The sequence below is a fragment of the Stenotrophomonas sp. 22LJNL06-5-1 genome, assembly GCF_056861455.1.
On the sequence record NZ_JBSPUE010000005.1, the window covers coordinates 114029 to 171699 of the forward strand.

The 57671-nt window shown below is 66.4% G+C and carries 45 protein-coding genes (2 of these 45 running past the window's edge); 20 read left to right on the plus strand and 25 right to left on the minus strand.

Annotated features, from left to right (window positions below; translation table 11 throughout):
• Positions 1-797, minus strand: the 5' portion of a protein-coding gene (gene blaL2, locus AC13GF_RS12435; protein WP_483004803.1) for a L2 family extended-spectrum class A beta-lactamase. Its footprint begins 115 nt before the window's first position; the window shows 797 of its 912 coding nt (coding positions 1-797); its start codon is at positions 795-797; its stop codon lies off the left edge, out of view.
• A 175-nt stretch (positions 798-972) separates the two neighbouring features.
• Between blaL2 and ampR the strand changes: the two genes are divergently transcribed.
• Positions 973-1839 (plus strand): LysR family transcriptional regulator AmpR, encoded by an 867-nt coding sequence (ampR, locus tag AC13GF_RS12440; RefSeq protein ID WP_483004804.1) that lies wholly within the window; start codon positions 973-975, stop codon positions 1837-1839.
• 78 nt (positions 1840-1917) lie between these two features.
• Here ampR and AC13GF_RS12445 read toward each other — a convergent pair whose 3' ends face one another.
• Positions 1918-3783 carry an ABC-F family ATP-binding cassette domain-containing protein gene (locus AC13GF_RS12445; RefSeq protein ID WP_483004805.1) on the minus strand — a complete coding sequence of 622 codons (1866 nt, stop codon included), beginning with the start codon at positions 3781-3783 and terminating at the stop codon, positions 1918-1920.
• 336 nt (positions 3784-4119) lie between these two features.
• Between AC13GF_RS12445 and AC13GF_RS12450 the strand changes: the two genes are divergently transcribed.
• Both AC13GF_RS12450 and ybaL read left to right on the plus strand, forming a co-directional pair.
• A complete protein-coding gene (locus AC13GF_RS12450; RefSeq protein WP_483004806.1) occupies positions 4120-6507 on the plus strand; it encodes a TonB-dependent receptor plug domain-containing protein in 2388 nt (795 codons plus the stop codon).
• 200 nt (positions 6508-6707) lie between these two features.
• A complete protein-coding gene (gene ybaL / locus AC13GF_RS12455; RefSeq protein ID WP_483004807.1) occupies positions 6708-8405 on the plus strand; it encodes a YbaL family putative K(+) efflux transporter in 1698 nt (565 codons plus the stop codon).
• Positions 8406-8726: 321 nt separating this feature from the next.
• On the opposite strand, the gene AC13GF_RS12460 is transcribed toward ybaL, so the two are convergent.
• Complete coding sequence (locus tag AC13GF_RS12460; RefSeq protein WP_483004808.1) at positions 8727-10013, minus strand: O-acetylhomoserine aminocarboxypropyltransferase/cysteine synthase family protein; 1287 nt, start codon at positions 10011-10013, stop codon at positions 8727-8729.
• Positions 10014-10195: 182 nt separating this feature from the next.
• Here AC13GF_RS12460 and AC13GF_RS12465 point away from each other — a divergent pair, with 182 nt between their 5' ends.
• The 3 genes from AC13GF_RS12465 to AC13GF_RS12475 all read left to right on the plus strand — a co-directional run bounded on the left by AC13GF_RS12465 (position 10196) and on the right by AC13GF_RS12475 (position 13160).
• Positions 10196-10933, plus strand: coding sequence for a winged helix-turn-helix domain-containing protein (locus AC13GF_RS12465; protein ID WP_126929997.1), 738 nt, complete (start codon positions 10196-10198; stop codon positions 10931-10933).
• On the plus strand, positions 10930-12219 hold the full coding sequence (locus AC13GF_RS12470; protein ID WP_483004809.1) for an ATP-binding protein: 1290 nt from the start codon (positions 10930-10932) through the stop codon (positions 12217-12219). Before AC13GF_RS12465 ends, AC13GF_RS12470 begins: the two co-directional genes overlap by 4 nt.
• Before the next feature lie 140 nt (positions 12220-12359).
• Positions 12360-13160: a MipA/OmpV family protein gene (locus AC13GF_RS12475; protein ID WP_483004810.1), complete on the plus strand. Its 801-nt coding sequence runs from the start codon at positions 12360-12362 to the stop codon at positions 13158-13160.
• Positions 13161-13232: 72 nt separating this feature from the next.
• Here AC13GF_RS12475 and clpB read toward each other — a convergent pair whose 3' ends face one another.
• Entirely contained in the window at positions 13233-15818 is a 2586-nt protein-coding gene (gene clpB / locus AC13GF_RS12480; RefSeq protein WP_483004811.1) for an ATP-dependent chaperone ClpB, read from the minus strand.
• Between the two features lie 181 nt (positions 15819-15999).
• Positions 16000-16821, minus strand: coding sequence for a DUF3014 domain-containing protein (locus AC13GF_RS12485; protein ID WP_483004812.1), 822 nt, complete (start codon positions 16819-16821; stop codon positions 16000-16002).
• 170 nt (positions 16822-16991) lie between these two features.
• On the opposite strand from AC13GF_RS12485, the gene AC13GF_RS12490 reads away from it, so the two are divergent.
• The gene (locus AC13GF_RS12490) at positions 16992-17702 is read left to right on the plus strand and encodes a glutathione S-transferase (RefSeq protein WP_483004813.1); all 711 of its coding nucleotides are present in this window, start codon (positions 16992-16994) and stop codon (positions 17700-17702) included.
• A gap of 79 nt (positions 17703-17781) precedes the next feature.
• Here the strand turns inward: AC13GF_RS12490 and AC13GF_RS12495 are convergent, their stop codons facing one another.
• The 4 genes from AC13GF_RS12495 to AC13GF_RS12510 form a co-directional block, all read right to left on the minus strand.
• Positions 17782-19386 (minus strand): SulP family inorganic anion transporter, encoded by a 1605-nt coding sequence (locus AC13GF_RS12495; protein ID WP_483004814.1) that lies wholly within the window; start codon positions 19384-19386, stop codon positions 17782-17784.
• 714 nt (positions 19387-20100) lie between these two features.
• Positions 20101-21819 (minus strand): thiamine pyrophosphate-dependent enzyme, encoded by a 1719-nt coding sequence (locus AC13GF_RS12500; RefSeq protein ID WP_483004815.1) that lies wholly within the window; start codon positions 21817-21819, stop codon positions 20101-20103.
• Between the two features lie 128 nt (positions 21820-21947).
• Entirely contained in the window at positions 21948-22805 is an 858-nt protein-coding gene (locus AC13GF_RS12505) for an XAC2610-related protein (protein ID WP_483004816.1), read from the minus strand.
• Positions 22806-22841: 36 nt separating this feature from the next.
• Positions 22842-23324 (minus strand): DUF3574 domain-containing protein, encoded by a 483-nt coding sequence (locus AC13GF_RS12510; RefSeq protein WP_253078786.1) that lies wholly within the window; start codon positions 23322-23324, stop codon positions 22842-22844.
• 215 nt (positions 23325-23539) lie between these two features.
• Between AC13GF_RS12510 and AC13GF_RS12515 the strand changes: the two genes are divergently transcribed.
• The 4 genes from AC13GF_RS12515 to otsA all read left to right on the plus strand — a co-directional run bounded on the left by AC13GF_RS12515 (position 23540) and on the right by otsA (position 30110).
• A complete protein-coding gene (locus AC13GF_RS12515; protein ID WP_483004817.1) occupies positions 23540-25975 on the plus strand; it encodes a TonB-dependent receptor plug domain-containing protein in 2436 nt (811 codons plus the stop codon).
• A 194-nt stretch (positions 25976-26169) separates the two neighbouring features.
• Positions 26170-26928, plus strand: coding sequence for a trehalose-phosphatase (otsB, locus tag AC13GF_RS12520; protein ID WP_032128814.1), 759 nt, complete (start codon positions 26170-26172; stop codon positions 26926-26928).
• Positions 26929-26967: 39 nt separating this feature from the next.
• Positions 26968-28749, plus strand: a complete 1782-nt coding sequence (locus tag AC13GF_RS12525; protein WP_483004818.1) for a glycoside hydrolase family 15 protein — start codon at positions 26968-26970, stop codon at positions 28747-28749.
• On the plus strand, positions 28746-30110 hold the full coding sequence (otsA, locus tag AC13GF_RS12530; protein ID WP_107431558.1) for an alpha,alpha-trehalose-phosphate synthase (UDP-forming): 1365 nt from the start codon (positions 28746-28748) through the stop codon (positions 30108-30110). The genes AC13GF_RS12525 and otsA overlap by 4 nt, the downstream gene beginning before the upstream one ends.
• A gap of 72 nt (positions 30111-30182) precedes the next feature.
• On the opposite strand, the gene AC13GF_RS12535 is transcribed toward otsA, so the two are convergent.
• The 4 genes from AC13GF_RS12535 to rluD are packed head-to-tail and all read right to left on the minus strand — an operon-like array spanning position 30183 to position 32881.
• Positions 30183-30620 carry a thiol-disulfide oxidoreductase DCC family protein gene (locus AC13GF_RS12535; protein WP_483004819.1) on the minus strand — a complete coding sequence of 146 codons (438 nt, stop codon included), beginning with the start codon at positions 30618-30620 and terminating at the stop codon, positions 30183-30185.
• Positions 30595-31101, minus strand: coding sequence for a DUF4166 domain-containing protein (locus AC13GF_RS12540; protein WP_483004820.1), 507 nt, complete (start codon positions 31099-31101; stop codon positions 30595-30597). The genes AC13GF_RS12535 and AC13GF_RS12540 overlap by 26 nt, the downstream gene beginning before the upstream one ends.
• A 20-nt stretch (positions 31102-31121) precedes the next feature.
• Positions 31122-31892, minus strand: coding sequence for a peptidoglycan editing factor PgeF (pgeF, locus tag AC13GF_RS12545; protein ID WP_329835924.1), 771 nt, complete (start codon positions 31890-31892; stop codon positions 31122-31124).
• Positions 31892-32881: a 23S rRNA pseudouridine(1911/1915/1917) synthase RluD gene (gene rluD / locus AC13GF_RS12550; RefSeq protein ID WP_483004821.1), complete on the minus strand. Its 990-nt coding sequence runs from the start codon at positions 32879-32881 to the stop codon at positions 31892-31894. The genes pgeF and rluD overlap by 1 nt, the downstream gene beginning before the upstream one ends.
• 113 nt (positions 32882-32994) lie before the next feature.
• On the opposite strand from rluD, the gene AC13GF_RS12555 reads away from it, so the two are divergent.
• Together AC13GF_RS12555 and AC13GF_RS12560 are read left to right on the plus strand one after the other, a co-directional pair.
• A complete protein-coding gene (locus AC13GF_RS12555; RefSeq protein WP_029379759.1) occupies positions 32995-33882 on the plus strand; it encodes an outer membrane protein assembly factor BamD in 888 nt (295 codons plus the stop codon).
• Positions 33883-34073: 191 nt separating this feature from the next.
• Entirely contained in the window at positions 34074-35276 is a 1203-nt protein-coding gene (locus AC13GF_RS12560) for a lipase family protein (protein ID WP_483004822.1), read from the plus strand.
• Between the two features lie 141 nt (positions 35277-35417).
• On the opposite strand, the gene AC13GF_RS12565 is transcribed toward AC13GF_RS12560, so the two are convergent.
• The 3 genes from AC13GF_RS12565 to sucC form a co-directional block, all read right to left on the minus strand.
• On the minus strand, positions 35418-37052 hold the full coding sequence (locus AC13GF_RS12565) for an NAD+ synthase (RefSeq protein ID WP_483004823.1): 1635 nt from the start codon (positions 37050-37052) through the stop codon (positions 35418-35420).
• A 231-nt stretch (positions 37053-37283) separates the two neighbouring features.
• Positions 37284-38159, minus strand: coding sequence for a succinate--CoA ligase subunit alpha (sucD, locus tag AC13GF_RS12570; RefSeq protein ID WP_005410793.1), 876 nt, complete (start codon positions 38157-38159; stop codon positions 37284-37286).
• Between the two features lie 20 nt (positions 38160-38179).
• A complete protein-coding gene (gene sucC, locus AC13GF_RS12575; protein ID WP_004154430.1) occupies positions 38180-39349 on the minus strand; it encodes an ADP-forming succinate--CoA ligase subunit beta in 1170 nt (389 codons plus the stop codon).
• Positions 39350-39754: 405 nt separating this feature from the next.
• Between sucC and AC13GF_RS12580 the strand changes: the two genes are divergently transcribed.
• Together AC13GF_RS12580 and AC13GF_RS12585 are read left to right on the plus strand one after the other, a co-directional pair.
• Entirely contained in the window at positions 39755-41368 is a 1614-nt protein-coding gene (locus tag AC13GF_RS12580) for a sensor histidine kinase (RefSeq protein WP_483004824.1), read from the plus strand.
• 60 nt (positions 41369-41428) lie between these two features.
• Positions 41429-42802, plus strand: a complete 1374-nt coding sequence (locus AC13GF_RS12585) for a sigma-54-dependent transcriptional regulator (RefSeq protein ID WP_032128822.1) — start codon at positions 41429-41431, stop codon at positions 42800-42802.
• A 193-nt stretch (positions 42803-42995) separates the two neighbouring features.
• Here AC13GF_RS12585 and pilB read toward each other — a convergent pair whose 3' ends face one another.
• The 3 genes from pilB to AC13GF_RS12600 all read right to left on the minus strand — a co-directional run bounded on the left by pilB (position 42996) and on the right by AC13GF_RS12600 (position 48395).
• The gene (gene pilB, locus AC13GF_RS12590; RefSeq protein WP_483004825.1) at positions 42996-44723 is read right to left on the minus strand and encodes a type IV-A pilus assembly ATPase PilB; all 1728 of its coding nucleotides are present in this window, start codon (positions 44721-44723) and stop codon (positions 42996-42998) included.
• A 13-nt stretch (positions 44724-44736) separates the two neighbouring features.
• Positions 44737-47538, minus strand: coding sequence for a spermidine synthase (locus tag AC13GF_RS12595; RefSeq protein WP_483004826.1), 2802 nt, complete (start codon positions 47536-47538; stop codon positions 44737-44739).
• Between the two features lie 413 nt (positions 47539-47951).
• On the minus strand, positions 47952-48395 hold the full coding sequence (locus AC13GF_RS12600) for a pilin (protein WP_483004827.1): 444 nt from the start codon (positions 48393-48395) through the stop codon (positions 47952-47954).
• A 361-nt stretch (positions 48396-48756) separates the two neighbouring features.
• Between AC13GF_RS12600 and AC13GF_RS12605 the strand changes: the two genes are divergently transcribed.
• From AC13GF_RS12605 to coaE, 3 genes are read left to right on the plus strand one after another with little or no spacing between them, the layout of a single operon-like run.
• Positions 48757-50016, plus strand: a complete 1260-nt coding sequence (locus AC13GF_RS12605) for a type II secretion system F family protein (protein ID WP_483004828.1) — start codon at positions 48757-48759, stop codon at positions 50014-50016.
• Between the two features lie 8 nt (positions 50017-50024).
• Complete coding sequence (locus AC13GF_RS12610; protein WP_043402829.1) at positions 50025-50888, plus strand: prepilin peptidase; 864 nt, start codon at positions 50025-50027, stop codon at positions 50886-50888.
• Between the two features lie 11 nt (positions 50889-50899).
• Entirely contained in the window at positions 50900-51511 is a 612-nt protein-coding gene (coaE, locus tag AC13GF_RS12615; protein WP_049401612.1) for a dephospho-CoA kinase, read from the plus strand.
• Positions 51512-51602: 91 nt separating this feature from the next.
• Here the strand turns inward: coaE and AC13GF_RS12620 are convergent, their stop codons facing one another.
• The 5 genes from AC13GF_RS12620 to rimK form a co-directional block, all read right to left on the minus strand.
• Positions 51603-52970 (minus strand): sensor histidine kinase, encoded by a 1368-nt coding sequence (locus AC13GF_RS12620; protein ID WP_111110857.1) that lies wholly within the window; start codon positions 52968-52970, stop codon positions 51603-51605.
• Positions 52933-53610, minus strand: coding sequence for a response regulator transcription factor (locus AC13GF_RS12625; RefSeq protein WP_005410804.1), 678 nt, complete (start codon positions 53608-53610; stop codon positions 52933-52935). Before AC13GF_RS12625 ends, AC13GF_RS12620 begins: the two co-directional genes overlap by 38 nt.
• Positions 53611-53618: 8 nt before the next feature.
• Positions 53619-54092 carry a hypothetical protein gene (locus tag AC13GF_RS12630; protein WP_182266605.1) on the minus strand — a complete coding sequence of 158 codons (474 nt, stop codon included), beginning with the start codon at positions 54090-54092 and terminating at the stop codon, positions 53619-53621.
• Between the two features lie 89 nt (positions 54093-54181).
• The gene (locus tag AC13GF_RS12635) at positions 54182-54658 is read right to left on the minus strand and encodes a hypothetical protein (protein ID WP_483004829.1); all 477 of its coding nucleotides are present in this window, start codon (positions 54656-54658) and stop codon (positions 54182-54184) included.
• Positions 54659-54904: 246 nt separating this feature from the next.
• On the minus strand, positions 54905-55783 hold the full coding sequence (rimK, locus tag AC13GF_RS12640; RefSeq protein WP_005418651.1) for a 30S ribosomal protein S6--L-glutamate ligase: 879 nt from the start codon (positions 55781-55783) through the stop codon (positions 54905-54907).
• Positions 55784-55950: 167 nt separating this feature from the next.
• Here rimK and AC13GF_RS12645 point away from each other — a divergent pair, with 167 nt between their 5' ends.
• Positions 55951-56316: a hypothetical protein gene (locus AC13GF_RS12645; protein ID WP_483004830.1), complete on the plus strand. Its 366-nt coding sequence runs from the start codon at positions 55951-55953 to the stop codon at positions 56314-56316.
• Between the two features lie 79 nt (positions 56317-56395).
• Positions 56396-56818 carry an acyl-CoA thioesterase gene (locus tag AC13GF_RS12650; RefSeq protein WP_483004831.1) on the plus strand — a complete coding sequence of 141 codons (423 nt, stop codon included), beginning with the start codon at positions 56396-56398 and terminating at the stop codon, positions 56816-56818.
• A gap of 125 nt (positions 56819-56943) precedes the next feature.
• On the opposite strand, the gene AC13GF_RS12655 is transcribed toward AC13GF_RS12650, so the two are convergent.
• Positions 56944-57671, minus strand: partial view of a hypothetical protein gene (locus AC13GF_RS12655; protein ID WP_483004832.1) — the 3' portion only. Its footprint extends 454 nt past the window's final position; 728 of the gene's 1182 nt are visible here — the last part of the coding sequence; its start codon lies off the right edge, out of view — the gene reads right to left on this strand; the stop codon is at positions 56944-56946.

The following is a 57671-nucleotide window of genomic DNA, read 5'->3' on the forward strand; positions in this document are numbered from 1 at the left end:
GCCAGCGGCCACAGCACGGCAATATCGTTGCGCGCGTCCTCGCCATTGCTGCCGGTCTTGTCACCAACGCGCCAGCGCTTGCCGAGGCCCGCGCGCAGGCAGGCGTCGCCGGTTTCGTTGTCGATCAGCCAGTCGGCCAGCTGCTGCCGCGAAGCCGGTTGCAGTACCTCGCCCAGCACCACGCGCTGCAGGGTCGCGGCCATCGCCGCCGGCGTGGTGGTATCGCGTGGATCGCCCTTGGCGAAGCTGTTCAGCTCCGGCTCCAGGCGGTCACTGCGGCTCACCGCATCACCGCTCGCGCGCAGGAACGCAGTCACCGCCGGCGGGCCACCGACCACGCCGAACAGCAGGTTGGCTGCAGTGTTGTCGCTGGTGATCAGGGTCGCCCGGCACAGGTCGCGCACGGTCAGGTCCTTGCCGGCATGGCGGCGGGTGACCGGTGCGTGCGAGAGCAGATCGGCGTCGCGCACTGGCACGCGCCTGTCCAGCAATGCCGGCATCCGTTCGGCCTGGCTGAGCACGGTGGCCGCCAGCACACTTTTGAAGGTGCTGCACATCGGGAAGCGCTCGTCCTGACGATGACCGATGCGGCGACCGCTGGCAGTGTCCAGCAGGGTCACGCCGAGGCGTCCGGCGCAGGCCTTTTCCAGCGCGGCGAAGTCAGTGGCGGCAGAGATGGCGGCATCGGTGGGTGCGTTGGCGGTGGCCTTGCCCGCTGCACGTGCCAGCAGCGGCAAGGCAAGCGAGGAAGCCACGGCGGCACCACTGAACTGCAGAAATCGGCGACGGGCGAGCATGCGGGTTCTCCTGGGGGACCGCTCGATTATTGAAGCCTTGATCGGGGGCGACCAGCGCAAAAAATCTGCGAGAGACATTAGTTCAATTAATGTCTGAAGCATTCAACCCCTTAATTCTCCGAAATATATCGTTGAAGCGTTAGGATCAGCCATCACTCCAGCTCACGACTGCGCGATGTTGCACCCTACCCTGCCACTGAACGCGCTGCGCGCCTTCGAGGCCGCCGCCCGCCACCAGAACTTCACCCGTGCCGCGCTGGAGCTGTGTGTCAGCCAGGCCGCGCTGAGTCACCAGATCCGTGGGCTGGAGGACCGGCTCGGCATCCGCCTGTTCCATCGCCTGCCACGCGGCGTCGCCCTCACCGATGAAGGCGCGGCGCTGTATCCGGTGCTCAACGAATCGTTCGAGCGCATCTCGGCCAGCATCGCGCGCTATACCGGCGGGCCGGCCCGCGAAGTCCTGACGCTGGGCGTGGTCGGCACCTTCGCCACCGGTTGGCTGCTGCCACGGCTGGCCACGTTCGAGGCCGCGCACCCGGATATCGAGCTGCGCCTGCAGACCCACAACAACCGCATCGATCTGGCCGGCGAGGGCCTGGACCTGGCGATCCGGTTTGGTGATGGCGACTGGCAGGGCCAGGCCTGCACGGCAATCCTCAATGCACCGTTTGCACCGCTGTGTGCACCGGCATTGGCGCGGCGGCTTAAGCAGCCGCGCGACCTGGGCACGCTGCCGCTGCTGCGCTCCTACCGCAGCGATGAATGGCCGCGCTGGCTGCAGGCGGCAGGAGTGAGTGGCGTGGAAGCCCGCGGGCCGGTGTTTGATTCGTCGTTGACGGTGGCGATGGCCGCGGTCGGCGGTGCCGGCGTGGCGCTGCTGCCATTGCGCATGTTCGAGCAGGAGCTGGCCGAAGGCCGTTTGCTGCAGCCGTTCAGCACCACGCTGGAGCTGGGGCGCTACTGGCTGACACGATTGCGCTCGCGCGCCGAGCGTGAACCGGCGAAGCGGTTCCGCGAATGGCTGCAGGCGCAGGGCGCGTAACAAAAAAAGGGGACGGAGGGGATTAAGTCGTTTGTGCCACAAACGACTTAATCCCCTCCGTCCCCTTTTTTTGCATGATCAGGACTCCAGCAGCTCCATCCACGCTGCCTCAGCCTTTTCCAGTTGCGCAGCGGCGGTTTCGCGGTCACGGCCGATCACCGCCATACGGGTGGCGTCAGCGTAATTGGCCGGGTCGGCCAGCTGGCGGTCCAGCTCGGCCAGTGCACCTTCCAGCTCAGCCACCCTGGCTTCGGCCGCGGCCAGCTTGTGCGGATTCACCGGCTTCTTCTGCACCACCTGCGCCACCGGCGCGGTCTTGACCACCACCGGCTCTTCCACCTGCTCCATGCGCGCCTTGGTGCCCTGCGCCTGCGGGCGGGTGCGCAGCCACGCGGCGTAGGCATCCAGGTCGCCGTCGAACGGCTCGACCACGCCATCGGCCACGCGCCAGTAGGTATCGCAGACCAGGCCGATCAGATGGCGGTCATGCGAGACCATCACGATCGCGCCTTCGAAGGTGGCCAATGCTTCGGCCAGCGCTTCGCGCATTTCCAGGTCAAGGTGGTTGGTCGGTTCGTCCAGCAGCAGCACGTTCGGCTGCTGCCAGGCGATCAGCGCCAGCGCCAGGCGCGCACGCTCGCCACCGGAGAAGCCATCGACCGGCTCGAATGCGCGGTCGCCGGGGAAGTTCCACTTGCCGAGGAAATCGCGGAACGACTGGTTCGGTGCGTCCGGGGCGATCTCGCGGAAGTGCTCCATCGGCGACTGGCCCTCGTGCAGCGACTCCACCGTGTGCTGGGCGAAGTAGCCGATCTTCAGGTCCGGGTGTGCCATGCGCTCACCGGCGATCGGCGCCAGCTCGCCCACCAGGGTCTTCACCAGGGTGGTCTTACCGGCACCGTTCGGGCCGAGCAGGCCGATACGCTGGCCCGCTTCCAGGCCGAAGCCGACGTTGTGCAGGATCACCGCGTCCTTGCCGTAGCCGGCCTCGACGTGGTTCAGGCGGATCAGCGAGAACGGCAGCTTGGCCGGCGGCGCGAACTCAACGCGGAACTCGCGCTCGGCGCGCACCGCTTCGGTTCCCGTCAGCTTGGCCAGCCGCTTCATGCGGCTCTGCGCCTGCGCTGCCTTGCTGGCCAGCGCCTTGAAGCGGTCGATGAAGCTCTGCAGGTGGGCGCGCTCGGCCTGCTCCTTCTCGTGCGCGATCTGCTGCTGGCGCAGCTGCTCGGCGCGCTGGCGCTCGAAATCGGTGTAACCGCCGGGATAGAGCTTGGCGCCGCCACCGTGCAGGTGCAGGGTGTGGGTGGCCACGTTGTCCAGGAACTCGCGGTCATGCGAGATCAACAACAGGGTGCCCGGGTACTTCAGCAGCCACTGTTCCAGCCAGTACACCGCGTCCAGATCGAGGTGGTTGGTCGGTTCGTCGAGCAGCAGCAGGTCGCTGGGCATCATCAGCGCGCGCGCCAGGTTCAGGCGCACGCGCCAGCCACCGGAGAACGAGGACACCGCGCGGTGGTGGGTATCGGCCGGGAAGCCGAGGCCGTGCAGCAGCTTGCCGGCGCGCGCTTCGGCGTCGTAGGCATTGAGCTCGGCCATCTTCGTGTGCGCTTCGGCCACCGCCTCCCAGTCTTCGCGGGCGGTCGCGTCGGCCTCGGCGGCCAGCACCGCGGCCACTTCGATGTCACCGCCGAGCACGAAGCTCAGTGCCGGGTCCGGCAGCGACGGGGTTTCCTGGGCAACGCTGGCGATGCGCACCTTGCCGGGCAGATCGACATCGCCCTTGTCCGCCTCCAGCTCGCCCTTCACCGCCGCGAACAGACTGGACTTGCCAGCACCGTTGCGGCCGACCACACCCACCCGGTAACCGGCGTGCAGGGTCAGGTCGACATTGGACAACAGCAGCCGCTCGCCGCGGCGCAAGGCGAAATTACGAAGGGAAATCATCGGGGGAGGCGTCCATATAACCAGATGGAATGTGCTGGTGAGCACTGTTCCTGCGACGCAATTCTAGCGTTAACGAATACTTGACGCGCCCCGGGATGCGCAGCGGCCGGCGTTTCTCTCTCCCACGTCCTCGCCGCGCGCGTCCCGGGCTCCCTCCCCCGCCAGTGCCAGTTCGGGCTAAATGGTTGCTGCTGCAACGTTTTTTCCGATGACCGGCATTTGACAGGCACTGAATATCCCGTTAATTCCTGCTTTGCGCACCGCAACAACCGCCGTCCGCCTCACCCCCGTGATGTCGATTCCGGTGCCGCCCCCGCCAACCGGAGCCCCATCCCGATGACCCGCAAGACCAGCCTGATCGCCGCCGCCGTCGCTGTCGCACTCGGTGGCTCTCCGTTCGTTGCCGCCGCCCAGCAGGCCGGCACCGCCGCCAACACCCTGGACACGGTGATCGTCACCGGCACCCGCGTGGCCGACCGCACCGTCGCCGAATCGCAGTCGCCGATCGACATCATCACCCCCGAAGCCCTGCAGTCCACCGGCACCAGCGAGCTGGCCACCGCCCTGTCGCGCGCCCTGCCCTCGCTGAATTTCCCGCGCCCGGCCCTGACCGATGGCACCAGCGGTGTGCGTCCGGCGCAGCTGCGTGGCCTGTCGCCGGACCAGGTACTGGTGCTGGTCGACGGCAAGCGCCGCCACACCTCGGCGATGATCAACGTCAACGGCAGCATTGGCCGTGGCTCGTCGGCGGTGGACATCAATGCGATCCCGATCGCTGCCATCGAGCGCGTGGAAGTGCTGCGTGACGGTGCGTCGGCGCAGTACGGCTCGGACGCCATCGCCGGCGTCATCAACATCGTGCTCAAGGGCAGCGGCAGTGGCGGCAGCCTGGCGGTGGACTACGGCCAGTACTCGGCCGGTGACGGCAACAAGTACCAGCTCTCCGGCGATACCGGCGTCGAGTTCGGCAACGGCCGTGGCCGCGTGCACGTGGCTGGCCAGATCAGCCAGCAGGACGAAAGCAACCGCGCCGGCCCGTACCGCGGTACCACCCCGAACACCGGCAACTTCCCGAGCATCGGCCAGAAGACCTTCATCGTCGGCGACCCGCGCGTGGATGCGACCGCGGCTTCGGTCAATGCCAGCTTCGATTTCAGCGACCGCGTGACCGGCTATGCCAGCGCGCTGCTGAGCAACCGCGACATCACCTCGTTCGCGTTCTACCGCTCGCGCAACCACAGCGGGCAGAGCGCGCTGCTGGCGCAGACCTATCCGGATGGTTTCGTGCCGGAGATCAACCAGTATTCCAAGGACCGCTCGCTGGTGGCCGGGGTCAAGGGCAACACCGACAACGGCTGGACCTGGGACCTGAGCCTGAACCACGGCGAGAACACCCTGGATTTCCACACCCGCAACAGCATCAACTACAGCCTGGGCGCGACCAGCCCGCGCTCGTTCTACGACGGCACGCTGAAGTACCAGCAGGACATCTTCAACGCCGACCTGACCAAGTCGCTGGACTGGGGCCTGGCCTACCCGGTCACGCTGTCCTTCGGCGGTGAATACCGCAAGGAAAAGTGGGACCAGAAGCCGGGTGAGCTGAACTCGTACACCGGCAGCGGCGCACAGGGCTTCGGCGGTTTCACGCCGACCAATGAAGTGCATGCCGACCGCCACAACTACGCGGTCTACGCCGGCCTGGAAGCGGACCTGACCGAGAAGTTCTCGGCCGGCATCACCGGACGCTACGAGGATTACTCGGACTTCGGCGACCGCTTCTCCGGCAAGCTGTCGGCGCGCTACGCATTCACCGACAAGGTCGCGCTGCGGGCCACCGCGTCCAGTGGCTTCCGTGCACCGTCGCTGGCGCAGCAGGGCTACCAGGCGGTCACCAGCCAGTTCCTCAATGGCGTGTTCGTCGAGCGCGGTACCTTCCCGACCACCAGCCCGGCCGCGCAGGCGCTGGGCGCCTCGCCGCTGAAGGCCGAGACCTCCACCTCCTACAGCCTGGGCCTGGTGCTGCAGCCGGTCGACCGCCTGTACATCACCGTCGACGCCTACCAGATCGACATCGATGACCGCATCGCATTGTCGTCCAGCATCACCACCAACGCCGCCACCAGCGCGCTGCTGGGCACGCTGGGCCTGCCGCAGGTGACCGCGTTCTCGTACTTCACCAACGGCCTGGATACGCGCACCCGTGGCGTCGACTTCGTGTCCAGCTACACCGTGCCGTTCACGGCCAGCAGCCTGGAGCTGACCGCTGCATACAGCTACAACGACACTGAAGTGCGCCGCGTCGGTGGCACCCCGGCGGTGTTCGGCACGCTGGGCCTGACCCAGTCGCTGATCGGCCGCGATGAGATCGGCCGCATCGAGGACAGCTACCCGCGCGACAAGGCGATCCTGAGCGGCACCTGGCGTTCGGACCACTGGGAACTGGGCCTGGCCGCAACCCGCTACGGCAAGTTCACCGTGCGCAACTCGGCCACCGCACTGCGCGACCAGACCTACGGCGACGCCTGGGTGGTGGATGCCTCGGCCAGCTACAAGCCGAGCAGCAACTGGACCCTGACCGTGGGCGCCGACAACCTGCTGGACAAGTACCCGGACCGCACCGAAGACCTGCAGAACTCGACCTTCGGCATGCTGCCGTACAGCAACTACTCGCCGTTCGGCTTCAACGGCGCGTATGTGTACGGCCGGGTCAAGTACACCTGGTAAGCGGTAGTGCCGGCCGCTGGCCGGCAACCCCAGGCCGCATCTGGAGGAGAGCCCCTTCTTGTTGAAGGGGCGCGCCGAAGGCGGGGTAGAGGAGAAATGCGTGGTCAAACCCGCCGGCCACGGCACGTTGCCGGCGGGTTTGCCGTATGTGGCCGCATCGGTGAAAATCGGGGCATCCCCCCGATTTCCTGCGAGTGCCGATGCACCATGACACCGACCTGATCAACATCGTTGCCGTTGGCCTGGGGCTCGCCTTCATCTTCGGCGCGCTGGCCAACAAGCTCCGCTTGTCTCCCCTGGTCGGTTACCTGGTTGCTGGCATCTGCGTAGGTCCGTTCACCCCCGGCTTCGTCGCCGACCAGGCGCTGGCGAACCAGCTGGCCGAGCTGGGCGTGATGCTGCTGATGTTCGGCGTCGGCCTGCACTTCTCGCTGAAGGACCTGATGGCGGTCAAGGCCATCGCCATTCCCGGTGCCATCGGGCAGATCGCGGTCGCCACCCTGCTCGGCTGGGGCGTGGCCTCGCTGATGGGCTGGCCAGCCATCCATGGCGTCATCTTCGGTTTCTCGCTGGCCACGGCCAGTACCGTGGTGCTGTTGCGGGCAATGGAAGAACGCCGCCTGCTGGAAACGATGCGCGGCAAGATCGCGGTCGGCTGGCTGATCGTGGAAGACCTGGCCTGTGTGCTGGCGCTGGTGATGATGCCGGTGATGGCCGGTGTGTTCGGCCCCGATGCGGCCAAGGAATCGCACTCGCTCGGCAGCGTGCTGGCCGACATCGGCTGGACCTTCGTACAGCTGGGCCTGTTCGTGGCGGTGATGCTGGTGGTCGGGCGCCGGGTCATCCCGTGGATCCTGGAACGCATCGCCGGTACCGGTTCGCGCGAACTGTTCACCCTGTCGGTGCTGGCGATCGCGCTGGGCGTGGCGTTCGGCTCGGCCATGCTGTTCGGCGTCTCGTTCGCGCTGGGCGCGTTCTTCGCCGGCATGCTGCTCAACGAATCGGAGCTGAGCCACAAGGCCGCGCATGATTCGCTGCCGCTGCGCGATGCATTCGCGGTGCTGTTCTTTGTGTCGGTCGGCATGCTGTTCGACCCCAACATCCTCGTTCAGCACCCGTGGCAGGTGCTGGCCACGGTGCTGATCATCATGTTCGGCAAGTCGGCCGCTGCGTTCTTCATCGTGCGCGCCTTCGGCCACCCGACCAGCACCGCGCTGACCATCTCGGCCAGCCTGGCGCAGATCGGCGAGTTCGCCTTCATCATCGCCGGCCTCGGTGTTGCGCTGCAGATCCTGCCGAAGGAAGGCCAGTCGCTGGTGCTGGCCGGTGCGCTGGTGTCGATCATGCTCAACCCGCTGGTGTTCGGGCTGCTCGACCGTTGGCAGGCCAAGCAGGAGCAGTCGCCCCAGGCCGTCGAGCCCGAAGAGGCCACCGGTCCCTCGCGTGACCTGCATGACCACGCCATCGTGATTGGTTATGGCCGCGTCGGCAGCGAGCTGGCCCAGGTGCTGCGCGATCGTGGCGTGCCGGTGCTGGTGATCGATGACAACAAGGAACACGTCGAGCAGGCGCACGCCAAGGGCCTGGCGGCGATCCGCGGCAGTGCCGCCGCCGACCGGGTGCTGGCCGAGGCCCATCCGGAGCGCGCCAAGATTGCGGTGCTGGCGATTCCGCAGCCGCTGGAAGCCGGTGAGGCGCTGGCCAAGCTGCGGGCGATCAACCCGGACCTGACCCTGCTGGCGCGTGCGCACAGCGATGCCGAGGTGAAGCATCTGCTGGAGCACGGTGCCGATGGCACGGTGATGGCCGAACGCGAGCTGGCCTACTCGCTGGCGGAGATGATCATGTCGACGCCACCGTACCGGAACCTGGGACAGCACAGCATTCCGGTGGTGTGACATTCCGCGGACACTCCCGCAACCAGACCCACCCCGCCTTCGATGGATTTCTGCGATCTGCAGTAGATCCACGCCATGCGTGGATGGATCACCATCAGAATCGAACATTCCGACAGTTCATCGAAGAGCATCCACGCATGGCGTGGATCTACCAGGTTGGCCGCTCCATGGGTGCACGGGAAAAAAAAAATCCCCGGTCGACCCGCATCGACCGGGGATCTGGATCGCCACGTTGCCATGCCTTGGAGAGGCAGTTCCACCGTAGCGCATTGCGGTGCCGGTGGTGATCGCCTGTGGCGATGACGACCAAGCGTGTGGCTATCAGGCGTCGGCCAGGGCCTGTTCCAGGTCCGCGCGCAGGTCGCCGATGTGCTCGATGCCGATCGACAGCCGCACGGTGTCTTCACTGACGCCGGCCTTGGCCAGCTCCGCCGCATCCAGCTGGCGGTGGGTGGTCGAGGCTGGATGGGTGGCCAGCGACTTCGCGTCGCCCAGGTTGACCAGGCGGGTGAACAGCTTCAGCGCATCAAGGAAGCGCGCGCCGGCTTCACGGCCGCCGGGCAGGCCGAACGTGAGGACGCCCGAGCCGTGCCCGCCGAGGTAGCGCTGTGCGGCGGCATGTTCGGGATCGTCGGCCAGTCCCGCGTAACGTACCCAGGCAACCTTGTCGTGCGCCTGCAGGAACTGCGCGACGGCCAGCGCATTGGCATTGATGCGCTCCATGCGCAGGGCCAGGGTCTCGATGCCCTGCAGGATCAGGAACGCGTTGAACGGTGACAGCGCCGCGCCGGTATTGCGCAGCGGCACCACCCGCGCGCGGCCGATGTAGGCTGCCGGTCCCAGTGCCTCGGTATAGACCACGCCGTGGTAGCTCGGGTCAGGCTGGTTGAGCCGCGCGAAGCGTTTGGGCTGCGCCGCCCAGTCAAAGCGGCCGGAATCAATGATCGCGCCGCCCAGGCTGGTGCCGTGGCCGCCCAGATACTTGGTCAGCGAGTGCACCACGATGTCGGCGCCGTGCTCGAACGGGCGCAGCAGGAACGGTGTGGCCACGGTGTTGTCCACGATCAGCGGCACGCCAGCGGCACGCGCGACCTCGGCAATCGCAGCGATGTCGGTGACGTTGCCGCGCGGGTTGCCGATCGATTCGACGAACACCGCCTTGGTGCGTTCGTCGATCAGGTCGGCGAACGCTGCTGGATCGGCGGGGTCGGCGAAGCGCGCCTGGATGCCGTACTGCGGCAGCGTGTGCGCCAGCAGGTTGAGGCTGCCGCCATACAGCGCACTGGAGGCAACGATGTTGTCACCGGCCTCGGCGATGGTCTGGATGGCATAGGTGATCGCAGCCTGCCCCGAGGCCAGCGCGAGCGCACCGATGCCGCCTTCCAGCGCGGCCAGGCGCTGCTCCAGCACGTCGGTGGTGGGGTTCATGATGCGGGTGTAGATGTTGCCCGGCACCTTCAGATCAAACAGGTCGGCACCGTGCTGGGTGTCATCGAAGGCATACGCCACCGTCTGGTAGATCGGCACCGCCACCGCGCGGGTGGTCGGGTCGGGACGGTAGCCGCCGTGCACGGCCAGGGTTTCCAGTTGCCACTGCGGGTCACTCATTGCGCCAGGCTCCATCCGGGGAAACCGCCACCATAGGTCAGCGGGGGCCGCCCGCTGAAAGCCGCTGGCGATGACGCCAGTACCGCCGGTTATCAGGTTGGCCGCGATTCAGGCAGCCGTCATGGGCCGTTGCTAGGCTTCGCCGCCGGGCGCTCCTGCCCGGGCACGGAAGCCCAACGCGTATGCAGCCATCCCCTTGGACACCCACCGCCAGCGGCACACCGACCCAGGTCCTGCTGGTGGAAGACGACCGCCGCCTGGCCGAGCTGGTCAGCGATTACCTCCACGAACACGGCTTCGCCGTGCAGCACGTCGCGCGTGGCGACCTCGCCGGTGCGGCCTGCCGCCAGCATGCGCCGGAACTGGTGGTGCTGGACCTGATGCTGCCCGGCCTCGGCGGCATCGACGTCTGCCGGCAGATCCGCAGCTTCTCTGATGTACCGATCCTGATGCTGACCGCCTGCGAGGACGACATCGAACAGGTGCTGGGCCTGGAATCGGGCGCCGACGATTACGTGCACAAGCCGATCGAACCGCGCCTGCTGCTGGCCCGCCTGCGCGCCCTGCTGCGGCGCCGCCATGGCAGCGGCAACACCAGCTCGCCGTGCCGGCTGATGCACGGTGGGTTGCTGATCGACCGCATGCAGCGCGAGGTGCACCTGCACGGGCAGCCGGTGGAACTGGGCACCACCGAATTCGAGATTCTGTGGCTTCTGGCCAGCCAGCCGGGGCAGATCCTGTCGCGCGACCAGATCCTGCAGGCGGTGCGCGGCATCGGCTTCGACGGCCTGGACCGCAGCGTCGATGTCAGCATCGGCAAGCTGCGCCGCAAGCTCGGCGACGATGCACGCGAACCGCGGCGGATCAAGACCGTGTGGGGCCGCGGCTACCAGTTCAACCCGTCGGCCTGGACGGCATGAAGCGGCTGTTCCTGTGGTTGTGGTTCGTCACCGGTGCCTGCTTCCTGATCTCGGTGTTCTTCTTCAACCGCATCCTGGACGGCATCTACACGCCCATGCAGGATCGCGTCTTCGTCCAGCAGGTGCGCGGACAGGTGTACGCCCTGCGCAGTGGCCTGGCCGGCCTGGACACCGGGCAGCAGCGTGAGCGCCTGCAGCAGTGGCAGCCACACTACGGCATCACCCTGACCCTGCTCGACAGTCCTCCCGCGCTCGACCCGCAGGAACAGACGGCCGTGCAGGCCGATGGCTTCATCATGCGCGATCAGTACCAGCAGGTCCTGCTGCCGATCGAGGGCCTCGACGGCCGTTGGCTGCATCTGCGCCTGCCTGGCGCGGTGCAGATGACGACGTACATGACCATTGCCGTCTATCTCAGCATCCTGTTACTGGTGGGCGCCAGCCTGTATGCCTGGGTGCGCCTGCTCTGGCGCGACCTCGAAGCATTGCGCCTGCACGCCGACCGCATCGGTGCCGGTGATCTGCAGGCGCGCGCACAGGTCTCGCCACGCTCGCAGATCCGGGTCATCGTCGATCATTCCAACCGCATGGCCGCACGCGTGGCCGAACTGGTGCAGCGCCAACGCGACCTGACCCATGCGATCTCGCATGAGCTGCGCACGCCGATCGCGCGCGTGGCCTTCGGCCTGGACCTGATGCAGGACAGCGACGATCACGAACGCCGTGCACGGCTGGCACAGGGGCTGCACGGCGACCTGGCCGAACTCAACCGGCTGGTCAGCGAGCTGCTGGCCTATGAACGTCTGGAGCATCCCAGCGACGGCGAGCCGATGCAGCGCATCGAAGCCAACGACTGGCTGCAGGCCTGCCTGGCCGATGCGCGCCGTGATGCCGAACGTGCCGGCGTGGTCCTGCGCGTGCAGCCCAGTGCGTTGCCACGGGTGGATGCCGAGCCACGCCTGCTGCAGCTGGCACTCAGCAATCTCGTGGGCAATGCGCTGCGCCACGCGCATTCGCAGGTGGAAGTCTCGCTGGTCGGTGTTGGTGGCCGCGCCTGCCTGCGCGTGGACGACGACGGCCCCGGCATCGCCGAAGCCGATCGCGAGAAGGTGATGCGGCCGTTCACCCGCCTGGACGACAGCCGCAGCCGCGACACCGGCGGCTTCGGACTGGGCCTGGCCATCGTCAGCCGCATCGCCGCCCGCCACGGTGGCGAGTTGCGCATCAGCCGCGCCACGCTGGGCGGCGCGCGCCTGGAAATGCACTGGCCGCTGGCTGCCAGCTGAACGCCCAAGGGCGCCATTACAGTTGATTACAACTCCCGCACAACTGCGGAGGGATCGGTCGCCGGCATATCGCCACGCTGGCACCCCTGCAGCACTCGCCGGATGCGCGTGCTGCTTTCCTCCCATTGTCGAGAGATTCCATGTCCCAGCTTCGCCGTACTCCGTCCCTGCTCTGCCTGGCCCTGCTGCCGCTGTTTGCCGCGCCGATCGCCCACGCCAAGGATGACCACTGGACCTTCGAAGTCGCCGCCGGTGCCGGTGCGACCCCACGCTACAGCGGCAGCAAGGAGTACCAGGCGTCGCCCATGCTGTCCTTCGATGCCATGTCACCCGGTGGCTGGTTTCTGGGCACCAGTGGCATCGGCTGGGGCACGGGCATCGGCCAACACACGCATGTGCGCGCCTACATCGGTGCCAGCGGCAGCCGCCGCGACAAGGACTCGGCCCTCGGTGGCTCGGACTTCCTGCGCGGCATGGGTGATATCCGTACCCGTCCCCTGGTCGGCCTCTCCGCTGGTTATACGCTGGGCGAAGCCGTGCTGAGCGGCTCCTGGCAGTTCACCCGCAAGGACGAGGACAAGGCCGAGAACGGCCTATCCACCCAGCAGATCCATCTGAATCTGAGCATGCCGCTGTTCGACCTGGCCGGCGGCGTGGTCAGCGGCAGTGTTTCCACCGACTACGGTAACCGCGGTTACATGCAGACCTGGTACGGCGTCAGTCCGGAACAAGCGGCGCGCACCGGCTTTGCCCAGCACAAGCCGAAGGCCGGCCTGGTCAGCGCCGGTCTCGGCCTGAAGTGGAGCCATCGCGTGGGCCGCAATGGCAACTGGTACATCTCGACCGAAGGCACGCGCCTGCTCGGCGATGCGGCCGACAGCCCGATCGTGCAGAAGGCGAACCAGTTCGGCTTGATGAGCGGCTATACGCACCGCTTCTGAGTGGGCGCCGGGCATGGCCCGGCGTACTTCGCAGCAAACGGGGCGCTGCGGTCAGGCAGCGCCCCGTGTGAATCACGCCTTGGCGAATACCAGATGGCCGCCATCGTTGCCGACTTCGATGGTGTCGCCGTTGACGAAGGCCCCGGACAGGATCTTCTGCGCCAGCGGATTTTCCAGCTGTGCCTGGATCGCACGCTTCAACGGACGCGCGCCATACACCGGATCGAAACCGACGTTGCCGAGCAGGTCGAACGCTGCATCGGACACCAGCAGCTTCAAGCCACGTTCGGCCAGGCGCCTTTCCAGGCCACGCATCTGGATGCGCGCGATCTGCTTGATCTGCTGCTTGTCCAGCGGATGGAACACCACGATGTCGTCCAGGCGGTTGATGAACTCTGGACGGAAGTGCGCCTGCACCACGCCCATCACCGCCGCCTTCATCTGCGTGTAGGCCTCCGGGCTGTCGTCAGCGCTCATGTCCTGGATCTGGTGCGAGCCCAGGTTCGAGGTCATCACGATGACGGTGTTGCGGAAGTCCACGGTACGGCCCTGGCCATCGGTCAGGCGGCCATCGTCCAGCACCTGCAGCAGGATGTTGAACACATCCGGATGCGCCTTCTCCACTTCGTCGAGCAGGATCAGCGAATACGGGCGACGACGCACGGCCTCGGTCAGGTAGCCACCTTCCTCGTAGCCGACGTAGCCCGGGGGCGCACCGATCAGGCGGGCGACGCTGTGCTTCTCCATGAACTCGCTCATGTCGATGCGGATCATCGCGTCGGCACTGTCGAACAGGAATTCGGCCAACGACTTGCACAGTTCGGTCTTGCCGACACCGGTCGGGCCGAGGAACAGGAACGAGCCAGCCGGACGATTCGGATCGGACAAGCCCGCACGCGAACGGCGCACGGCATCGGAGACGACCTTGATCGCTTCTTCCTGGCCGACCACGCGGTTGTGCAGCACCTCTTCCATGCGCAGCAGCTTGTCGCGCTCACCTTCGAGCATCTTGTTGACCGGGATGCCGGTCCAGCGCGATACGACCTCGGCGATCTCCTCGTCGGTGACCCGGTCCTGCACCAGCTTGAAGTCCTTGTGCTCGGCTTCCTGCGCGGCGGCCAACTGCTTTTCCAGCTGCGGCAGCAGGCCGTACTGGATCTCGCTCATGCGCGCGAAATCCTGGCGGCGCTGCGCGGATTCCAGCTCCAGCTTGGCCTGTTCGACCTGCTCCTTGATCTTGGTTGCACCCTGCAGCGCCGCCTTCTCCGACTTCCAGATTTCATTGAGATCGGAGAACTCGCGCTCCAACGCATCGATGTCGTTTTCCAGATCGGCCAGGCGCTGCCGCGAGGCCTCGTCCTTTTCCTTCTTCAGCATTTCGCGCTGGATCTTCAGCTGGATCACCCGGCGTTCCAGGCGATCCAGTTCCTCCGGCTTGGAGTCGATCTCCATGCGCAGGCGCGAGGCGGCCTCGTCCATCAGATCGATGGCCTTGTCCGGCAGCTGGCGGTCGGTGATGTAGCGGTTGGACAGCGTGGCCGCCGCCACGATGGCCGGGTCGGTGATCTCCACGCCATGATGCACGGCGTACTTCTCCTTCAGCCCGCGCAGGATCGCGATGGTGTCTTCCACCGACGGTTCGCCCACGAACACCTTCTGGAAGCGGCGCTCCAGCGCAGCATCCTTTTCGATGTACTTGCGGTACTCATCCAGCGTGGTGGCACCCACGCAGTGCAGCTCGCCGCGTGCCAGCGCCGGCTTGAGCATGTTGCCGGCATCCATCGCGCCGTCGGCCTTGCCGGCACCGACCATGGTGTGCAGCTCGTCGATGAACAGGATGATCTGCCCTTTGCTCTTGGCCAGGTCGTTGAGCACGCCCTTCAGGCGTTCCTCGAATTCACCGCGGAACTTGGCGCCGGCAATCAACGCGCCCATGTCCAGCGACAGCACGCGCTTGCCGCGCAGGCCTTCGGGCACTTCGTCGTTGATGATGCGCTGGGCCAGGCCCTCGACGATCGCAGTCTTGCCCACGCCGGGTTCGCCGATCAGCACCGGGTTGTTCTTGGTCCGGCGCTGCAGCACCTGGATGGTGCGGCGGATTTCCTCGTCACGGCCGATCACCGGATCGAGCTTGCCGCTCTCGGCACGCGCGGTCAGGTCGATGGTGTACTTCTCCAGTGCCTGCCGCTGTTCCTCGGCATTTTCCGACTGCACGTTCTCGCCACCGCGCAGCTTGTCGATGGCGGCCTGCAGGCGGCTCTTGTCGGCACCGGCGGCGCGCAGCGCCATGCCCAGCGTGCCGCTGTCTTCCAGCGCGGCCAGCACGAACCACTCGCTGGCAATGAAGGCATCGCCGTTCTGCTGGGCCAGCTTGTCAGTGTGATTGAGCAGGCGGCCGAGGTCGTTGCCCATCGAAACGTTGCCGGCCTGGCCGGACACCTTCGGCAGTGCATCCAGCGCCTCGGTCAGGCGCTCGCGCAGCACCGGCACGTTCACCCCGGCCTGGGCCAGCAACGGGCGCGTGCTGCCGCCCTGCTGGTCCAGCAGCGCGCTGAACAGGTGAACCGGTTCGATGATGCTGTTGTCGCGGCCCACGGCCAGCGACTGTGCGTCTGCCAGCGCCTGCTGGAAACGCGAGGTGAGCTTGTCCATCCGCATTGCGAAACCTCATCGGTCATCAGGGCCGGCCCGCGCCGGCGATGCTGGAAAGATGCGGTTGCCCCACCCGGTTTCAAGGGTGGCTGCGACTGCACCCCGAGGCCAGTCAGCCTGCGGCCAGCATGCCGGAGCGGGTGTGGTCGGCGCGTTGATCCCGATCAGTTCCGCGCGGTGGGCGGGCTCAGCGGGTGATCGCGCTGCGGATCGCGCGCAGCTGCTGCTTGACCGCCCGCGCCTGCGCGGCGTCCATGCGCAGCAGCGCCTTCTGCCCGATCGAGCGCGACTGCAGGGTGGGATCGACAAAGCGGTAGCGGCCGCGCTCATCGCGCTGTACCGCCGGAGCCTGGTCCAGTTCCGGGGTCTCCAGCAGATGATCGATCACCGCCACCAGGCGGTCGTTGAAGTACCCGTCGGGCCGGCCCAGATCCACATAGGCCTGCTGGATCAGCGGATAGAAGCGCTTGTAGGCGGTAGCCGTTGCCGCCGGGTCCAGCGCGGTGAAGGCCTGCACGTAGGGCGCATAGCGCGCCGCGTTGCTGGCCGCGATGCGTTCGCCACCCTCGCCCGGCTCGACCTGCAGGTTGCCCGGCAGCGGCCGCGCGGCCAGCGCGGTCGGCGGCACGCTGGGCTTGTCCAGGTTGTCGACCTGGGTGACCAGGCGCTGGATCAGATGATCGCGCAGCAGCAGGGTCAGCGGACCTTCGCCCTGGAACAGCTGGCTCAATGCGCCCCAGGCCGCGGCATCGCTGTCAGCCAGCTTCGGCAGCGCCGGATCGGCTGCGGCCTCGGTATCCAGCGGATGCCTGATCGGCGGCGGTGCTGGCGCGGGTTCTGCGGCCGCCTGCGGTTGTGGCGGTGCGCCGGTACTGGCAGGGGTTGATTGCACCGGCACCGAGACACCGTCGGCCAGGCTCTTCAGCTGATCGCGGAACAACCAACCGCCCGCGCCACCGATCACCACTACACCCAACACCCACGGCCATACCGCCTTTCCACTCTGCATGATGCAGCACCTCGTTTCACACGCATGGAGAAGGTGTGACCCCACCAATTCCAACGGGTTCCCCACCTGTTCCGCTGCCGTTCGGGTTCGGGCCTGCACCAGAACCGCGCTCACGCCTGCTTTGCACGCCCCGCGCGACGCTGTGGGCCTTGTCCTGTGGAGGCACTGCCATGCAGTACGCGCTGTATTACTGGACCGGCATCCAGGGCCGTGGCGAGTTCGTGCGCCTGGCGCTGGAAGATGCCGGCGCCGACTACATCGACATGGCGCGGGTGCACGGCGATGCAGTGATGCAGCCGTTTCTCGATGGCAGCAGTGAAGGTGCGCAGCCCTTCGCGCCGCCGTTCCTGAAGGCGGGCCGCCAGGTCATCGCGCAGGTCGCGGCCATCCTGGATTTCCTCGGCCCGACGCTGGACCTGGTGCCGCAGGCGGCCTCGCGGCGGGTGCAGGCGCTGCAATTGCAGCTGACCATCGCTGATCTGGTGGCCGAGGTGCACGACACCCATCATCCGATCGCTGCATCGAAGTACTACGAAGAGCAGAAGACCGAATCCAAGGCTCGTGCCGCGTCACTGCGCAGCGAGCGGCTGCCGAAGTTCCTCGGCTACTTCGAGCAGGTGCTGGCCGCCAACGGTGGCCGCCACGCACTGCGTGAGCACTCGTATGTGGATCTGTCGCTGTTCCAACTGCTGAGCGGGCTGGATTACATGTTCCCGCGCCGCATGCAGGCACTCAGCCCCACCCTGCCCCTGCTGCGTGCGCTGCAGGAGCGAGTGGCGAAGCGGCCCAACATCGCCGCCTATCTGGGCTCGGAGCGGCGGCTGGCGTTCAACACCAACGGCATCTTCCGCCACTACCCGGAACTGGACGCCGAACGGTAGTGCCGGCCGCTGGCCGGCAACCACATGATGCGTCTGCAGCCCACCGCGTTGCCGGCCAGCGGCCGGCACTACCGTGGGGTCAGCTGTTTTCACCCAGCGGTTGCAACGGCTGCTTCTGCAGCGACAACAACCCCAGCAGCAACGCCAGTGCCACGTAGGCGCCAGCGAACTGCCAGCTGATGATGCGCGCCAGGCCGTCCAGGTCCCACGGCAGGTAGATGCCGCCGCGCGGGTCCACCGAGTGGATCAGGCCGAACAGGGTCAACACCGCCGCCACCAGCAGGAAGCCGCACGCGCGACGCAGGCGGCCATCGACCATCGCCGCCACCGCCGAGATCCACAGCATCGAGGTGATGATGAAGCCGTTGCCGAGGGTGAAGATCACGGCCAGCTCGGGCAGGCCGTGGCCATCCAGTTTGGTCAGCAGCTGAGGCAGCTGGTCCGGCGCGATCCAGCCGGGTGCCTTGATCGCCAGCAGGTACGCCACTGACGGCAGGAAGCCGAACACCATCGCGCCGGTATGGTGACGCGGCGTGGCCTGGAAGGCCTGGGTGGTGATGTCGATGGCCACGTACACGATGATCGGTGCCAGCACCGCCAGCGGCAGCCACTGCACCAGCCCGGAGATGATGCCGAGCATGCCGCCGATGCCGACGAACAGGCCGGTCAGCAGCGTGTAGCCGCTGCGCGCACCCATGTGCTTGTAGGCCGGCTGGCCGATGTACGGCGTGGTCTGCGCAACGCCACCACAGACACCGGCCACCAGCGTGGCCACCGCTTCCACCAGCAGGATGTCGCGGGTGCGGTAATCATCGCCGGCCGCACGTGCACTTTCAGAGACGTTGATGCCACCGACCACCATCAGCAGGCCGAACGGCAGCAGCAGCGGCAGGTAGGTCATCGCGGTGGGCAGGCCGTCGAGGAAGCCCAGCGTCGGCAGCGGCAGCACCACCTGCGGCGGCACCCACGCCGGCACATGGAAGCCCGGTGCGCCCAGCCCGGCCAGGCCGAGGCCGTAATACAGCACGGTGCCGAACACGAAGGCCAGCAGCACACCCGGGCCACGCACCGGCAGCTTGCCTTTGGCGATCAGCACATACAGCAGCAGGCCCAGCGTGGTGAAGCCGACCAGCGGCGAGCGCAGCGTTTCCAGCAGCGGCAGCAGGCCCATCAGCACCAGCGCGATGCCGGCAATGGAGCCCAGCAGCGCGGCACGCGGCAGCGCGCGGGTGACCGCTTCGCCGAAGAACGACAGCACGAATTTGAGCACGCCCATGATGACCAGCGCGGCCATGCCCAGCTGCCAGGTGGCGATGCCCGCCGCGTGCGGGTCCATGCCCTGCTGCTTGAAGGCGATGAAGGCCGGGCCGAGCACCAGCAGGGCCATGCCGATGCTGGTCGGTGCATCCAGGCCGAGCGGCATGGCGGTGACATCGTCGCGGCCGGTACGCGCGGCCAGCCGGCGCGCCATCAGGGTGTACAGCAGGTTGCCGACCAGTACGCCGAAGGCGGTGCCGGGGAACATGCGGCCGAAGACCACGTCGGCGGGGAACTGGAAGATCCCGACCAGGGCCATGGCGATGAAGCCGAGGATGGAGAGGTTGTCGACGACCAGGCCGAAGAAGCCGTTGAAGTCGCCGGCGACGAACCAGCGACGCGGTGCGGCGGAAGCGGGAGCGGACATGGAAGGGGCGGTGGGGGTGGGGACCGCCGATGGTAGGCCCAGCGGGGCCAGCGCGCCAATTCCGTCGTGGAATGATGGGTTCCAGCCAACGACGGGGCCCCTCGTGGCTGGGTTTGTCGCGGACAGCGGACCTCAGGGGGTGGGCCGGGCGGGTAGGCTGCGCAGGGGCGTGAGCCGCATGGATGCGGCGACCGAGCTTACAGGGACGTACTTGCAGCGACCCCTGCGCAGCCTACCCGCCCGGCCCCTGACAGTTTCCTGCGCGTGCCAGCCACGGAAGAGAATCAAAAGATCAAAAGCAAAGGCAGGCTCTCTTTGTAGAGCCGAGCCCATGCTCGGCTGCCGTACGCGAAACCTCCGAGCCGAGCATGGCTCGGCTCTACAGAAGATCATTCCGATCATTCTTTCGTTCATCCACGCATGGCGTGGACCTACCGTGTCGACCAAGGTCGACACCCATCAGGCACCGGCCATGCCATTCCGACAGATCGCAGAAATCTGTCGAAGGCGGGGTGGGTCCGGTTGCGGGGGTGTCCGCGGCACGGATGCCGCGGCCAAGCCCCCAGGGACGGGTTTACGGCGTCCCCCGCAACCGGACCCGCCCTGCCATCCCACGGAATGCCCGCTGTTGCTGTTGCTTCGGTTGTTGCTGTTGCTTCGGCTGTTGCATTGGCCTCTGCGGGTGCAGGGCGCAGCCCTGCATCGACCAACCCCCTACTTCTTCAGGAAATTATCCACCAGCAGATGCTTCACGTCGTCGAAGCGGCCGTTCAACACCGCCTTGGCGGCGTACAACGCCGTACCGGCCACCTGCTTGGCCTCGATCTGCGGTGGCATCACCAGCTCCGCGCGGCTGGTATGCACGTCCAGCAGCGCCGGGCCGCGCTGGGACAGGAAGTCCAGCACCGCTTCCTCCAGGTCCTCGCTGCGCGTCACCGTGCGGCCGTGGAAGCCGATCACCTCGGCCAGGCGGCCGAAGTCCGGGTTCCTCAGGTCGGTGTAGTTGTCCAACAGCCCCTCCACCTTCTGCTCCAGCTCGACGAAGTTCAGCGAGCCGTTGTTGAACACCACCACCTTGATCGGCAGGTTTTCCTGCACCGCGGTCAGCAGGTCGCCCAGCAGCATCGCCAGGCCACCATCGCCGGACAGCGAGATCACCTGACGGCCAGGGAACGCCTTCTGCAACCCCAGCGCCTGCGGCATCGCGTTGGCCATCGTGCCGTGCAGCAGGCTGGTCAACGTGCGGCGGCGGCCATTCACCTGGATATGCCGCAGCACCCACACCATCGGCGAACCACCGTCAGCGGTGAACAGCGCATCGTCGCTGGCATGCTTCGAGAGCAGCGCGGTCAGGTGCTGCGGATGGATCAGCTCGCCCTCACCGGGCTGCTCTTCCTTCTCGCGCTTTTTCAGTGCCTTGTCACGACGCTCGATGCATTCATCCAGGAAGCTGCTGTCCTCCCGCGGCGGCAGCATCGGCAGCAAGGCATCCAGCGTCGGCGCGATGTCACCGACCACCCCCAGGTTCACCGGGTGACGGCGGCCAAGGTGGCTGCCGTCGCGGTCGACCTGGATGATCGTGGCCTTGTCCGGGTAGAACTGCCCCCAGGCGAAATCGGCGCCGAGCAGCAGCAGCGTGTCGCACTCCATCAGCGTGTGGAAGCCGGACTCGATGCCGAAGATGCCGGTCATGCCCATGTTGTACGGGTTGTCCGGTTCGACGAAGTCCTTGGCGCGCGAGGTGTGCGCGATCGGAGCCTGCAGGCGCCGGGCCAGCTCCAGCAGCTGCGTGTGTGCGCCCTGGCAACCGGCACCAGCGTAGACACCGATGCGCTTGCCCTGTCCCAGCAGCTCAGCGATGCGCTGCAGTTCGGCGTCGGAAGGACGCAGCACCGGCTGGGTGTAGTGCACCGAGAACGGCACATCGTGCTTCACTTCAGCCTGGCTGATATCGGCCGGCAGGATCACCACCGCCACGCCGCGGCGGCTGATCGCGGCCTGGCATGCCAGCGTGACCACGCGACGGGCCTGCTCGGCGCTGTGCACCTGCTCGCAGAACACCGAACAACTGGCGTACACCGCCTTGAAGTCCACTTCCTGCGGGAATTCCATGCCCAGCTCACTGGTCACCACCTGGCTGGCGATCAGCACCATCGGCGCACGGTTGCGGTTGCTCTCGAACACGCCGTTGATGAAATGCAGGCTGCCAGGCCCACAGGAACCGGCGCAGGCGGTCAGTTCGCCGCTCACCAGCGAATCGGCGCCGGCAGCGAATGCTGCTACTTCCTCATGCCGCACATGCACCCAGGCGATCTCGCTGCCATGCATCGCATCGGTCACATGGTTGAGCGTATCGCCCACGATGCCGTAGCAACGGCGGACACCGGCCTGCTGCAGGGCGTCCACCACGATTTCGGCCACGCGCTTGCTCATCGGATACATCCTCGAACGGGGGAATATCCGAGGCTAGACCCGATGAAGTGATGCCTCCGCAAAAAAGGGGACGGAGGGAATTAAGTCGTATGTGCCACAAACGACTTAATTCCCTCCGTCCCCTTTTCTCAATCGTTGACGTTGATCCAGCCCAGCACCTCGCCCTGCTTCGGGTTGCGGTAGCGCAGCTTCACCCAGCCGTCCTGTTCATCCAGCAGTTCCACGCGGTCGCCCTGCACCAGGTAACGCTTGGTGCTGGACGCGCCAGGCCGATCGAACAGGAACAGGCGCGCGGGTACCACGGTGGCCTGCTGGCCACGCAGCGGTCCATCCGGCGGTGCGCCCAGGCCATCGGCAATGGCACTTTCCAGCACACGGCCGGCGGGATCATAGGTGCGCCAGACCGCCAGCGGGCCCTGCTCGTCGGTCTGTCCCCAATGCAGCGCGGCATTCAACGTATCACCCAGCATCAGCACGCTCTCGGCGCGGTACAGATAGAGTTTCGCGCCAGCAAACCGATACTGGTCGGTGTACCACATCGGGCCGCTGCGGCAGTTGCTGGTCAGGGTGCGGCTCGGACGGTCGACACTCAGCCCCATCAGGTCACCGCAACTGTCCTTGCCGTGGGTGTCGGCCTGCAGCGCGCGGAAACCCGCACTGGCCGGATCGAAGCGGTACACCGCCACCGCTTCGTTGACCATGCCCACCGATGCACGCGCAATCAGTTCCGGGTAGCCATCGAAATCGATGTCCTCCAGACCCCATTGCGAATTGCCGTCGGCATCGGCCGCGCCCGCCAGCGTCTGGCGCTTGCCCGACGGTGACAGCTGCACCGCGATGCTGCCGTCCTGCTGGGGATCGGCATGCGCCTGCACATGCGCGGCCACCTGGAAGCGCAGCGTTTCGCCGTCGTCCCCACCCGCCTGCGCCGTCGGTGCCAGCACGCCGGCCAACACCAGGCCCAGCATGCATTCCCTGTAGTTCATTACTGCTCCCTGCGGCACCGCGGCGGCACCTTCAACTCAGAACGATACCTCGACCGGCTGCCGCGACCACAGCACCGATTGATGCTTGGTCTGCTGCTTCCACGCCAGGCGGATCGCTTCGATATCTGCGCGGCGCTGCGGGGTGTCCTCGTGCAGCACCACCAGCACCTTGGTGCGCAGGCGGTTGGGCGAGGCATCGCCGCGGAACAGCCACTGGCCGTAGGCATCGAACACGGTCAGGCCATCCGGGAAGCGCGGGGTCACTTCCTTGTCCAGGAAGGTGCGCCATTGCGCGTCGCTGATGGTGTCGGCCTGCGGGCGGTTGCCGGCGCCCTGCTCCTCGCCCACGCCGAAGTACAGCTCGCTGCGCACCCAGCCATGGCCGGCGGACGGGCGTGCGGCATCACCCTTCAGTTCGGCGGTGGTGGCCGTGGCATAGGCGCTGGGCGCCTGCGAAGAGAGGCTGGCGCAGCCGCTGGTGGCCAGCAGCACGGCGAAGACGAGGCCAAGGTGTTTCATCGGTACAGCTCCGGGGAAGGGGGGACAAGGCGAGCCGGCAGCGTACAGCGCCACCGGCCCGGCGTGCTGATGCCAACCGGGCATCAGCTCATGCCGGACCGGCAGGGGCTTGCATCGGCACCGGCCATCACGCGAAGATAATATATCGCTTCATCCGGATGGATGTAAGTGAAACTATCTCCCCCCTTCCCGTCGTCGTTGTTGCTGGAGCCCCCATGTCCATCCGCCTGCCCGCGTCGCCGCTCGGCCTCGCCATCGCCCTCGCGCTTTCCTCCGCCGCCGTCCCGGCCCTGGCCCAGGACGCCACCAACCTGGACACGGTGATCGTCACCGGCACCCGTGCTGCCGACCGCACCGTGCTCGAATCCACCTCGCCGGTGGACGTGCTCACCGCCGAGGACATCCGCAAGGCCGGCGTGGTCAACGGTGAACTGGGCAGCGCGCTGCAGGCACTGCTGCCGTCGTTCAACTTCCCGCGCCAGTCCAACTCCGGCGGCGCCGACCATGTGCGCGCGGCACAGCTGCGCGGCCTGTCGCCGGACCAGGTGCTGGTGCTGGTCAATGGCAAGCGCCGCCACCACACCGCGCTGGTCAACACCGACAGCAAGATCGGCAAGGGCACCACCCCGGTCGATTTCAATTCGATCCCGGTCAGCGCGATCAAGCGCATCGAAGTGCTGCGTGATGGCGCCGGTGCGCTGTATGGCTCGGATGCGGTGGCCGGTGTGATCAACGTGATCCTGGACAACGGCGGTGACGGTGGCGAGATCGAGGCCAGCTACGGTGCCAACCACACCGACCTCAAGCCGATCGGCCGCACTCTCACCGATGGCCAGACCGGCAACATCAGCGCCAAGGTCGGCACCTCGCTGGGCGAGGACGGTGGCTTCCTGCGCGTGGGCCTGGAGTACAAGCACCGCAACGGCACCAACCGCGCCGGCTTCGACCAGATTCCGCCGTGGGACCAGACCCCGGGCAATCTGGCGCTGCAGGGCAAGCGCAACTACGTGCTGGGCGATGGCAAGAGCAAGGACATCAACCTGTGGCTGAACACCGAGATCCCGGTGGGCCAGACCTCGACGTTCTACGCGTTCGGCACCTTCAACCAGCGCGATACCGAAGGCGCGAACTACTTCCGCTACCCCGATGGCGATGCCAACTGGAAGGAGGTCTATCCGAACGGTTACCGGCCGATCTCCGAAGGCGAGAACCGCGACGTGCAGGCCGTAGCCGGCGTGCGTGGACAGTGGGGCGAATGGAGCTACGACGGCAGCCTGGATTACGGCCAGAACGACTTCACCTACCGCCTGCGTGATTCACTCAACGCCTCGCTGGGCCCGACCAGCCCGACCCGCTTCAAGACCGCCGACTACGAATACGCACAGACCGTGGGCAACCTCGACCTGAGCCGCGTGTTCACCCAGAGCGACAGCATCAGCCACACCCTGGGCCTGGGCGTGGAAGCGCGCCATGAGCGCTACCAGACCCGTCCCGGCGACCCGGCCAGCTATGCCGCCGGCCCGTACACCGACCGACCGACGGGCTCGCAGGCCGGTGGCGGCCTGACCCCGCAGGACGCGGCGCGCCTGTCGCGCGACGTGGCCAGCGCGTACGCCAGCCTGTCCAGCCAGTTCGGCGAGAAGTTCTCCACCGACCTGGCCGCGCGCTACGAGCACAACGACGATTTCGGCGGTGAACTCACCGGCAAGCTCGGCCTGCGCTACGAATTCACCCCGGCGTTCGCGTTGCGCGGCGCGATCTCCAACAACTTCCGCGCACCGTCGCTGGCACAGATCGGCTACGAATCCACCTCCACCGGCTACAACGCCGGCGGCCAGCTGGTGCAGGGTCGCCTGCTGTCGGTCAACAATCCGATCGCGCGTGGCCTGGGTGCGCAGAACCTGAAGCCGGAGAAGTCGATCAACACCTCGCTGGGCTTCACCAGCCGCATCGGCGAACATTTCGACTTGTCGCTGGACTTCTTCCAGATCGACATCGACGACCGCATCGCGCTGTCGGAGAGCATCACCGGCGATGCGCTGACCGACTACGTGGCCGCCAACTACGGCGTCACTGGCCTGCAGAGCGCCAGCTTCTTCGTCAACGCAGCCGATACCCGCACCCGTGGCGCCGAGCTGGTGAGCAACTGGCGCCAGTCGCTGGGCGATGGCCAGCTGCTGCTGACCGGCACCTATGCGTACACCAAGACCACGCTGAAGAACGTGCTGGCCACGCCGGCACAGCTGCGCGCGCTGAACCCGGACTACGTGCTGTTCGGCATCGAAGAGACCAACACGCTTACCGATGCCACCCCGCGTACGCGCGGCAGTTTCTCGGCCGCATGGAGCAACGACCACTGGTCGCTGAGCACCCGCGTGAACCGCTACGGCAGCGCCACCCGCGTGTTCAACTTCGGTGACGGCTATATCCCCCGCCAGACCTACCAGGCCGAGTGGCAGCTGGATGCAGAAGTGGAGTACCGCATCACCCCGCAGTGGAGCGTGGCCATCGGCGGGCAGAACCTGACCGACAACTACCCGGATCGATCCAACAGCGATATCCACTACTTCGGCAACCTGCCGTACGACGTGTTGTCGCCGATCGGCAGCAACGGCGCGTACTACTACGGCCGCGTCCGCTATACGTTCTGATTGCTCTGGGTGGGTGCAGATCTGCTTTTGGGTGGGTGCAGATCTGCTTTGGGTGGGTGCGGACCGTTGGTCCGCACTACCTGAGCTCGATGCAGGCTGAACTGCCATGCCGACCAACGGTCGGCACCCACCGAAGCAGGGCCGTAGCCTGCCCTCGACCCCACGTACACGCCCACGCTGGCAAGCTGGGCGTCATGGCTGAACCGCTCCCCCTGCGTCCGCCACCGCCATTGCTGGACGACGCCTGCGCGTTGTTCCTCGATGTCGACGGCACCCTGATCGAATTCGCTGCACGCCCGGATGCCGTGCAGCTGCTGCCGGATGTGCGTGAAGCCATCGGCCGCATCAGCGACCGCCTGGAAGGTGCCGTGGCACTGGTCAGTGGTCGCCCGCTTGAACAGCTAGATCAACTGTTCGCGCCTTTGAAGCTGCCCGCCGCCGGCCTGCATGGCCACGAACTGCGTGGCGAGGATGGTCGTGTGCTGCGCGACGAACACGACGACGACACCGCCGAGTGGCTGCACGCGCTGCACCAGCAGGCGATGCGCTTTGCCCATGGGCATCCCGGCGTGCTGGTGGAAGACAAGGGCGTCGGCCTGGCCCTGCACTGGCGCGGCGCGCCGCATGCCGCCAGCGATGTCCGCGCCTTCGCCGACCGCCACGTGCGTGGTCGTGCCAGCTACCGCCTGCAACCTGGCGACCATGTGGTCGAGTTCGTGCCCGTCGGCACCGACAAGGGCCGTGCCGTGCGGCGGATGATGCAGTACCTGCCCTTCCGTGGCCGCCTGCCGGTATTCCTCGGTGACGACCTCACCGATGAATTCGGCTTCGACGCTGCCAACGGCCAGCATGGCTGGAGTGTGCTGGTGGGCGAACGTGAACCCAGCAAGGCGGTGTTCGCGCTGCCCGACATACGCAGCGTGCACGCCTGGCTGCGTGAGAATGCCTATTGACCCGGCCACCCCACGGCCGCAACCGAGATGTACCGCGTGATGACCCAACCCGATCTTGATCTGGGCGTGGTCGGCAACGGCAGCTTCGGCGCCCTGGTCGACAAACGTGCCCGCGTTGTCTGGAGCTGCCTGCCCACCTTCGATGGCGACCCCACCTTCTGTGCCCTGCTCGGCCCCAACCAGCAGACCGGTGGCGACTTCGCCATCGAGCTGGAGGACTTCGCGAGCAGCGAGCAGGAATACCTGACCAACACCGCGATCCTGCGCACCGTGCTGCGCGACACGCACGGTGGCGAACTGGAAATCCTCGATTTCGCCCCCCGCTGGCGCCAGAACGACCGCTTCTATCGCCCGGTCAGCCTGATCCGCCAGGTGCGTCCGCTGGCCGGCAGTCCACGCATCACCGTGCGTGCGCGACCACTGGCGGACTGGGGCGCACGTGTGCCCGAGTCCACCTGGGGCAGCAACCATGTGCGCTGGATCCTGCCCGAGCATGTGCTGCGGCTGACCACCGACGTGCCGGTGCGCTTCGTACGCGATGGCCTGCCGTTCGTACTCAACCATCCCATCCACCTGATCCTCGGCGTGGATGAATCGCTCAATCGTTCGATCAGCGGCTACGTGCAGGAAGCTTTCCAACGCACCCGCGATTACTGGCGCGAATGGGTGCGCTACCTGTCCATTCCGCTGGAATGGCAGGACGCGGTGATCCGCAGTGCGATTACCCTGAAGCTGTGCCAGTACGAAGACAGCGGCGCGATCATCGCGGCAATGACCACTTCCATTCCGGAAGCCCCCGGCAGCGTGCGCAACTGGGACTACCGCTACTGCTGGCTGCGCGATGCGGCGTTCGTAGTGCGTGCGCTGAACCGTCTGGGCGCAACGCGCACAATGGAACAGTTCCTCGGCTACATCTTCAACCTGGCCACCACCGACGGCACGCTGCAGCCGCTGTATGGCATCGGCTTCGAGGCCAAGCTGGACGAGGATGAGGTCCCCAGCCTGTCCGGCTACCGTGGCATGGGCCCGGTGCGGCGCGGCAACCTGGCCTGGGTGCAGCGCCAGCACGATGTCTACGGCAGCGTGGTGCTGGCGTCCACGCAGCTGTTCTTCGACCGGCGCCTGCAGGACCCGGGTGATGCGCATACCTTCGCCCGCCTGGAACCCTTGGGCGAACAGGCGTTCGCCCTGCACGACGTACCCGACGCCGGCCTGTGGGAATTCCGCGGCCGCACCGAAGTGCACACCTACACCAGCGCGATGTGCTGGGCCGCGTGTGACCGCCTGTGCAAGATCGCCGTGCGCCTGAAGCGTGATGACCGCGCGCGCTACTGGCGCGAGCGCGCCGACACCATCCACGCCCGCATCATGGCCGAATCCTGGAACGAGGAGCTGGGCCACTTCACCGATACCTTCGGTGGCCATCGCCTGGATGCCTCGTTGCTGCTGCTGGCCGACATCGGCTTCATCGACGCGCTGGACGCACGCTTCGTCGCCACCGTCGACGCCATCGGGCGCGACCTCAAGCATGGCAATTCGCTGTACCGCTATGTCGCGCCGGATGACTTCGGTGAACCGGAAACCAGCTTCACCATCTGTACCTTCTGGTACATCGACGCGCTGGCCGCCATCGGGCGCATGGATGAGGCGCGCGAAATGTTCGAACTGTTGTTGAAGCAGCGCAATCACCTGGGCCTGCTGTCGGAGGATCTGGCCTTCGACACTGGCGAAGCCTGGGGCAATTTCCCGCAGACCTATTCGCACGTCGGCCTGATCACCGCCGCGATGCGCCTGTCGCGGTCCTGGCAGGAGGCATCGTGAGTCGTCTGGTGGTGGTTTCAAACCGCGTGGCCGTACCGGGCGAGAACCGCGCCGGTGGCCTAGCGGTGGGCCTGCTGGCCGCGTTGAAGGAACGCGGCGGGATGTGGTTCGGCTGGAGCGGCAAGAGCGTGCGCGACGGCAGCGGTACGCTGCACACGCAGAAGGACGGTGACATCGAGTTCGTCACGCTGGACCTGAGCAAGCGCGAGGTGGATGGCTACTACAACGGCTTCGCCAACCGCACGTTGTGGCCGCTGCTGCATTTCCGTCTTGATCTGGTCGACTACGACCGTGGCACCCGCGAGACCTACCACAAGGTCAACGCGCTGTTCGCCGACAAGCTCGCGCCGCTGCTGCGCGAGGACGACATCGTCTGGATCCACGACTATCACCTGATCCCGCTCGGCGCGCTGCTGCGCGAGCGTGGCATCGGCTGTCGCATCGGTTTCTTCCTGCACATCCCGATGCCGTCGGCCGACCTGCTGCAGGCGATGCCCGACCACCTGCGGCTGTTTTCCGCGCTGTATGCCTACGATCTGGTCGGCTTCCAGACCCAGCGCGACGCCGATCGCTTCCAGACCTACCTGCGCCTGTTCGGTGGTGGCCGCGTGCTCGACAACGGCGAGCTGGAAGCACCGGGCGGGCGCCGCTTCCGCGCGGCGGCTTTCCCGATCGGCATCGACACCGAGCTGATCGCACGCCAGGCCGGCACCGCCGCGACCAAGGCTGCGGTGAAGAACCTGCGCAACAGCCTGCGTGACCGCCAGCTGGCGATCGGCGTCGACCGCCTGGATTATTCCAAGGGCCTGCCCGAGCGCTTCCTCGGCTTCGAACGGTATCTTGAGCGCCATCCCGACCAGCGCGGTTCGCTGACCTACCTGCAGATCGCCCCGGTCTCGCGCGGCGATGTCACCGAGTACCGGCAGCTGCGCAGCCAGCTGGAACAGATCGCCGGGCACATCAACGGTGGCCACGCCGAACCGGACTGGACGCCGCTGCGCTACGTCAACCAGAACTTCACCCATGCCACCCTGACCGGTTTCTACCGGGCGGCAGCGGTCGGCCTGGTCACGCCGCTGCGCGATGGCATGAACCTGGTGGCCAAGGAGTACGTGGCCTCGCAGGACCCGGAAGACCCCGGCGTGCTGGTGCTGTCGCTGCTGGCTGGCGCCGCCGACGAACTCAAGCAGGCGCTGCTGGTGAACCCGCACGACCTGGATGGCGTGGCCGACGCGATCGCCACGGCGGCGACGATGTCGCTGCGCAGGCGCAAGGAACGCTGGCACGCGATGATGGATCACCTGCGCACCTACGACATCAACCACTGGCGCCGCAGCTACCTGGACGCACTCGAAGGCTGAGGGAAAAAGGGGACGGAGGGGATTAAGTCGTTTGTGCACAAACGACTTAATCCCCTCCGTCCCCTTTTTTCTTCAATCCAGGAACCGCGCGGCCTGCTCCGGTGCCGGCAGGTAACAGGCATCATGCCGCCCGAACCAGCGATAGCGGTTGCGCGCCAGCGCGCGATACGCGGCATCACGCCAGCCACGCGGCACTGCCCGCAACGCGCCGGTCAGGCGCCAGGCGCCGCCCAGCCCCGCCAGCACGCGCAGGATCGCATCGGTATCGGTCCAGGCGCCCTGCGCGTCCAGCAGCAGGAACGACATCGGGTCCTGCGGGTCCAGCCCGTGCGCGCGCAACAGCGCGCTGCCCTGCGCCCCCTGCATCGCCGCAAAGCGGTAGCGCCCCCTGTGGTCGAAACGCAGCAGGAAGCGCACCCAGCGGTTGCACAGCGCGCATACGCCATCGAACACGATCACCGCGCTGCCCGCCTCGGCGGCAGCGTCACTGCGGTTCGAGCCAGCCTTCATAGCGGATCAGGGCTCCCACCCAGGGCAGCGTCACATCGACCAGGAAAGTGTAACGCTCACCCTGCCAGGCTTCGCGGCAACGCACGCCACCAAACCAGCGCCTCGGCAGCGGCAGCAGCCCGAACGCCCAGACCCGGCGCACCGACCAGTCGATGCCACCGTCGCGGGCCTGCAGATCAAATTCGAAGCGCACCGCGCCCAACTGCTCGCGCAGGCATCCCTCGTGCGCCCACAGCCGCGACACCATCGGCCAGCGGCCAAAACGCCGTGCCCATTGCTCGCCCTGCTCGTGTGCACTGAACGCCACGACGGTCGGCAACGCTTCACCGTCCTTCGGCAACCGCGCCAGCGCGGCCAGCAGCGGCACCAGCCAGTGCCGCCCCCTCACGATGCGCGCCTGCCCCACGTAGCGGCAGGGCAACGGCGCGGCATGCAGCGCCTGCACCGGCCCTGCCAGGGTGGCGAAGGCCGGCCCCAGCACGCGCGCGAACAGCGGCGGGGTCAGGGCGCGATCCAGGCCAGGGTCGCCATGCGCCCGGTACGACGGTCGCGCCGGTGCGAATACAGGTCCGGATCGGCCATGGTCGACACCGTGCCGCCATGCACCTGCGCCGGGTCCATGCCCGCCGCCTGCAACCGCTGCCGCGCCAGCGCGAACAGGTCCACCTTCCAGTGGCCCGGCCGCGTCGCCACGAACGCCGCCTCGGCGGCCGGATCATGGCCGACGAAGGCGTGGTAGACCTCCTCGCCGATCTCGTAGTCGGCCGGTCCGGCGGCCGGACCCAGCCAGGCCCGCAGCTGCGCCGGCGGCGTCTGCATGGCGGCCACCGTGGCCTCCAGCATGCCGTCGGCCAGGCCGCGCCAGCCTGCGTGGGCCGCGCCCACTTCACTGCCATCGGCGGCGGCAAACACCACCGGCAGGCAGTCAGCGGTCAGGATCGCCAGCACCACGCCCGGCACCGAGGTCACCGCGGCGTCGGCCACCGGTTCGCTGGCGCCGGGCACCGGCGGCGCGCTGAAGCGCAGCACGGTACTGCTGTGCACCTGGCGCAGCCAGTGCGGGGCCGACGGCAGCGCCAGCCCCTGCTGCAGCAGCTGGCGGTTGTGCTCCACATTGGCCGGGGTATCACCATCGGCCGCGTGCCGGTTGCCCAGGTTGAACTGCGCGAACGGCGCCGGCGAAATGCCCGCGCCGTGCCGACGCGTGGTCAGCGCATGGACGCCCGGAGGCGCCGGCCAGTCCGCCTGCAGCAAGGGCAGCGCGGCGGCCATCACCAGCGGTCCCGCTCGCGCGCGGCGAAGGCTTCGCTGTCTTCGCGCAGCACCTTCATCAGGTGCAGCATGTCGTCCGGCACCGGCGCAGTGTTGCGCACCGGCTCACCGGTGATCGGGTGCGTGAACTCCAGCGTCTCGGCATGCAGGGCCTGGCGCTTGAAGCCGCGCAGCGCGGCCACCAGCTCGTCGCTGGCGCCCTTGGGCAGCTTCAGCGCACCACCGTACAGCGGGTCACCGATGATCGGGTGGCGCACGTGGGCCATATGCACGCGGATCTGGTGGGTACGGCCGGTTTCCAGGCGGCACTCCAGCGCCGTGTGCGCACGGAAGCGCTCGCGCAGGCGGTAATGGGTGATCGCTTCCTTGCCGTCCTCGCGCACGGCCATCTTCAGGCGGTCGCGCGGGTGGCGGTCGATCGGGGCATCGGCGGTACCGCCGGCCACCAGCGCGCCCATCACGATGGCCAGGTACTGGCGGTGCACGTCGCGTGCGGCCAGCTGCTCGACCAGCGCGGTCTGCGCTTCCAGGGTCTTGGCCACCACCATCACGCCGCTGGTGTCCTTGTCCAGGCGATGCACGATGCCCGCGCGCGGCAGCACCGCCACCGACGGGTCGCGGAACAGCAGGGCGTTGACCAGGGTGCCGCTGTGGTTGCCCGCACCCGGGTGCACCACCAGGCCCACCGGCTTGTTGATCACCAGCAGGTGCTCGTCCTCGAACAGCACGTCCAGCGGGATGTCCTCCGGCTGGGCGTCGGTCTGGGTCTCGAGCACCACGTTGAGGGTCACGAGCTCGCCGCCGTGCAGCGGATCGCGCGGGCGCACCTGGGCGCCGTCCAGCAGCACCTCACCGGCCTTGATCCACTCGGTCAGGCGCGAACGCGAGTATTCGGGGAACAATTCGGCCACGACGGCGTCGAAACGGCGGCCGGCAGCGGTGTCGGGGACGATGGCCTGGCGGGCCGATTCAGAGGGTTGTTCAGACATGGCAGGGGGCATTCTTTGAAATTTTGGGGTCCCGGCGGCCGGTTTCAGTCGCTGGACAGGACACTAGGCTATCATCGACCCTTCGTATTCCAGCCGCGTCCCGCCTCGACCCCATGATCCGACGCTCCGCCATGCTCTCTGCGCCCGTCCGCCTCACCGCCCTGCTGCTGGTGTTGGTCATCGCCGCCACCGGCTGCCACCGTGGTGCCAAGAAGGGCGATCGCCCCGATGAAGGGACGCCGGTCGAACAGTTGTACGAGAAGAGCCACAAGCTGATGCAGGGTGGCAACTGGAGCGGCGCCGAAGCCAGCTTCCGCCGCCTGGTGGCCCAGTATCCGTACGGTCCGTACACCGAGCAGGCGATGATCGAGACCGCCTACGCCCAGTACAAGGCCGGCAAGCACGATGACGCGGTGTCCAGCATCGACCGCTTCATCCGTACCTATCCGACCCATCGCAACATCGCGTACCTGTACTACCTGCGCGGCCTGGCCAACTCCAACCGCAGTACGGTTTTCCTGCGCCGCGTATGGTCGCTGGATGCCAGCCGCCGCGATCTGTCCACGCCGCACCAGGCGTATTCGGACTTCAACATCGTGGTGGACCGCTACCCGAACAGCCGCTACGCCGCCGATGCGCGCCAGCGCATGCTGGAGCTGCGTGACGTGTTCGCCCAGCACGAGCTGGACAACGCCCTGTACTACATGCGCCGCGGCGCCTGGGTCTCGGCCGCCGGCCGCGCCAACTACCTGCTGGAAACCTACCCGCAGAGCGCGTTCCAGTACGACGCCGTCGCTGTCCTGGCCGATTCCTACACCCACCTGGGCAACAAGACCCTGGCCGACGATGCCCGCCGCGTCCTGCAGCTGAACCAGCCGGACCACCCGTGGCTGGAAGGCAAGTGGCCGAAGTACCCGTGGATGATCCGCAAGCTGAACCCGTTCGCTGGCGAAAAGTCCGCCAGCACCGGCCAGCGCAACGCGCGACTGGAAAAGAAGTAAGAAAAAGGCCCCGCAAGGGGCCTTTTCTTTGGCGGTAGATCCACGCCATGCGTGGAGGGTTCGCGCGCCCATGGACCACGACACTAGGAATTCTACAAATCCACGGCCATTGCGACGTCGTTCGCAGTCGGCACCGGTGGCGCACCTCCACACTGCGGCGCAACGGCCATCCCGGCCGGCAAGGAGCCCGCATGTCCCGACCATCCCGCCGTTTCCGGCTTGTCCCGACGCTGATCGCCGCCGCCCTCCTGGGGCAGGCAGCAAGCCCTGCCGCCGCTGCGCCGGCCGCCCCAGGCGATCTGATGTCGGCCGCGCCGTACCGGGCCAGCTGGGTGCCCTCCCGGGCCGCGCAGGCCTACAAGCTCCACTACCGCACCCCCGACCATCGCGGCCAGCTGGCCGAAGGCACCGGCCTGCTGTACCTGCCGGCCGGTGCACCGCCCATTGGCGGCTGGCCGGTGGTGTCCTGGGCGCATGGCACCCAGGGCATTGCCGACCGCTGCGCGCCCTCGATATCCGGCCCCTACCAGCCCGAACGCGACGGGCGCTTCCTCGATCAGTTCCTGGCACAGGGCTATGCGGTGATTGCTGCGGACTACCAGGGCCTCGGCAGTCCAGGTGACCATGCCTATCTGCATGTGCGCACTGCCGCGCGCAATGCCATCGACCTCGTCAAAGCCAGCCGTCAGTACCTGGGCAACGCAACGCTGTCGCCGCGCTGGGTCTCGGTCGGCCATTCGCAGGGGGGGGCCGCCGCGCTCACGGCCGGGCATCTGGCGCCCACCTATGGTGGTCCCTCCCTGCACTACCGCGGCAGCTTCACCACCGGCACGCCCACCGCCGTCGAGCTGACCGCTCTGGTGATGAAGCCGGACAACCGCACGCCCAACCCCGGCGCGGTCAATGCGTACCACGCCTACCTGCTCGACGGCCTGCTGCAGATCGCCCCGCAGATCGACCGGGTGCTCAGTGATGCCGGGCGAGCGCGGGTCGCGCTGGCGCGCCAGCAGTGCCTGGGCGAACTGGCCGCTACGCTGGACGGCGCCGATACCGGCTCGATGTTCAGCGCACCGCTGACCCAGGTGCCCGGTATCTGGGCCGTGCTGTACGACTATCTCGGCGTACCGCGCCGCGGTTTCAGCCAACCGCTGATGCTGGGCCACGGCAGCGAGGACCGCGACGTGCCCTATCTGACCACGTTGCTGTATGCCGCAGGCCTGGCCCTGCGAGGCGAGCCGGTCGCGTTCCGCCGCTACCCGGTCGACCACCGCGGCACGCTGGACGCGGCGGCGGCGGATGGCCTGGCGTTTGTGCGTGCACGGCTGGAGGACGGCCACTTCAACGATGCCGCGGAAACCGCCGGCCTCGAACAATTGCTCGACGAAGCCCGGTAGATCCACGCCATGCGTGGATACGCGGTATACGGGTTGCCGGCCAGCGGCCGGCACTACCAGACGCAGTAGATCCACGCCATGCGTGGATGCGCGGTATGCGGGTTGCCGGCCAGCGGCCGGCACTACCTGCCAACGGCTACCTCAACCCTTGTAGCCGTTGCTGATCGGGTAACGACGCTCACGACCGAAAGCACGACGCGACACCTTCGGCCCCGGCGCGGCCTGGTGCCGCTTCCACTCGCTGATGCGCACCAGGCGCAGCACGCGGTCGACCACGGCCGCGTCGTAACCGGCGGCCACGATCTCCGTGCGCGACTGCTCCTGGTCGATGTAGCGGTACAGGATGCCGTCCAGCACGTCGTAGGCCGGCAGCGAATCCTGGTCCAGCTGGTTCTCGCGCAGCTCGGCCGACGGCGGGCGGCTGATCACCGCCGGCGGGATCACCGGCGCACCGCCCACGGTGTTGCGCCACTTGGACAGCCCGAACACCTCGGTCTTGTACAGGTCCTTCAACGGCGCGTAGCCACCACACATGTCGCCGTAGATGGTCGCGTAACCCACCGAGTACTCGCTCTTGTTGCCGGTGGTCAGCAGCAGGCCGCCGAACTTGTTGGCCAGCGCCATCAGGATCACGCCACGGCTGCGCGACTGGAGGTTTTCCTCGGTCACGTCCGGAGTCGTGCCTTCGAACATCGGCGCCAGCGATTCCATCAGGCCCTTGAACGCCGGCTCGATCGAGACCGCCTCCAGCTTCACGCCCAGGGCCTGGCACTGCTCGGCGGCCAGGTCGTTGGACAGGCCCGCGGTATAGCGCGATGGCAACCGCACCGCGGTGACGTTCTCGGCGCCCATCGCGTCCACGGCCATGGCCAGCACGATGGCCGAGTCGATGCCGCCGGACAGGCCCAGCCACACCTTCTTGAAGCCGTTCTTGCGGCAGTAATCCTGGATGCCACGGGTCACCGCGCGCCAGGCCAGCGCGTCCATGCTCTCGTCGCCGTCGTCCATCCACACGTGCGGCATGAAGCGGCGGCTTTCACCGTCGTACTCCACCACCAGCCACTGGTCGACGAAGGCGGCGGCAGCCGGGTGCACGGTACCGTCGCCATCGGCCACCACCGAGGCGCCATCGAACACCAGCGCATCCTGGCCGCCCACCACGTTGAGGTAGGCGATCGCCGCCCCGCTCTCACGGGTGCGTGCGGCCAGCACGGCGTCGCGCTGGGCGTGCTTGCCACGCTCGTAGGGCGACGCATTCGGCACCACCACCAGCTGCGCACCGGCGCGCACGGTGTCGGCCAGCGGCTCGGCGAACCACAGGTCCTCGCAGATCAGCAAGCCAACCGGCACGCCATTGACCTCGAACACGCAGCTGCCGCCATCCGGATCGACATCGAAGTAGCGGCGCTCGTCGAACACCGCGTAGTTGGGCAGCTCGCGCTTGCGGTAGGTCTGCTCCACCAGGCCATCGCGCAGCACGCTGGCCGCGTTGTAGACCACCGCGCCGGCCGCCTGCGGCCAGCCGACCACGGCGGTGATGCCACGGCAGGCGGCAGCGATGCGGGCCATCGCCTGCTCGCACTCGTACAGGAAGCCCGGGCGCAGCAGCAGGTCTTCCGGCGGATAGCCACTCACCGCCAGCTCGGGGAACATCACCAGCTCGGCGCCGTATTCGTCGCGCGCCTGGCCGATCATCTCGATGATGCGCTCGGTGTTGCCGGCGACATCGCCGACCGGGAAGTCGAACTGCGCCATCGCGATGCGGATCGAAGCCATGGGAATCCAGCCTGTGGTTGCAATGCCGCCATTGTAGCGCTGCGCCATGCGCGCGCCGGGCGCGCTCGCTGCGTGGACAGCCCCGGCTCAGTAGTTCCACGCCATGCGTGGATGGGGTTACCGGGATGGCCAGGGCCCAGACGCAGAAAGGCCGCCCGGAGGCGGCCTTTCTGTTTCAAGCAGCCGGCCAGCGACCGGCTCTACAGCATCGTCTGCCGGAGGCAGTCGATCTTATTTCACCAGCTTGGCGATGGCAGCGCCCAGGTCGCCCGGCGAGCGGACGGTGACAACACCGGCAGCTTCCATTGCAGCGAACTTGCCTTCGGCAGTGCCCTTGCCGCCCGAGGCGATCGCACCGGCGTGGCCCATGCGCTTGCCGGCCGGAGCCGACGCACCGGCGATGAAACCGACGACCGGCTTCTTCACGTGGTTCTTGATGTACTCGGCGCCAGCTTCCTCGGCGTCGCCGCCGATTTCGCCAACCATGATGATGCCTTCGGTCTGCGGATCTTCGTTGAACAGCTTCAGGCAGTCGACGAAGTTCAGGCCGTTGATCGGGTCACCACCGATGCCGATGCAGGTGGACTGGCCCAGGCCGACTTCCGTGGTCTGCTTGACCGCTTCATAGGTCAGGGTGCCCGAACGCGACACGATGCCGATCTTGCCCGGCTGGTGGATGTGGCCCGGCATGATGCCGATCTTGCACTCACCCGGGGTGATGACGCCCGGGCAGTTCGGCCCGATCAGCACGGTGTCCGGATGCGAACGGGTCAGCACGTTCTTGACGCGCAGCATGTCCAGCACCGGGATGCCTTCGGTGATGCAGACGATGACCTTGATGCCGGCAGCAGCGGCTTCCAGGATCGCATCGGCCGCATACGGCGGCGGCACGTAGATGACCGAAGCGTTGGCGCCGGTGCTCTGCACGGCGTCGGCAACGGTGTTGAAGACCGGCAGGTCGATGTGGGTGGTGCCACCCTTGCCCGGGGTCACGCCGCCAACAACCTGGGTGCCGTACTCGATCATCTGAGTGGCGTGGAAGGTGCCCTGCTGGCCGGTGAAGCCCTGCACGATCACCTTGGTGTTCTTGTTAATCAAAACAGACATGGGAATTCCTTGGTGTCGAATCAGGCAGCGTTCTTGACAGCTTCAACGATCTTCTTGGCGCCATCGTTGATGTTGTCAGCCGGGATGATGGCCATGCCGCTGTCACGCAGCAGCTGCTTGCCTTCTTCCACGTTGGTGCCTTCCAGGCGCACCACGACCGGAACCTTGACGCCCACTTCCTTCACGGCGGCGATGATGCCTTCGGCAATCATGTCGCAGCGGACGATGCCGCCGAAGATGTTGACGAAGATGCCTTCAACCTTGTCCGAGGACAGGATCAGCTTGAACGCTTCGATGACGCGCTGCTTGTTGGCACCGCCGCCCACGTCCAGGAAGTTCGCCGGCTCGCCGCCGTTGAGCTTGATGACGTCCATGGTGGCCATGGCCAGGCCGGCGCCGTTGACCATGCAGCCGATGTTGCCGTCCATGGTGACGTAGTTGATGTCCAGCTCCGAAGCGATCACTTCGGTCGGATCTTCCTGGGTCTTGTCGCGCATGGCGACCAGGGCCTTCTGGCGGAACGCGGCGTTGTCGTCGCTGTCGAACTTGCCGTCCAGCGCGTACAGGTTGCCGTCGTCCAGGATGGCCAGCGGGTTGATTTCAACCAGCGCCAGGTCCTTTTCGTTGAACAGGCGGTACAGGTTCACCATGATGCTGGCGAACTGGCCGGCCTGCTTTGCGGTCAGGCCCAGCTTGAAGCCGAAATCACGGCCGTGGTAACCCTGCACGCCTTCGACGAAGTCGACGTTCAGCGAGTGGATCAGCTCCGGGGTTTCAGCGGCGACCTGCTCGATCTCCACGCCGCCTTCCGAAGAGGCGATGTAGGTGATGGTCTTGGTGCCACGGTCAACCAGCACCGACAGGTACAGTTCCTTGACGATTTCGCCGGCGGTGGTCACCAGCACCAGGTTGACCGGCAGTTCAACGCCAGCGGTCTGGTAGGTGGCCATCTTGGTGCCGAGCATCTTGGCCGCAGCGGCCTTCACGTCGTCGGTGGTCTTGCAGAACTTGACGCCGCCAGCCTTGCCGCGGCCGCCAGCGTGGATCTGCGCCTTGACCATCCAGGGGCCCTGGCCCAGGGAGTTGGCAGCGGCAACCGCTTCGTCCGGGGTCGCAGCGACCTTGCCGGCCGGGACCGGGATGCCGTACTCGGCAAGCAGTTGTTTTGACTGGTATTCGTGGAAATTCATGCGTCACCGTGGGAATAGGAACGACCGCACGCAATTCCTCAGGGCCCCGGCGGGGCGCCGGCATGGACCGCGGCGGGCCCACTATTGTGGCCGAGCCAGCGCCGGGGCGCAAAGAAGTCTGTACAAAACGCCACAGCCGGCCAGATTTCCACCGTCATTCAGGCAGTTGCGCCCGGGGCGCGGTTGGCCACCGGTATCCACAGCGGGCCAAATGCGCGATCCAGAGCGCTCCGGCGGCACCTGTCCGTGGGCCCTATACTGGTCAGCCAGGGTGTGTAGAGTCGAGGTTGCTCGACCGCTTCCACCGCAGGCCACATCGAAGCGACGAACCCGCCCGGCTTCAGGGGATGCCAGGCAGGCCCGCCGCAGATTCCAGACCCAGGCAGCCAGAAGGGGAGTTCCGGCGTGTCACCCAGTGCTTCATTGATCGACCGCATCGAATCGATCCCGCGGCGTGAGCTGTACTTCTTTGCGCTGTACCGGGTGCTGATCGCCGCAGTCATCGCCGGCCTGCTCTACAGCCCCTTGTCGGGCATGGTCGGCGAGGCCCATCACCCGCGCCTGGCCGATACCGTCGCGGCCATCTATCTGCTGCTTTCGCTTTTGGCCCTGGTGATTGGCCGCAACGAACGCTGGCTGCGCCCGATCGTGGTCAGCAGCGTGCTGGTGGACATCATCGCCGCCACCCTGCTGGCACACGCCCTGCCCGGCGCCAGCGCCGGCATCTCGATGTCGCTGCTGTTCAACATCGCCGCTGCCGCCACCCTGCTGCCATTGACCTGGGGCCTGGGCCTGGCGGTCGCTGCCAGCCTGGCCACCGGTACCGAATACCTCTGGAAGGTGCTCGAAGGCGGTGACCCCACCCGCACGCTGGCCGAGCTGGCCATGTTCGCCACCAGCTACCTGGCGCTGGCCTTCATCAGCTACCAGGTGGGCAGCCGCGCCCGTCGCAACCAGCAGCTGGCCAACCAGCGCGGCGACGAAGTGGCCAACCTGTTCCAGATCAACGAACTGATCATCCGCCGCATGCGCACCGGCGTGCTGGTGGTGGACGCCGACAACCGCATCACCCTGGCCAATGAAGCGGCCTCGATGCTGCTCGGCGACAACGACGGCATCGGTGAGACCGGGCGCCTGGACCTGGCCAGCGCCGCGCCGGAACTGGCGCGACGCCTGCAGCGCTGGCGCAACGGCTGGGCGCAGGACGAACTGCCGCTGCAGCTCAACCCCGACCAGCCGGAAGTGCAACCACGCTTCGCCCGCCTGCTGGCCGGCAGCGAGCTGGCCCTGGTGTTCCTGGACGATTCCAGCGTGGTCTCCCGGCGCGCCGAATCGCTCACCCTGTCGGCAATGGGACGCTTCTCGGCCAGCCTGGCCCACGAGATCCGCAACCCATTGGCAGCAATCAACTACGCCGTGCAGCTGCTGGAGGAAGGCACCGGTTTCAACGAAAGCGACCGCCGCCTGCTGCAGATCATCCGCCAGCAATGCCAGCGCACCAACGGCATCGTCGAGAGCGTGCTGGGGTTGGCACGGCGCGAACGCGCCACGCCCGAGAACGTCGACCTGGTCGCCTTCGTGCGCCGCTTCGTGCTGGAGTACAAGCAGGGCCAGACGCTGGAAACCGACAGCATCGAACCGATCATCAGCGACACGGCGGTGATGGCGCAGGTCGATAGCAAACACCTGTACCAGGTGCTCACCGTGCTGGTGCACAACGCATTGAAGTACGGCCGCATCGGCCAGCAGCCGGCACGGGTGCGCCTGCGCGTGGCGCAGCACGAGCGCAGCGCAGTGATCGACGTGATGGACCGTGGCCCCGGTATTCCCGAGAGCGTGGCCGCACAGCTGTTCCGTCCGTTCTTCACCACCTCCGAGCACGGCACCGGACTGGGCCTGTATATCGCCCGCGAGTTGTGCCGCGCCAACCAGGCACGGCTCGACTACATTCCAGTGCCCGCCGGCGGCTCCTGCTTCCGCCTGGTGCTTCCCGGCCCGCACACGCTGCTGCCCACCTGATTCCGATTCTGTGCGTCAAACATTTGTCGCTTCCAGCCCCCTCGTTTATCTTTCACGCCCATGAACGAAACCCGCAGCGCCCTCGTCGTCGACGATGAACGCGACATCCGCGAACTGCTGGTACTGACCCTCGGCCGCATGGGGCTGCGCATCAGTACCGCCGCCAACCTGGCCGAAGCACGCGAGCTGCTGGCCAGCAATCCGTACGACCTGTGCATCACCGACATGCGCCTGCCCGATGGCAACGGCATCGAGCTGGTCAGCGAGATCGCCCAGCACTACCCGCGCACACCGGTGGCGATGATCACCGCGTTCGGCAGCATGGACCTGGCCGTGGAAGCGCTGAAGGCCGGCGCCTTCGACTTCGTCAGCAAGCCGGTGGACATCTCGGTGCTGCGCGGCCTAGTCAAGCATGCGCTGGAACTCAACAACACCGAACGCCCTGCGCCCGGCCCCGCCACCGAACAGGCTGCACGCCTGCTCGGCGCTTCGCCGGCCATGGACGTACTGCGTACCACGATCGGCAAGGTCGCGCGCAGCCAGGCGCCGGTCTACATCCTCGGTGAATCCGGGGTTGGCAAGGAACTGGTCGCACGCACCATCCACGCCCAGGGCGCGCGTGCGGCCGGCCCGTTCGTGCCGGTCAACTGCGGCGCCATTCCCGGCGAGCTGATGGAAAGCGAGTTCTTCGGCCACCGCAAAGGCAGCTTCAGCGGTGCGCATGCCGACAAGCCCGGCCTGTTCCAGGCTGCGCACGGCGGCACCCTGTTCCTGGACGAAGTGGCCGAGCTGCCGCTGCAGATGCAGGTGAAGCTGCTGCGCGCCATCCAGGAAAAGTCGGTGCGCGCGGTGGGTGCCGCCAACGAGGAACCGGTGGACGTGCGCATTCTCTCGGCTACGCACCGTGACCTGGCCGAGCTGGTCGAGGACGGGCGCTTCCGCCACGACCTGTATTACCGCATCAACGTGATCGAACTGAAGGTGCCGCCGCTGCGCGAGCGCCGCCAGGACCTGCCGGAACTGGCTGCCGCCGTGCTGGCGCGGCTGGCCCGCAGCCACGGCCGTGCCACCCCGCTGCTGGCGCCATCGGCGCTGGAGGCGCTGGCCCACTATGCGTTCCCGGGCAATGTGCGCGAGCTGGAGAACATTCTGGAGCGCGCGCTGGCACTGGCCGAAGAAGACCGCATCGGCGCCGACGACCTGCGCCTGCCGCAGCACGCCCCGCGTGCGCCCGGCGGCGCAGCACCCGCCGAGGCCGTGGCCGATCTGCAGCCGGGCGGTGCTGCCCTGCCCTCGTATATCGAGCAGCTGGAGCGCAGCGCCATCCAGCGCGCGCTGGAAGAGAACCGCTGGAACAAGACCCGGACTGCCGCGCAGCTGGGGATTACCTTCCGCGCGCTGCGCTACAAGCTGAAGAAGCTGGGGATGGAGTAAACCCGGGGTCGGGACCGCGTCATCCACGCATGGCGTGGATCTACCTACCAACGTGGTAGTGCCGGCCGCTGGCCGGCAACCTCATGCATCGCGTCATCCACGCATGGCGTGGATCTACCCACCAACCTGGTAGTGCCGGCCGCTGGCCGGCAACCTCATGCATCGCGGCATCCACGCACGGCGTGGATCTACTTCAATCCTTGGTAACGCGATTGATCTCGGCCAGGCTGGTCACACCCGCAGCGGCCTTTTTCAACGCCGACTGCCGCAGGTCATTCACCCCGATCTGCTGCGCCGCCTCGGCAATCTGCAGTGCATTGCCACCGGCCAGCACGATGGTGGCGATCTCATCGGTCATCGGCATCACCTGGTAGATGCCGGTTCGGCCCTTGTAGCCCTCGGTGCACTCATCGCAGCCCACCGCCTCGTACAACTGGATGCCCGCATCCAGCTGCGCCTGGGTGAAGCCCTCGGCCAGCAGCGCATGCTCCGGCAGGTTGGCCGGGCGCTTGCAGTTGCCGCACAACCGGCGCGCCAGGCGCTGCGCGATAACCAGCGTCACCGAGCTGGTGATGTTGTACGGCGCGATGCCCATGTTCATCAGGCGCGCGATGGTCTGCGGCGCATCGTTGGTATGCAGCGTGGACAGCACCATGTGGCCGGTCTGCGCCGCCTTGATCGCAATCTCGGCCGTCTCCAGGTCGCGGATTTCGCCGACCATGATGATGTCCGGATCCTGTCGCAGGAACGAGCGCAGTGCCGCAGCGAAGGTCATGCCGCGCTTGTTGTTCTGCTGCACCTGGTTGACGCCGGGCAGACGGATTTCCACCGGGTCTTCGGCAGTGGAGATGTTGCGCGTCTCATCGTTGAGGATGCCCAGCGCGGTATACAGCGACACGGTCTTGCCCGAACCGGTCGGGCCGGTCACCAGCACCATGCCGTACGGTTTGTGGATGGCGTCGTGGAACAGCTTCTGCTGGTCCGGTTCGTAGCCCAGCTTGTCGATGCCCAGCTTGGCCGCGCTACCATCGAGAATACGCAGCACCACCTTTTCACCGAACAAGGTCGGCAGCGTACTGACGCGGAAATCGATCTGCTTGGTCTTGGACAGGTTCAGCTTGATGCGCCCGTCCTGCGGCACGCGCTTCTCGGCGATATCCAGCTGCGCCATCACCTTCAGGCGCGCGGCGATGCGCTGGTTCAACTTCACCGGTGCGCGCGCCACCATCTTCAGCAGGCCGTCGATGCGCAGGCGCACGCGGTAATCATCTTCGTAGGGCTCGAAGTGGATGTCCGAGGCGCCCTTGCGGATGGCATCGACCAGCACCTTGTTGACGAACTTCACCACCGGGGTGTCGTCGCCCTTGGCGTCGATGCCGGAGTCGCCACCCGCGTTGTCTTCGTCGCCCAAGCCGACATCGAGGTTGGCCATGCCCTCGTCGTCGCCCCCCAGCGTGTCGCCGAGGGTGTCGTGGCTGGCATGCCATTGCTCCAGCGTTCGGCGGATCTGGTCTTCATCAACCAGAATCGGTTCCACCACCAGATTGGTGTGGAACTTGATCTCGTCCAGCGCATGGGTCGGGTTGCTGGTGCCCACGAACAGCTTGCCACCGCGCTTGAACAGCGGCAGCACATTGTGCTTGCGCAGCAGCTCTTCGCTGACCAGGCTCATCGCGTTCTGGCTGGCGTCGAAGGTGGAAACGTCGAACAGCGGCATGCCGAACTCGACCGCATTGGCGGCGGCAAGCTGCGAAGCACTGACCAGCTTGTTCTGCGCGAACCACGTGGGCAGCGGCTGTCGGGCGGCCGTGGCCTTGGCCATGGCGTCGCGGGCGGAGGCCTCATCCAGGGCACCGTCCTGGACCAGACGGCGGGCCAGGCCGGTGATGCCGACGAGGTTGGGGGGGGAAACAACGCTCATGGTCTTCCTCGTATCACTTTTGCCCTGACGGCTGGGAATCGGCGGTTGCAGCCGGCACCGGGCCGGTAGAGGCCAGGTAGCTCAGCAAGCGCAGTGGCCCGTTCCGTCGAGCGTCAGGCGCAAGCACCTGCCAGTACTGGTCCGTCAGCTGCCGCGACGCTGCGGTATCCCCCAGCGACCGTGCGGCATGTTGCATTGCCCCGAACAGATAATAGCCCGAGCCGGCATCAGCCAGCAGCGCCGGGCCATGCTCGCCCTGCAACAATCGACGTCCTTCCGTTAGTACGGTGTGGTGATCGTCGGTGGCCGCCGCAGCGACCAGGGCCAGGCTGGCAGACACGGTCGCATCCTGCGGCGAGCAGTCCATCCACGCTCGCTGCGACCACAGCGCCGCACGTTGCTCGGCCGGCAGGAACGGCGAGGTATCACTGAACAACGCGAACAACAGCTGAGTACTTTCCAGCGGCGTCTTGTCCAGCTCGCAGCGAACTGCAAGCCCACGCAGCGCCTGGGCACGCAGCCAGTCAGCAGCACTGACATCCTGCGAAGGCTTAGCATCGCCCTGCAGGAAGGTGGCCAACGCCCGAGCAGCCGGACGCCTGTCATCACGGCTCGATGCGGGCTGGGTGATAGCTTCAGCCTTTCCGCCAGCATTTGGCACTTCCGGTCGAGCAACGATCAGCCACGGCGTCGTCATCACATCTTGAAAATCACGGGTAAACGCGCTCTGGAAACGCGCCACTGGCGCTTTCAGCTTTAATGTAGGGAAGTAGTCAGAATTGCGCGCGGCCGGGTACAGCGGGACAAATGCTCTAAGCGCGGCGTCGTCCATCGATAGCGCGTCCTGCAGATCCGCCAGCGAATGCACGCCGATCCGCGCCAACTCTTCGCGCAATGCTGGTTGCTGGAACAAACTGTCGTTCATCGGCGGCAACTTGCCCTTCGGCGTTGCCACGAGTATCAGGTCGCCGCGGTTAGCCAGGTACGCGCGCGCATCAGAGAACTGCTCCAGCATGCCCGCCAGAACCGAACTGACCAGCTCGGGCGTGATCTCATACATCTGCAGCCACTGCACGAACACGCCACCTTCGTTGAGCTGCTGCGGCACGAACGCATAGAACTCGTCGCTGAACAGCGCCGCCGTGCCGCCTACCCACGGGTTGGAAGGTTCGGAAATGATCAGATCGTACTTGCGTGGGCTCGCGGCGAAATAGGACTTGGCGTCGTCGATCACCACGTGCGAACGTGGGTCCTTGAAGGCGCGTTCGACCCGTTCACCGAACAGGCGCGCGCCGTCGACCATGGCCGGCTCGATCTCCACCGTGTCCACCCGACCAACGCGACCATCGCCCAGCAGCGTGTGCGTACTGAGCCCGGAACCAAAGCCGATCACGCCGACGCGCTGGTAGTCCTCACGCAGTGCCAGCGGCAGTGCCGCCAGCAGGATCATGGTCGACTCGTCGCTGGTCGGCGCCTGCTGCATCGATACAGCCATTCCAGCATCTACTTTGCCGTTGGTAGCGATGGCTCGCATGTTGCCATCGACTGTGGTGTTCTCGTAAACCGCGACGGTTGCAGTCTGTCCATCACGGGAGAACAACATTGTCGCCGTGTCGGCCAGACGAGCATTGCCATGTCTGTAAACCGACGAATTCAGCACCAACGGATCGAAACGCACCAGCACAATTGTCGCCACCATGGCCAGAGCACCTAGTGCGCCGGCTTGGAGCACAGACGAACGCAGCCAACTGACTGCAACGCTCTGAACCCGTTGTAGCAGTATCAAGCCCAGCACGATGTCCACTATTGCAGCCAACAGCAACGCGTACTTCAGCCCCAGCAACGGCATCAACAGATGAATGGCTGCCAGCACGCCGACGATCGCGCCCATTGTGTTGAAGGCATAGGCCTGGCCAATCGAGCGTTCGCCGTGGCCGCTGCGCAGCAGGGCCAGGGTCAGCAGCGGCAACGTCATGCCAGCGAAGAATGCGGCTGGGAACATCACCAGTCCGGCAATCACCGCACTGGCCAGGTTGTACAGCACGTATCCGTCGGCGCTGCGCACGATGACCCGCATCAACCAGCCCACCCAGTCAAAGGCCTGGGCGTAGACGAACATCGAGGCCAGCGCGGCCAGCCCCATCCAGACCTGCACCCAGCCGGCTACCCGCAGCGGCGATTGCATGCGGTCGGCACGGCGGCGCAGCCACAGTCCACCGAAGGCGAGACCGAGAATGAAGGCGGCCAGCATCAGTTCGAAGGAATGCAGCGTGGTGCCCAGCGCCAGCGACAACATGCGCACCCAGGTGATCTCATAGACGAACGACGATGCACCTGTACCGGCGGCCACCAGTAGCACCAGCAGCACCGGCACCGCACTGCGGCGCGACCCATCAGATACCGGTGTGGGCGCCGGGCTTGCGATCACGGCCGGGGCGCTGGCGTCACGGGCCAGGGGATAGACGATGATGGCGACGACGATGTTGAGCAGGCCGGCACTGAGTACGGTGCCGGGCAGACCAACTGCGGGAAGCAGCAGGTACGTAGCCACCAGCGCACCGGCCGCCGCGCCCAGACTGTTGGAAAAATACAGGCCGGCGAGCACTTCACCCTGCGCCATCGGCTGCAGGCGCATGTAGCCGGCGCTCATCAGCGGGAAGGTCGCCCCCAGCAGGATGCACTGCGGTAGCACCAGCGCAGTGGCTAGCGCCCAGCGCAGCGCCGTTGAGGACGCCCCCTCCATGCCGGGCATCAGGTGCGTGTAGGCCCAGCCGGTCACCCCGTGAAAAAGACCGTCGAAGCCGATGCCGAGCACACCGATCACCAGCTCGATGGCCGCATAGGCCAGTAGCGGTCGGCGCAGCAGCGCACTGCGACGGCTGACCAGCCACGCCCCTAGCGCCATCCCCCCCATGAACAGCATCAGCACCAGCGACTGCGCATGCGAGGAATGCCCGAGGAACAACCCCAGGTACTGCGTCCAGATGGACTGGTAGATCAGCCCGGCGAAGCCGGACAGGATGAAGATCAGCAGCAGCCATGGGCCATGGCTGTTGGATGGACGGCTCATTGCGGCTCCCCAGTCGCACGGTCGATTTCAACAGAAGAACAAACTTCGCAGACTGAATGCAAACGTGTAGCCGAGCCGAATCCGGCCGACCCAGAGCGCTCAAACGAAAACGGGGAGCTTGGGCTCCCCGTTCTCAAACCGAGATCAGCAAGTGCTGATTACTCGCCGCCTTCGCTCTCAGCGGTGGTACCCTGGCAGGAACCCGGACGATACTTGGCATCGATCGAGCCACCGCAGGTCCAGCTCGGGACCACGCCCTTGCTGCCGTCGCCTGTCGGGGTCAGGGTGATGTTCTTGGCATCGATCAGGTTGTCACCGATCGCCTGGGCGGTGGCCACGATGGCCTTGCCATCCCACTCCAACTTGCTGACGTACTTGGTCTGCTGGAAGTCCGGCTTCCAAGAAGCCGGCGGCAGCGCATTGTTGCTGGCCACATATTCCGACACGTCAGTACGCAGCGAAGAAGCCGCCAGGATCACTTCCGAGACCTTGGCCTTCTTGGTGTAGTTCGAGTACGCCGGCAGCGCGATGGCGGCCAGGATGGCGATGATCGCAACGACGATCATCAGTTCGATCAGGGTGAAGCCCTTCTGGTTCTTCATGGTGGTACATCCCCAAGATAAGTGGTGGTTGATGTCGGGGGTGGCTGCCGGCCGGCCAGATGACCGGATGAGCAGGCTGCCCGTCCCCGCGGGTGGATCAACGCAGGTTACGTGCCAATCTCCCATGGCAGCGCCTCCCCGATTTCCCCGCGCCAATGATGGCAGCAATTTCGCGGATGGGAACCCCCCAGAAGCGAATCTGCGATGGACGCGGCAATGTGACGCGGTACGTCACCTTTCGTCTCGCCAGGTCGAAAACCCTGCGCGGCGTCACGCCAGCAGGCTCCCCGGACGGCCCTGAACCGGCTACCATCGCCGGTCAGGATGCCCGCCTGGGGATGGCGGGCCTTGGGGAGCCAACATGTCTGTCAGTCGCAGTGCGATCAAGAAAGAGCCCGTGGCGCGTAGCACCATGGAGCTGCAGCCGTTTGTCTGGGAGGGGACCGACAAGCGGGGTATCAAGATGAAGGGCGAGCAGTTGGCGAAGAACGCCAATCTGCTGCGCGCCGAACTGCGCAAGCAGGGGATCAACCCCGGTCAGGTCAAGCCGAAACCCAAGCCGTTGTTCGGCGCGGCCGGCAAGCCCGTGGGCGCTAAGGACATCGCGTTCTTTAGCCGGCAGATGGCCACGATGATGAAATCCGGCGTGCCGATCGTCTCGGCGCTGGAGATCATCGGCAGCGGGCACAAGAACCCGCGCATGAAGAAGATGGTGGACGGGATCCGCGCCGACATCGAGGGCGGCTCTTCTCTGAACGAGGCGATCAGCCGTCACCCTGTCCAGTTCGACGAGCTCTACCGCAACCTGGTACGCGCAGGTGAAAGCGCCGGTGTACTGGAAACGGTGCTGGACACGATCGCCTCCTACAAGGAGAACATCGAAGCACTGAAGGGCAAGATCAAGAAGGCCCTGTTCTACCCGGCCATGGTGCTGGTGGTGGCCTTCCTGGTCAGCACCATTCTGCTGGTCTGGGTGGTGCCGCAGTTCGAGGAAGTCTTCAAGAGCTTCGGTGCCGACCTGCCGGCCTTCACCCAGATGGTGGTCAACCTGTCCCGTTTCATGGTGTCGTGGTGGTGGCTGATAGCCATCGTGGTGATCGGATCGGTGGTGGCCATCGCCATGACCTACCGGCGCTCGGAGAAGATGCAGCATACGGTCGACCGGCTGGTGCTGAAGGTGCCGGTGATCGGCCAGATCATGCATAACAGCTCGATTGCCCGTTTCGCCCGGACCACGGCGGTGACCTTCAAGGCCGGCGTGCCGCTGGTGGAGGCGCTGGGCATCGTGGCTGGCGCCACCGGCAACAAGGTCTATGGCGAAGCCGTCCTGCGGATGCGCGACGACGTCTCGGTGGGCTATCCGGTCAACATGGCCATGAAGCAGCTGAACCTGTTCCCGCACATGGTCATCCAGATGACCGGCATCGGCGAAGAGGCCGGCGCCCTGGACGCCATGCTGTTCAAGGTGGCTGAATACTACGAGCAGGAAGTGAACAATGCCGTGGATGCCTTGAGCAGCCTGCTGGAACCGATGATCATGGTGTTCATTGGTACCATTGTCGGTGGCTTGGTCATCGCGATGTACCTGCCCATCTTCAAACTCGGCGCCGTCGTCGGCTAAAGGTATCAATGGCATTTCTCGACCAGCACCCCGGCCTCGGCTACCCCGCCGCGGCCGCCTTGGGACTGCTGCTGGGCAGTTTCCTGAACGTGGTCATCCTGCGGCTGCCCAAGCGGCTGGAGTGGCAGTGGAAGCGCGATGCGCGCGAAGTCCTGGAAGAACCGGACTTCTATGAACCACCCCCACCGGGGATCGTGGTGGAGCCGTCGCACTGCCCGCACTGCAAGCACAAGCTGAGCTGGTACGAGAACATCCCGCTGTTCAGCTGGATCATCCAGGGCGGCAAGTGCCGCCACTGCAAGGCGCCGATCTCGCTGCAGTACCCGCTGGTGGAGGCGCTGACCTCGGTACTGGTGCTGGCCTGCGTCTGGCAGTTCGGCTTCGGCTGGCAGGGCTTCGGCGCCATCGTGCTGACCTGCTTCCTGATTGCTTTGTCCGGCATCGACCTGCGGACCCAACTGCTGCCCGACCAGCTCACCCTGCCGCTGATGTGGCTGGGGCTGATAGGCAGCATCGACAACCTGTACATGCCGGCCAAGCCCGCCCTGGTAGGCGCGGCGGTGGGCTACCTGTCGCTGTGGACGGTCTGGTGGCTGTTCAAGCAGTTGACCGGCAAGGAGGGCATGGGCCACGGCGACTTCAAGCTGCTGGCAGCGCTGGGCGCCTGGTGTGGGCTGAAGGGCATCCTGCCGATCATCCTGCTGTCGTCGGTGCTGGGTGCCATCATCGGCTCGATCTGGCTGTACAGCCGGGGCCGTGACCGCGCCACGCCGATTCCGTTCGGGCCGTATCTGGCCATCGCCGGCTGGCTGTACTTCATGTGGGGTGCACCGCTGGTGGAGCAGTACCTGGCGATGAGCGGGCTGCGCTGAGGGGAGTCCCCATGAGCCGCTATGTGGTTGGCCTGACCGGCGGCATCGCCTCCGGCAAGAGCGAAGTGACCCGGCGCTTCGAGGCGCTGGGGATCGTGGTGGCCGACGCCGATCTGGCCGCCCGGGCCGTGGTGGCTGCCGGCAGCCCGGCGCTGGCCCGCATCGCCGAGCGTTTCGGCGCCGACATGCTGCTGGCCGATGGCAGCCTGGACCGGGGGCGCCTGCGCGCCCACGTGTTCGCCGATCCCGCCGAGCGGACGGCGCTGGAAGCGATCACCCACCCCGCCATCCGCCTGCTGATGCAACAGCAGTGCGAGCAGGCTGAGAGCCCCTATGCGATTGCCGCGATTCCGCTACTGACCGAAGTGGGTGGGCGGAAGGCCTACCCGTGGCTGGACCGGGTGCTGCTGGTGGATGCGCCCGAGGCCGTGCAGCACGCCCGGCTGATGCAGCGCGATGGTATCGACGCGGCACTGGCCGACCGGATGATTGCTGCGCAGGCCAGCCGCGCACAGCGGTTGGCGCTGGCCGATGATGTGGTGGTCAATGACGGGCAGCCGGAGGACCTGCAGGTGCAGGTGGAACAGCTGCATGCGCGGTATCTGGGGTTGGCCGGGGGGTGAGGCCTGGTTGCCGGCTCGCGGCCGGCGCCACCGAAACGCATCCACGCATGGCGTGGAACTACTGTAGAGCCGGGCCCATGCTCCGCTTCGCTTACAACGGCTTCGGCGAGAATGTCAGGGTGGCGATCACGCCACGCTCGCCGCCGGGACGCACGCTCACCTGCCAGCCGTACAGATCGCACAGGCGGCTGACGATCGACAGGCCGATACCGCCGCCCTGCGAATGGCCGGCATGGGTACCGCGGTAGCCACGCTGGAACAGCTTGGCCGCGTCTTCCTCGCTCAGGCCTGGGCCACTGTCGGTTACCGACACCGAATTGGTGCCGACGAACACGCGTACCTCGCCGTCCTGCGAGTACTTCACCGCGTTGCCGATCAGGTTGCCCAGTGCCACCGACAGCGCCGCCTCGGGCGCATCGATCACCAGGTTGCGCTCGCCTTCCAGCAGCAGCTCCAGCGGCTTGCCACCCAGCTGCGCACGATGCGCGTCCAGCAGCTGCTCGGCCACGCGGGCGACGTTGCTGGTGCCCTGCCCGCGCTCGTTGCGCGACAGCAGAAGCAGTGCGCCGATCAGGTCGCTGCACTGTTGCTCGGCGCGCTGGATGCGCTGCAGGCGCTGCAGCACCTTTTCGTCCAGGCCGGGCCGGGTCAGCAACAGCTCGGTGGCGCCACGGATCACCGCCAGCGGCGTGCGCAGCTCATGGCTGACGTCTGCATTGAACTCACGGTCGCGCTGCACCACCTCGGTCAGCCGCGAGGAATAGTCGTCCAGCGCCTGTGCCAGCTGCCCCACTTCGTCGTCGGGGAAGCGTGGTGCCAAGGGCTCGGGATCACTGGTGCCGCCGCGGTAGGCGCGCAGCCGCGCGGCCAGATCCGACACCGGCTTCATCACCTTCGAGGCCGACCACCAGCCCAGCACCAGCGACAGCACGCTGAACACCAGCACCGACAGCACCAGCGCGCGGTTGAGCTGCTTGCCGCCGCGCACGCTGTCGGTCATGTCATAGGCGAGGAAGAACCAGGCATCGGGCGTCTTGCGCACGGCCAGCTTGTAGGAGTACGGCTCGCCGTGCTCATCGCCGCTGACGCTGTGGATGCCATCGGAAAAGCCCGCCCACTGCGCGCGCTCTTCGCGCACCCGGTCGAACTTGTCCTTCGAATAGGCATAGGCCCTGATCTGCAGCACCGGTGCGTCCGGGTTATGCCCGGGGTGCTCGTAATAGCGGCGCGCATACTCGTCGATGTTGCGGTTCATCAGCTCTTCCACCAGCTGGTTTTCCACGCGCAGGCGGGCCCAGTTGGTGGCGAACGCGAACAGTGTCGTCAGGCAGAAGCCCAACAACACGAACGAAACGATAATGCGGCTGCGCAGGCGCCGCCGATAAGGCGTGCGCCGGCGCTCCCCCTTGGTTGCCACCGAATCAGGCTTCCGGGGTGGCGATGCGGTATCCGATGCCATGGCGGGTCTGGATCAGCGGCACTTCAAACGGCTTGTCGACCACCGCACGCAGGCCATGGATGTGCACGCGCAGGGAATCCGAATCGGGCAGTTCTTCGCCCCACACGCGGGTTTCCAGCTCCTGGCGGGTGACCACGGCCGGGGCCGCTTCCATCAGCGCCTGCAGGATCTTCAGTGCGGTCGGGTTGAGCTGCAGCAGCTTGCCCTGGCGGCGCACTTCCAGCGTATCCAGGTTGTATTCCAGATCGCCGGTTTCCAGCACGCGGGTCTGCACGCCCTTGCCGCGTCGCGACAGGGCATTCAGACGCACTTCCACTTCCTGCAGCGCGAACGGCTTGATCAGGTAGTCGTCCGCGCCGGAATCGAAGCCGGCCAGCTTGTTGTCCAGCGAATCGCGGGCGGTGAGCATCAGTACCGGGGTCTGCTTGCGCGCTTCATTGCGCAACTTGCGGCAGACCTCGATGCCGTCCATGCCTGGCAGGTTGAGATCCAGCACGATCGCGTCGAACTCGTGCACCACGGCCAGGTGCAGACCGGTAACCCCGTCAGCCGCGAAGTCCACGGTGTGGCCCCGGTCCTCCAGGTAGTCGCCCAGGTTGGCCGCAATGTCGCTGTTGTCTTCGATTACCAGGATTCTCACTGTCACCTCTAATTTACGAATTTGCCGATGCGCTGGGCCTGGCCCATATCACGCTGTGCCTTGTCCTTCCGCCGGGCGCGCTCGGCAACGGTAGTGCACTGCGTCGTGGACCGGTTCGAACCCGTGGCCTTTTCACGTTGGCATATTAGACGACTATCTTCACGTGCCTGTGTCAAAACCGTGTTCACGATCTGCTGGTCGTTGAAGACATCGGTTCGTACCTGTTCAGGCATGGAATCGCGGTCAGGATGCTGCTCGACGGCCGTACGCATGCGTACCAGCGCCTCGCGTACGCGGCTGCGGTCGGTCTGCTTCAGTTCGCTGTAGGTCTCGCCATCGTTGAGTTCGATTTCGATGCGCTCGATCTGCTGCTGCAGCGGCTTGCCGGGGATAAAGACCTCACCGGCCTGGTTCGATGCAGAGGCGGCGGTGGCCAGGGTCAGGCCCGAGATCAGGACCGCCGACATCAGGAGGGACTTCATGACAAACGAATCCTTGTTTGAATTGAGTGTTGACTGTATTCGCACCACCTTCACGCCAGCAAGTGCCATGCGCAGGGGCATCGGACGGCCTAGTGGTTGCTGGCCGGGTTGAAGTTGTTGAAGGTGCGCTGGTCGTTGAGCAGGGCCTTGCCCTTTTCCTCGATCCGGCGGCGCTCGGCCACGGTCAGGCAGCGGCTTTTAGGCATGTTGCTGCCGGTGGTGCGGGTGTGCTGGCAGATCTGCCGGCTGTCTTCGTGGGCGCGGACAAGAACGGTGTTGATCCGCTCCTGGTCGTTGAAGACCTCCGCCTGGACCTGCGGCGGAAGCTCCTGAAGCGTGCGGTGGTCACCCATGCGCTGGGTGATGCGCGCCAGTGCCTGCTGCACCTGGGCGCGGTCGTCAGCGGAAATCTCGCTGTACTCGCCGTCATCGAGGGCCTTTTCAACCCGCCGGACCTGCTCGGCCACCGGTGCCTGCCCGTCCATCTGTATGGCGGCCTTCTCCGGCTTGGCGGAGACAGCGCCAGACAGCCCCAGCAACAACGCGATCATCGTGATGCGGTACATCGCCAGCCTCCGGATCCATCCAGGAACGATGGGCGCCACTCTACGGCCGTCACGTTGCCTCTACAAGGGACCTGCGGCGGGCATAAAAAAGACCCAGGCGGTGCCCCGCCTGGGTCTGAAGTCGTATCCCGATACCGATCCTGCTGAGAGGCAGAGCTGCGGTTCGCTGAAGGCTACGCCGACGCCGATTAAAGGCGTGTTAAAGCCGGCCTCATTTGCCCATGAGAATTTCAAGCCATTGATTAATCATGGCTTTTTAATCTTCTCGACGTGCTCGATGATGCGTGTGGCCACATCCACCCCGCAGGCGGCTTCGATGCCCTCCAGCCCTGGCGTGGAGTTGACCTCCAGCACCAGCGGGCCACGCGCCGAGCGGATCAGGTCCACGCCACAGACCGACAGGCCCAGCGCCTTGGCCGAACGCACCGCCACCTGCTGCTCGGCGCGGCTGGCCTTGGCCGCCACCGCGGTGCCGCCAGCATGCAGGTTGGAGCGGAAGTCCCCTTCCGGCGCCTGGCGTTGCATCGACGCCACCACCTGGTCACCGACCACGAAGCAGCGCAGGTCGGCGCCCTTGGCTTCGCCGATGAACTCCTGCATCAGGAAGTTGGCGTACAGGCCCCGCAGGGCCTCGACGATGCCACGCGAAGCACTGGCCTTCTCGGTGAGGATCACCCCCCGTCCCTGGGTGCCTTCGTTGAGCTTCACCACGTGTGGCGGCGGGCCCAGCATGGACAGCAGGTCGACGGTGTCATCGGGGTTGTCGCCAAACACGGTGACCGGCATGTCGATGCCCTTGGCTGCCAGCAGCTGGTGCGCGCGCAGCTTGTCGCGCGAACGCAGGATCGCGTCGGAGGGATTGGGCGTGCGCGCGCCCATCAGCTCGAACTGGCGCAGCACGGCGGTGCCATAGCGGGTGATCGAGGCACCGATGCGCGGGATGACCATGTCCACGCCGGTCATCGGCCGGCCCTTGTAGTGCATCGAGAAACCATCTGCGGCGATGCGCATGTAGCAGCGCAGCGGGTCGAGGATGCGTACGGTGTGGCCGCGCGCGCGGGCCGCCTCGACCAGCCGGCGGGTGGAGTACAGGGAGCTGTTGCGGGACAGGATGGCGAGCTTCATCGCGGCAGGATCGGACGGCAGGCGCGCAGCATAGCGCGGGCGTGTGGCGGGTGGATGATGCCCTGCAGGCCGCCGCATCTGCGTGCCTGCCGGGGCTGTGCGAAGATGCCTTTTGCCGGCTAATGGACAGGACACGGCCGGCTTACACAATCCAAGGAGAACCACAGATGCGAATGGGAATTCCGCTGTTGTTGCTGTTTGGCCTGGTGGGAGGCGCCGCAGACGTACAGGCTGCGCCGACCCATGCAGTCTCCCGGCTCTACTTCGATGCCAACAACACCCTGATCGGCCAGGGCCTGCGCTACTGCACGGGCAAGACACAGCACCAGGGCGTTGCCTCACACGCCAATACCCGCTGGATCGATGTTGCCTACGCCTGCCAGGGCGACTCGACCGACGTCTCCTACGGCAGCTGGGTGCCTGCGCAACTGCGGCAGGACTTCTGCACGCTGTATGACGCCTGCACGTCACTGATGCCGTGGCCGGAACCCGGCCTGCCCGGCACCCTCGGCAACGGCTTCTACTCAGACTGACAGCCGGTAACCGCCGCACTGTCTCCGGCGATGGCAGCATCGTCGCCGGAGACTCCACCCACTGCGCCCCGGAGACTTCATGCCGCTGACGATCCTTCCGCGCTTCTCCGAAGTGGATGTACTCGGCCACGTCACCAACACCGCCCTGCCCGTCTGGTTCGAGGAAGGCCGCCAGGAGATCTTCCGGCATTTCAGTCGCGAGGCCAGCATGCGCGACCTGACGCTGATCCTGCGCCGCTACGAGATCGACTTCCTGCAGCAGATACAGCCGGGACACGAAGTGCGCATCGAGACCCGCATCGAGAACATCGGCCGCTCCTCGCTGTCGATCGTGCAGCAGGCGTTCCAGTTCGAGGCCCTGGTGGCCAGCGGGCGCTGCGTGATGGTGCATTTCGACTACACAGCCAACGCCTCACGCGCGATCGATCCGGAGCAGCGCCGGGCGTTGTCAGGGCTGTTTACCGAGGAGTATGCGCAGCTGATGCAGGCGGCCGGCACTTGAGTCATCCGGGAATCCGGCCATCCGCACTCAGTACTGCCCGCAGCCCGTTTTTTCGGCTTTTCCAGCGTTTCCCCGGCCTGCATCGACGACGCATGCCGGAACCGCCTTGTTCGATTCGACGCAGCCTAACCTGTGACTGACGGCCGCTGACCAGCCTGGGGGAGGCGCAGCGAGAAGCGCCCATCGCGGACACGCACGGCCAGTGCGGTTTCCCGCCACTCCACAGGCAGGGCCAGTGCCGTGTGTGGCGTCGGGATGCGTGTGATCGCGTCGAATGTCCAGTGTTCCTCATAGGCGTCGCAGCGAAGCGTTCCGTCATCGCCGACCTCGATCACATCGATCCAGGCCCCACGCCGGGTCTTGCCGCTGCCGCCCATCGCACGGCGGCCGATGGCCTGCCAACGCCCCTGCCAGTGGACGAGCCATACGCCCTCGATGGGACGCAGATCCCCATCAAGCACGCTGCCCGCCACCACCACGCATCGTCCGGACGGGCTGGCGATGATCGTCTCCAGATCGCAGGCGTGACGATCACTGGGCTCGCCATCAAGACAGAGCGCGTACGGGCAGATGCGCGCGAACAAGGTCGGATGCGCGGTCAGGCGCAGGTCGTCGGGAAGCAACGGGATGGCCTGCAGCACCCGGGCATCAGGCAGGACATGCCGCACTACCTGCGGCAACCCGGCGGCCAGCGCCGGATGCCCCTGTTCCAGCCATAGCCCCCGGCAGGGGCGCAGCGTGCTCGATCGGCAGGGAAGATCCCGCAACCACATCGCGGCTTCGGCATCCCCGCCAAGCTGCCGGCGCTCGTGCAGTTCCTGCCAGAACAGGCTGGGAACAATCGTCAGCAGGT

What these genes read in the sequence shown, in the direction of transcription:
- ampR (WP_483004804.1), top strand. Translation starts at nt 973, where the DNA reads ATGTTGCACCCTACCCTGCCACTGAACGCGCTGCGCGCCTTCGAGGCC.
- AC13GF_RS12445 (WP_483004805.1), bottom strand. Translation starts at nt 3,783, where the DNA reads ATGATTTCCCTTCGTAATTTCGCCTTGCGCCGCGGCGAGCGGCTGCTG.
- AC13GF_RS12450 (WP_483004806.1), top strand. Translation starts at nt 4,120, where the DNA reads ATGACCCGCAAGACCAGCCTGATCGCCGCCGCCGTCGCTGTCGCACTC.
- ybaL (WP_483004807.1), top strand. Translation starts at nt 6,708, where the DNA reads ATGCACCATGACACCGACCTGATCAACATCGTTGCCGTTGGCCTGGGG.
- AC13GF_RS12460 (WP_483004808.1), bottom strand. Translation starts at nt 10,013, where the DNA reads ATGAGTGACCCGCAGTGGCAACTGGAAACCCTGGCCGTGCACGGCGGC.
- AC13GF_RS12465 (WP_126929997.1), top strand. Translation starts at nt 10,196, where the DNA reads ATGCAGCCATCCCCTTGGACACCCACCGCCAGCGGCACACCGACCCAG.
- AC13GF_RS12470 (WP_483004809.1), top strand. Translation starts at nt 10,930, where the DNA reads ATGAAGCGGCTGTTCCTGTGGTTGTGGTTCGTCACCGGTGCCTGCTTC.
- AC13GF_RS12475 (WP_483004810.1), top strand. Translation starts at nt 12,360, where the DNA reads ATGTCCCAGCTTCGCCGTACTCCGTCCCTGCTCTGCCTGGCCCTGCTG.
- clpB (WP_483004811.1), bottom strand. Translation starts at nt 15,818, where the DNA reads ATGCGGATGGACAAGCTCACCTCGCGTTTCCAGCAGGCGCTGGCAGAC.
- AC13GF_RS12485 (WP_483004812.1), bottom strand. Translation starts at nt 16,821, where the DNA reads ATGCAGAGTGGAAAGGCGGTATGGCCGTGGGTGTTGGGTGTAGTGGTG.
- AC13GF_RS12490 (WP_483004813.1), top strand. Translation starts at nt 16,992, where the DNA reads ATGCAGTACGCGCTGTATTACTGGACCGGCATCCAGGGCCGTGGCGAG.
- AC13GF_RS12495 (WP_483004814.1), bottom strand. Translation starts at nt 19,386, where the DNA reads ATGTCCGCTCCCGCTTCCGCCGCACCGCGTCGCTGGTTCGTCGCCGGC.
- AC13GF_RS12500 (WP_483004815.1), bottom strand. Translation starts at nt 21,819, where the DNA reads ATGAGCAAGCGCGTGGCCGAAATCGTGGTGGACGCCCTGCAGCAGGCC.
- AC13GF_RS12505 (WP_483004816.1), bottom strand. Translation starts at nt 22,805, where the DNA reads ATGAACTACAGGGAATGCATGCTGGGCCTGGTGTTGGCCGGCGTGCTG.
- AC13GF_RS12510 (WP_253078786.1), bottom strand. Translation starts at nt 23,324, where the DNA reads ATGAAACACCTTGGCCTCGTCTTCGCCGTGCTGCTGGCCACCAGCGGC.
- AC13GF_RS12515 (WP_483004817.1), top strand. Translation starts at nt 23,540, where the DNA reads ATGTCCATCCGCCTGCCCGCGTCGCCGCTCGGCCTCGCCATCGCCCTC.
- otsB (WP_032128814.1), top strand. Translation starts at nt 26,170, where the DNA reads ATGGCTGAACCGCTCCCCCTGCGTCCGCCACCGCCATTGCTGGACGAC.
- AC13GF_RS12525 (WP_483004818.1), top strand. Translation starts at nt 26,968, where the DNA reads ATGACCCAACCCGATCTTGATCTGGGCGTGGTCGGCAACGGCAGCTTC.
- AC13GF_RS12535 (WP_483004819.1), bottom strand. Translation starts at nt 30,620, where the DNA reads ATGAAGGCTGGCTCGAACCGCAGTGACGCTGCCGCCGAGGCGGGCAGC.
- pgeF (WP_329835924.1), bottom strand. Translation starts at nt 31,892, where the DNA reads ATGGCCGCCGCGCTGCCCTTGCTGCAGGCGGACTGGCCGGCGCCTCCG.
- rluD (WP_483004821.1), bottom strand. Translation starts at nt 32,881, where the DNA reads ATGTCTGAACAACCCTCTGAATCGGCCCGCCAGGCCATCGTCCCCGAC.
- AC13GF_RS12555 (WP_029379759.1), top strand. Translation starts at nt 32,995, where the DNA reads ATGATCCGACGCTCCGCCATGCTCTCTGCGCCCGTCCGCCTCACCGCC.
- AC13GF_RS12560 (WP_483004822.1), top strand. Translation starts at nt 34,074, where the DNA reads ATGTCCCGACCATCCCGCCGTTTCCGGCTTGTCCCGACGCTGATCGCC.
- AC13GF_RS12565 (WP_483004823.1), bottom strand. Translation starts at nt 37,052, where the DNA reads ATGGCTTCGATCCGCATCGCGATGGCGCAGTTCGACTTCCCGGTCGGC.
- sucD (WP_005410793.1), bottom strand. Translation starts at nt 38,159, where the DNA reads ATGTCTGTTTTGATTAACAAGAACACCAAGGTGATCGTGCAGGGCTTC.
- sucC (WP_004154430.1), bottom strand. Translation starts at nt 39,349, where the DNA reads ATGAATTTCCACGAATACCAGTCAAAACAACTGCTTGCCGAGTACGGC.
- AC13GF_RS12585 (WP_032128822.1), top strand. Translation starts at nt 41,429, where the DNA reads ATGAACGAAACCCGCAGCGCCCTCGTCGTCGACGATGAACGCGACATC.
- pilB (WP_483004825.1), bottom strand. Translation starts at nt 44,723, where the DNA reads ATGAGCGTTGTTTCCCCCCCCAACCTCGTCGGCATCACCGGCCTGGCC.
- AC13GF_RS12600 (WP_483004827.1), bottom strand. Translation starts at nt 48,395, where the DNA reads ATGAAGAACCAGAAGGGCTTCACCCTGATCGAACTGATGATCGTCGTT.
- AC13GF_RS12605 (WP_483004828.1), top strand. Translation starts at nt 48,757, where the DNA reads ATGTCTGTCAGTCGCAGTGCGATCAAGAAAGAGCCCGTGGCGCGTAGC.
- AC13GF_RS12610 (WP_043402829.1), top strand. Translation starts at nt 50,025, where the DNA reads ATGGCATTTCTCGACCAGCACCCCGGCCTCGGCTACCCCGCCGCGGCC.
- coaE (WP_049401612.1), top strand. Translation starts at nt 50,900, where the DNA reads ATGAGCCGCTATGTGGTTGGCCTGACCGGCGGCATCGCCTCCGGCAAG.
- AC13GF_RS12620 (WP_111110857.1), bottom strand. Translation starts at nt 52,970, where the DNA reads ATGGCATCGGATACCGCATCGCCACCCCGGAAGCCTGATTCGGTGGCA.
- AC13GF_RS12630 (WP_182266605.1), bottom strand. Translation starts at nt 54,092, where the DNA reads ATGAAGTCCCTCCTGATGTCGGCGGTCCTGATCTCGGGCCTGACCCTG.
- AC13GF_RS12635 (WP_483004829.1), bottom strand. Translation starts at nt 54,658, where the DNA reads ATGTACCGCATCACGATGATCGCGTTGTTGCTGGGGCTGTCTGGCGCT.
- rimK (WP_005418651.1), bottom strand. Translation starts at nt 55,783, where the DNA reads ATGAAGCTCGCCATCCTGTCCCGCAACAGCTCCCTGTACTCCACCCGC.
- AC13GF_RS12645 (WP_483004830.1), top strand. Translation starts at nt 55,951, where the DNA reads ATGCGAATGGGAATTCCGCTGTTGTTGCTGTTTGGCCTGGTGGGAGGC.
- AC13GF_RS12650 (WP_483004831.1), top strand. Translation starts at nt 56,396, where the DNA reads ATGCCGCTGACGATCCTTCCGCGCTTCTCCGAAGTGGATGTACTCGGC.